Raw genomic sequence first — 57,671 nt, forward strand, 5'->3', positions numbered from 1 at the left:
TGGCATATAAACTTAACTGTCTATTCAACACTAAATCCAATTTTTTCTCTTCAATGATAGCCTTTAGAGCCAGCTCACCCTTAGGAGTAAGAGACTTAATTAATTGCTGCTCGATTGATTTCGCTTCATTCTGCATTTTAGCCGCTAACACTTGAATCTGTTGCTGTCGCTGAGCCAGCCCTTGACGGCGCTTTTTAAATTCTTCTTCCGAAAGTGTTAGCTCATCCCGCTTAAGTTCCTCTGCAAGCTGTTGCAAAGTAGCCTGCTCTTCTTTTAAGCGAGCATCCATGTCTGCCACTTTTTGCTTTGGCGCTTTAGCTGCTTCCTGACCAATGTTACTTTGTAATAATGCAGCTCTAAAGTCCACAACAGCCACTTCAGTAGCCTGTGCACTACCTATCAATAATAGACCAACTAAAACACTTACTAATTTCTTCATTACATCATCCTATTGTTTTTAAATAGCAAACAGAACCTACTAAAAAGCCGTACCTAAACGAAATTGGAAAAAGTCTGTTTCATCATCGTCTTCAGGGTTAATTGCTTTCGCAACATTGAAGGACAAAGGCGCTATCGGTGTTATCCATGTCCAACTAAGTCCTACACTGTAACGAATCTCGCCAAGGTCAACACCCGAAGTGCAGTTTGTACTAACAGGGAAGCAAGAGGTTGCGAACACATTACCAGCATCTAAAAAGGCCGCTGTTCGCACAGACTTATGATCTTCAACCATAGGCAAAGGGAAAATCACCTCTAGCGTTCCCGCCATTAAGAAGTTCCCCCCCATAGCGTCACTATTACTGTCTGAATCATCATCGTAGGAGTTCTGTGGTCCCAATGATGACGAGCTATAACCCCTTACTGTACCAGCACCACCAGCATAGTAGTTTTCATAAAATGGTAGATACTCGCTGTCTCCATAGCCATTACCGTAAGACACTCGGCCTTTAGCATGGAACAACCAGAGATTTGAGTTATCTATATTCCAGTATTTTTCAGAAGTAAGGCTGGCTTTATAATACTCTTGATCACTACCCGGCGTTGTTACACGTAGGTTCAGATTTGTTGAGTAACCATTGGTAGGCAATATGCCACCAATCAAGTCGTTATCTCGCCAAGTAATCGAGGCAATAATGTCATCATAATTATCGCCATAAGTATCAACAAAGTACTCAGATTCGTTAGAAGGGTCATCCGATAAATCAATCGATGTTTCTTGTACACCCAAACTAAAAGTAAGACTTTGCGTATCCGATATAGGGTAACCATAACTCAGCTCGGCGCCTATTTTATCTAGCTGATAATCTTCAATGTCGTCACTATCATAATCACTAGATTGGTAGTAAAAGCGTGCCCCTCGACTCACCCCATCTACTGTAAAGTAAGGATTTCTGTAGGATAAAGAGTAACTAGTATATTCATCAGATTTGGAAGCATTAAAGGATAAGCGGTTACCTGTACCCAAGAAGTTCGACTTGGATATACCAAAGCCATAAATAAGGCCATCATCATCAGAAAAACCGATACTGGCTTGAATGCTGCCTGAAGGTTGCTCCAATACGGTAAACTCAAGGTCTACCAAATCCGTCGTACCCGGCACAGGGCGAGTTCTTAAATTGACATTACCAAAGAAACCTAAGCGTTCCAGACGACGCTTGGAAGCCTGAATTTTAGAATGAACTGCTAACGCCCCTTCAAATTGAGTCATTTCACGACGCAGCACCTCATCTTGAGTTTCACTGTTCCCAGCAAAAGTAATGCGTCGCACATAGACTCTAGAACCTGGGTTTATTTGGTAACTTAGGTTCACCGTTTGGTCATCCAGTTTCTCTGGTATGACATTGACACTAGCAAACAAATAACCGTGATTACCGAGCTCAGTTGAGATCTTTTCAATAATATCTGTCACTTCCTGACGAGAGAAAGTATCGCCTTGCGCGTGAGATATATGCTGCCATACAAGATCTTCTGAAATGGGCAAACTACCACTTAAAGACAGATCATTAAGGCTATAAGGCTTACCCTCTTCTATATTAATAACCACATACACATCACGTTTATCTGAAGATAAACTTACCTGACTAGAAACCACTTTAAAGTCTAGGTAGCCCTGATCTAAATAGAAGCTTCTTAAGGTATTAATATCACCATCAATCTTGGCCTTGGCGTATTCATCTGCGGAACTAAAGGGGTTCCAGTAACCTGTTTCCCTCGCTTCAAAGTCTTCCGTTAGAGTTTCGTCATCGAAAGCCGTATTACCCACAATATTAATGTGCACTATTTTTGCAGTGTCACCTTCATCAATATCAATAGAGATACCAACACGGTTACGGGGCATGTCATCAACTTTGATGTCCACCTTTGCACTGTAACGCCCCAGTGCAAAGTATTGACGTTGTAGCTCTTGAGAAATTTGATTCAAGGTTTCAGGCTTATATATCTCGCCAATCTCTAGGCCAGAGAGTTTCAAGCCACGTTCTAGATCTTCCGTATTAACCAGCTCATTACCAGAAATTGTCAAATCACCAATGGAAGCTCGTTCAACAACATCAAAAACCAAAACACCCTGATCATCATAAACATCAATATCACTAAAGAAACCACTATTAAAAAGAGAGTTAATGGCTTCATAGACCTTATTCGAGTCATAGGTTTTATCATCGTCAAAGCCTATTAGGTCAAATGCCCTTGTTGAAGGCATTTGTATAAGGCCATCGATTCTTACATCTTCTACTGGCTTCGCTACACCATGTACACTAATTAGAGCTAAAAATACTGCGGAAAAAAACTTCACATAAACCTCAATTTACAAGCGAGCAATATCATTAAAAATTGCTACCGCCATTAAAGCAAACAAAAGAGAAGCCCCTATACGGTAGGCAAGATTCTGTATTTTTTCAGAAACTGGCTTACGGCGTACCGCTTCAATACCAAAAAACAATAAATGCCCTCCATCCAACATTGGAATAGGCAACAAATTCAACACCCCTAAACTCACACTCAAGTAAGCCATGAATTTTAAAAATGACTGTAAACCTGACTCAGCCGAGGCACTAGCAACTTTTGCAATGGTAATAGGACCAGACAAGTTATCGACGGAGATAAGCCCCTGAATCATCTTACCAATAGAGCCAAAAGTTAAGGCTATCATTTTCCCCGTTTGTTCCATGCCGTATACGAAGGAACTAAACAGCCCATAATTACGTTCACGTATAAGGCTTTCATCCCATTTGGGAGGCACAACTGCAATACCAGCGTAGCCGACTAACTGGCCATTTAACTCTCGTGAGTTAGGGGTCAATGATAGATTCTGCTCTCGACCATTGCGCTCAACATCGACAGAAATCATTTTGCCCGCACTAGCTTGCACAATAGCAACAATATGTGACCAATCCTTGATGGCTTCACCATTTGCAGCAAAAATTCTATCGCCACTTAGAAAACCAGCACGATATGCAGCACCACCTTCGACGACCTGATCAATCAAAGGTTCAACCTGAGGGCGCCAAGGTTTAAGACCAAAAGCACCGATTAAATCACTGGGTTCTTGTCCGACTAACCAAGCATTTAACCGGGCAACATCCTCTTGCTGCGAACTTAAACCTTCCGTTTGGTAACGAACGGTAATACTTCCCGTTTGACCAATCAAGCTTGCTAACACTAAATTTACATCTTCCCATGAATGGACACTTTCTCCATTGATGGCAATTATCTCATCACCAGCCTGAATATCTGTCTGTGCGATAGGGCTATTGACAACAATATCACCAACTTTTGGAGCGACAGACTGTATGCCCAACATGGCAACCAGAGCATAAATAACAACCGCTAGGATAAAGTTTGCTATAGGGCCGGCAGCAACGATAGCAATACGCTGCCAAACATTTTTATTATTAAAGGCTTGGTCTTTTAATGACTCAGGAACACCACCCTCGCGCTCATCTAACATGCGTACAAAGCCGCCTAGAGGGATCATAGCTAAGGTAAACTCTGTTCCTGCTTTATTGACATATCGGTAAAGTGGCTTGCCAAAACCCACAGAAAAACGCAAAACTTTCACACCACAACGGCGAGCAATATAGTAATGACCAAATTCATGGAAGGTAATCAAAACACCTAAAGAAATAACAATAGAAAGAATATTTTGAATCATGCGAAGTCACCATCCACAAGCACATTATTTGCCAATTGGCGTGCCATTTTATCCGCTTCAAACACATCATCCAAACAATTCACCGGACGAATATCAGAGTGAGTCAGAACATATTCATTGAGCTTAGCTATGTCTAAGAAGCTTATTTTTTCATTCAAAAATGCAGCAACTGCGACCTCATTCGCAGCATTTAATACCGCCATCGCCGTGCCGCCTAAGTACCAAGCCTCCGCAGCCAAGCGAAGATTAGGGAAACGCTCTAAATCTGGAGCTTCAAAGTTCAGGCGAGAAATTTCGATTAAATCAAGTGGAGGAACCTGAGTTTCGATTCGCTTTGGCCAAGTCATACCATAGGCAATAGGCACCTTCATATCTGGATTGCCCATTTGCGCTATGACTGAACCATCTTTATAGGAGACCATGGAGTGAATAATGCTTTCAGGGTGAATAACCACATCAACATCATCTGGTGTCACATTGAACAACCAACATGCTTCGATTAGTTCCAGTCCTTTATTCATTAACGAAGCAGAATCAATGGAAATTTTCTGCCCCATTGACCAGTTAGGGTGTTTGCAAGCCTGCACTGGTGTCACTGAAGTCATATCATCTAGTGGCCATGACCTAAATGGACCACCTGATGCGGTTAACAATATTTTTGAAACATCCGCCGTGTGCGCACCAGCATGGTTTTGAGGAAGGCTTTGAAATATAGCATTATGTTCACTATCAATTGGTAGTAGCACCGCATTATGCAGCGCCACTTCATCCATAAATAGCTTGCCAGCAGTAACCAAGGACTCCTTGTTCGCCAACAAAATACGTTTTCCTGCACGAATGCCCGCAAGGGTTGGCTTCAAGCCCGCAAACCCCATAATAGCTGCCATGACTTGATTCACGTTAGGATCAGCAGCAATGCTATCTAGAGCCTGCTCTCCCCACTCAAACGACACACTGGCACCCTGACACCTTGCAGCCACTTCATTACAAGCAAGTTCAGAACCCATAACAATTCGCTGCGGCTTAAAGCGGTGATATATGTCGACCATTTTATCGACACTTTTGTCTGCGGATGCACTGACAAGCGTAAACTTATCTGGGTGTTGCTCAATAATATCTAATGTACTTTGACCAATTGAGCCAGTTGCGCCTAATAAACAAATACCTTGCATTAAAGCCATCCAAAGACAGTCAGCAAAAGAACATAAGTAGGTGCCGCCGCTGTTAGGCTGTCCACTCTATCCATAACACCACCATGCCCGGGTATTAGTTGGCTCGAATCCTTTATCTCTTCATACCTTTTCAGCAAGCTTTCCATAAGGTCACCCAACACTGAAACAGAGGCAGTAACCAATGCAATGATAGCTAATAAAAACCAACTAGAAAGGCTGTAATCACTCCAGACGCTAAAAGCAACAATACCGATTTGAGTGATAATTAAACCGCCAAACACACCTTCCCAAGACTTTCCTGGGCTAACATATTTAGCCAATTTACGCTTACCAAAGGCGCGACCTGCAAAATAAGCCCCTGAGTCCGCCCCCCAGATCAACCCCATCAGAACAAGAACCCACGTAATAAAACCTTCTGAACTTTTTAAAACAACCAGAGCAGACCATGTCGCTGTCAGAACAAAAACACCAAAGATTAAACGAACTATAGAGTGTCGCCATACTAATGGATCTGGGTAACGGGCCACCCAATACAAGGCAAGCAACCATAATACGGGAGCGAGAAAAAGGGTATTCTGAGCCAAATTCAGGTGACCTAAAAGAGCACATATCGCCCCGACTAAAACCGCATACAAAATCCGTCCTAATTGCGCTTTAATGCCCGATAAACGAGCCCATTCCCAACCTGCCAAAAGCACGACACCAAGCATAGACCACGAAAAAGTATTTGATGAAGCAACAAAAACAGCACCCAGAAACAAGGCGGCCATAACAATGGCACTTAAAATACGAGGAAGTAACATAACTATCGACCACCATAACGACGTTGACGACTTCTATAAATCTGAAGCGCCTCAAGGAAATGCTGCTCACCAAAATCCGGCCACAGCACTGGCAGAAAGACGAATTCAGAATAAGCGGCTTGCCACAGTAAAAAATTACTAATGCGCTCTTCTCCTGACGTTCTAATTAAAAGATCGAGCGCTGGAAGCTCTGCAAGCTGAACATGACTACCTAGCATCCGCTCATCAATTTGATCAATGGATAACTCACCCGTTTGAACCCTTTTAGCAACCGCTTTGGTTGCTTCAGCGATGTCCCACCGGCCCCCATAATTGGCGGCAATAACTAAAGTCATTTGATCGTTGTTTTGTGTTGCTTTTTCGACAGCAGCAATTTGATCTTGTAGTGACTCACTAAATGCCGATAAATCTCCGATCACCTTTAATTGAATCTTATGTTTATTGAGATTTTTAAGTTCCTTTTTCAAGGACCTCATAAACAATGTCATCAGGCCATCCACTTCAAGCTGTGGGCGTTTCCAATTTTCACTGGAAAAAGCAAACAAAGTGAGCACTTTCACTCCAGACTTAGCCGCCACTTCAACAGCCCTGCGCACAGCAGTGGCCCCTGCGGTATGGCCCGCAATACTCGGTAGATATTTCTGCTTCGCCCAACGATTGTTGCCATCCATAATGATGGCAACATGAGCAGGAGCAGCAACTGATTCAGCATCAGTTTCAACCACTTCAGGCATATATATTTCCTAACAATAAAAAACGAGCTTGCGCTCGCTTTTCATTAAATTTCCATCAAGTCTTTTTCTTTCGCTGCAAGCTTTTCTTCTACTAGAGCAACATACTTGTCCGTGATTTTTTGCACTTGATCCTGACCTCGACGTTCCTCGTCTTCAGAAATTTCTTTTTCTTTAACCAAGTCTTTCAAGTTGCCATTGGCGTCACGACGCACATTACGGATCGCTATACGGCCATTTTCCGCTTCGCCTTTTGCTTGCTTGAAGTAATTTTTACGAGTTTCTTCCGTCAGCGCAGGCATTGGAATACGGATTAAGCCACCCGTTGTTACTGGGTTCAAGCCCAAATCAGACTTCATGATTGCCTTCTCAATTTCAGGCACTAAATTACTTTCCCATGGAGACACACCCAGTGTTCGCGCATCTTCCACTGTAATATTCGCCACTTGACTTAGCGGCGTATCGGAACCGTAGTAGTTCACTTTCACAGAGTCTAAGATACTAGGGTGAGCACGCCCTGTACGGATTTTTTTGAAAGAGTTCTCTACAGATGATACTGCTTTATTCATGCGTTCTTCTGCATCTTTAAGAATTTCGTTAATCATAACTTCCTCACTTAATCAGTGTACCTTCATCACCACCTACCATGGTATTTACCAAGGCACCTGGTTTATTCATATTAAAAACACGTATAGGCATACTGTGATCTCGAGCTAACAAATTGCGGTTAAATCCATAACACCCAATTGCTTCTCCAACACTTCGTCATAATTTAAAAGTGTCGCACTTCACAGCAGTAAAATCTTTCATAGGGCCAGCCGAATAAACCCTATCCACTTCTGTCGCTTTCAATACAACATCAGCATTCATCTCAATACCGCATAAACAAGCAGCAGAGTCTGTTGTAAAGAATGGATTACCTGTTCCTACAGAGAAGATTAACACATCTCCTTTTTACGATTTCGAGCAATCTTTCGATAAATAAACTTTATTATTTTCTCTCACAAAAAGGGGCAGTCAAGCTGCCCCTTCATTGTGCAAGACATCGAACTTAAAGATTAACCTTTAAGTTGTGCCGCCACTTCAGCAGCAAAGTCAACTTCTTCGACTTCGATACCTTCACCTACTTCAAGGCGAACAAAAGAAGTAACCGTTGCACCAGCGTCTTTAACTAACTGACCAACTTTAACTTCTGGGTTCTTAACAAAAGGCTGTTCTACTAGGCTGTTTTCAGCCAAGAATTTCTTCATGCGACCAACAATCATTTTATCAACGATTTCTGCTGGCTTACCAGCCATATCAGGCTGAGCACGAACAATCTCTTCTTCTTTAGCAAGTACATCAGCAGGCATGTCATCACCACGAACAACTTGTGGCGCAACGGCTGCTACATGCATAGACACATCTTTAGCTAGTTCTTCAGAACCACCTTCCAACTGAGTCAATACTGCAATCTGACCGTTTCCGTGAAGGTAACCACTCACAAGAGCGCCTTCTACGATAACAGCACGACGAGGAGTGATGTTTTCGCCAATTTTCTGAACTAAGGCTTCACGAGCATCACCAAGTTCACCTGCCAACAAAGTAGCCATGTCAGTTTCTTTTGTTTCAAAAGCAACGTCTGCAACTTTATTTGCGAAAGCAACAAAACCTTCATCACGAGATGCGAAATCAGTTTCTGAGTTTACTTCAACCAACATACCATAAGAAGCATCATCTGCTACTCGCATGATGATGGTACCTTCAGCAGCAGTACGACCAGCTTTCTTAGCTGCTTTCATACCACTTGTTTTACGAAGCTCTTCAATTGCTACTTCAACGTCAGCGTTAGCAGCGACAAGTGCTTTCTTACACTCCATCATGCCTAAGCCAGTACGCTCACGTAGCTCTTTTACCAATGCTGCAGATACTGCGGCCATGTTAAATCCTCTTCACAATTCAAATTTAAAAAAGGAGGTGACACACCTCCCTTTAGAAACCGAAACAAACCTTTAGGCTTGCTTACGCTTCAGTTGCTTCGCTTACTTCAACGAACTCGTCTGCAGTACCAGCAGTCGCACTGCGACCTTCTAGTGCAGCATCTGCAAATGCAGAAACATACAACTGTACAGCACGAATCGCATCGTCGTTTGCAGGAATAACGTAATCGATTCCATCTGGATCACTGTTAGTATCAACGATACCGATAACAGGGATACCTAATTTGTTTGCTTCTTTAATAGCAATACGCTCGTGATCAACGTCAACAACAAACAATACATCTGGAAGACCGCCCATATCCTTGATACCACCGATTGAAAGCTCAAGTTTCTCAAGCTCACGTGTACGCATCAAAGCTTCTTTTTTAGTGATCTTTTCAAAAGTTCCATCCGTCATTTGCTTTTCAAGGTCACGAAGACGCTTGATAGAAGCACGAATAGTTTTGTAGTTTGTCAACATACCACCTAACCAACGGTGGTTTACGAAAGGCATACCAGCACGAAGTGCTTGCTCTTTAATCGTTTTAGACGCAGCACGCTTAGTACCAACAAACAAAACCTTATTTTTGTTCTCAGCCATTTTTTTAACAAGCTCTAAAGCGCTGTTAAGAGCTGGAACTGTGTGCTCAAGGTTGATGATATGAATCTTGTTACGAGCGCCAAAAATGAAAGGCTTCATTTTTGGATTCCAGTAACGAGTTTGGTGACCAAAGTGTGAGCCAACCTGTAAAAGGTCGCGCATAGAAACTGTAGGCATTTTACTATCCTTTATGTTTTTGGGTTATTTTTAAGCTTGCCAGCTAAAAGCGTCAGTCAAACAAGGTTTAAAGCAACCTAAGACACCCCAGACACTTTTATGTATTGCGACAAGATCGTTGATTTAATAAATTTACTCATTACAGATAGATACCTGTTTGAGCGGGCGTTTTATACCATATTCACTAGCAAACCAAAAGACTTAAACATGCTTTTTACACATCCCGTAGAAAAGTTTTTACTACCGAGATTGGGATTCTAACTAGCAAATCATGTAGAATATGCGCAATTAAATTATTTACCATTTCAAAGACACGATATTATGAGTAACGACATCCTGCAGAAAGTTGAAGAACTGACTAAAAATGGCCGCCTTGATGTGCCAAAAGCAACCCCACGCACTGCGGCAACTCGATTCACTGACATTAGTGACATAGAAGGCATGAGAGTCGCAGGAAAACTGGCGGCTAACGTTTTAGAAATGCTAGAAGAGTATGTTGTTCCTGGAGTTACTACAGACCAACTGGACATCATCGCCCATAACTACATTGTAGGCGTTCAAGGCTCCATTCCAGCACCTCTAAACTATCACGGGTTCCCCAAGTCTTGCTGCACCTCTGTTAACGATGTTATCTGCCACGGTATCCCTAATGATAAAGCCTTGAAAAAAGGCGATGTAGTGAACATTGACATCACCATTATAAAAGACGGCTACTATGGTGATACTAGCCGTATGTTTTTTGCAGGCCCTGCACTCCCCCATGCAGAACGTTTAGCAAAAGTAACCCAAGAGTGCCTATATCTAGCAATCGATATGGTAAAACCGGGTGTTCGATTGGGCGATATCGGTGCTGCCATCTCGGCCTACGCCCACAAAAATCACTATTCGGTCGTTGAAGAATATTGTGGCCATGGTATCGGCACTACCTTCCATGGCGAACCACAAGTTGCCCATTACGGCAAAGCAGGTACTGGCTTTGTTTTGGAAGAAGGCATGACATTCACCATTGAACCTATGATTAATGCCGGAAAACGACAAGTAAAACACACAGGCCCAGACAACTGGATCGCCAAAACAAAAGATGGTCGTTTATCTGCCCAATATGAGCACACACTCCTTGTCACAGCAGACGGCGTTGAAGTCTTGACTCGACGAGCGGAAGAAGCTCGCTTCGCATAACAAAGAAGACCTTCAAAACATTAGTTTTTTTGACCAACAATAATCACTGAGGCCCTAACATGGACTTCCCTGCTTTTCCTGATACACCACCGTTACTTTCATCGGAAGAAAGAAACGAGCTGTCTCAATCAAGCTGCCCTATTAAGCGCTACAAGGAAGTCATTGATGAAAAAGTAAACGCATACAACGAACTTTTTCATGACCTATATCCAATCGAAAAACTCGTCAAAGGCCTGTCTTCTTTCTTTGATGAGGTGCTGCAAGCCGCTTGGGTCATGAAAGGACTTAGTGATGAACAACATATCAGCCTAGTCGCTGTCGGCGGCTATGGCCGAGGTGAACTCCACCCGAAATCCGATATAGACCTTCTCTTACTGATTGAAAATGAAGCGACAGCACCTAAAGACAAGGTTGAAGCATTCATCACCTTTCTATGGGACATCAATCTAGACATAGGCCATAGTGTTAGAACCATTGACCAATGCGCAGAAATGGCAAAGCAAGACATTACCGTCATCACTAACCTCATTGAGTCGAGAACCTTAGCAGGACCCAATAAGTTACTTACTGAGCTAAGCAGCAAAACGAATATAGATGAAATGTGGGATGGTCACGCATTTTACCGAGCAAAGCTGGAAGAACAAAAGCAACGCCATAACAAATACCAAAACACGGCGTACAACCTAGAACCTAACCTCAAAGAATGCCCAGGCGGCCTAAGGGACATGCAGGTAATAGATTGGGTTGCTAAGCGCCACCTTCACACATCCCGACTCAGCGAGCTAATCGACAAAGATTTCCTATCTGAAGAAGAGTACATGCAATTAAAAGGGGCAGTAAGCCACCTGTGGCGTATTCGTTGGGCTTTACATATGGTCGTCAAGCGCAAGGAAGATCGCCTTCTTTTCGACCATCAACGCACTCTAGCTACTCTATTTGGGTACGATGATGACGACCTAAAACGTAACGTCGAGCGCTTCATGCAAGGCTATTATCAAAGTGTTGCCTCAATACAGCAGCTCAACGACTTACTATTGCAACACTTCGAAGAATCTTTCTTATCACAAGAAAGCATAGAAACACCGAAAATACTCAATGACAGATTCCAAGTCGCTAATGGCAAAATTGAAGCCCGTTCAGCTACTCTTTTTCAAGAGCAACCTTCTTGCCTTCTGGAGGTCTATGTTCTGCTTGGCACTCACGCGGAAGTAAAAGAAATTCGCGCCCATACCATGCGCCAGATACGCGATAACTTGGACCTCATCGACGACAATTTTAAAAACGACAAAGTTAACAAAGATTTATTCCTCGATATTATGGCGAGTCGATACAGGCTCACCAGTATTTTGCGATCCATGAAGCACCTAGGGGTACTAAGTCGCTATCTTCCTGAATTTGGCGCCATTATTGGTCAGATGCAACATGATTTATTCCATATATACACAGTGGATGCGCACACGTTACAGCTAATCGAAAACCTGCGCCGCCTTCAATTACCAGAGTCAAAACAGAAGTTTCCAATTTCTTCTCAAACAATACGTCACATAGCCAAAGTAGAATTACTCTACATTGCCGGACTCTTCCATGACATAGCAAAAGGGCGAGGTGGTGATCACTCTGAGCTAGGGTGTGTTGATGCGCAAATATTTTGTGAATCACACGGACTATCTAAGCAAGACACCAACCTCATTGTTTGGCTGGTTAAGCACCACCTAATCATGTCTGTGACCGCTCAACGCAAAGACATTTCTGACCCCGAAGTTATTTGGGAATTTGCCAACTTTGTTCAAGACCAAGAGCATCTAGACTACTTATTCCTATTAACTGTAGCTGATATAAATGCCACCAATCCAACTATGTGGAACAGCTGGCGAGCATCTTTGATGCGTCAACTTTATTTAGAAACAAGACGTGCATTGCGCCGTGGCCTTGATTCACCTATTGACGCCGAGACCATTAGCGATGAACACAAGCAGCGAGCAGTAGAAATCATTGTTGAACGCAACATAGACCTAATGGAAGCCGAAGAACTATGGGAACAAATGGAAGACGAATATTTTATTCGCTCCAACGGCGGGGAAATTGCTTGGAACACGGAAGCCATACTCAACCATAGCGACAACTCGAAGCCCCTTATCGCTATTACCCCAATGGGCGGTAGAAACTTTTCTGGTGCCAGCAAGGTATTCATTTACACACCCATTAGCCAACACCTTTTTGCCGCTACCACTGCGATATTTGAACAATTAGGTTTGACCGTATTAGATGCCAAAACCTTTAATACACACAATGATTACAGCCTAGATAGCTTTGTGGTTATGGATAGTAACGACAATGCACTCTACCAAGATCAGGATCGTATCGATTTCATTCGTGACACACTAATGGAGCAACTGGAAACACCCTCTTTATACGAGAGCATGATTCAACGCCATACGCCGCGAATCCTCAAAATGTTTACCTCTCCTGCAGAGGCTCACTTTGTCAGCCAGCCAGAAGAAGTGTGGTCGGCATTAGAGGTTATCGCCCCAGATCGCCCCGGCTTATTAGCCCTAGTGAGTCAATTCTTTGTGAATAACGGCATTATGCTGCACAAAGCAAAAATCGCCACTTTAGGCGAAAGAGTAGAAGACACCTTTTATATCACTGAAGAAAATGGTGACCTGATTTCTGACGATGACCGTATGAACGAAATCTGCACACTTTTAAAAGAGAAAATTGACCGTTTCTCGCAAGCTATGGACTAACCAATGAATCCTTTAATTAACTCTTTACACCCTTACCCATTTCAAAAGCTAGCAGAGCTTTTAGAAGGCATTACTCCTAACCCTGAGAAGCCACTAATCAAACTGACCATTGGTGAGCCGCAACACGATGCACCTCAAGTCGCTCTAGATGCGTTATCAGAGAATATTCTTGGCGTAAATAAATACCCTGGCACCAAGGGCGAACTTAGCTTAAGAAGCAGCATCAGTAACTGGGCTGTAAAGCGCTTCAAACTTAATTCACTCGACCCAGAAACAGAAATCCTACCTGTTTCTGGTACACGGGAAGCCTTGTTTGCCATCACCCAAACTTTGGTAGGTGGAAAAGAGCAGCCACTGATTGTTAGCCCGAACCCTTTTTACCAGATCTACGAAGGTGCTGGTATTTTGGCTGGTGCTGAGCGTCACTTTTTACCTTGCGACTCAAATGCTGGTTATAAAATTGATTACCAAGCCGTTAGTGATGACATTTGGCAGCGCTGTGAAATTGTATTTGTTTGTTCTCCTAACAACCCAGCAGGTACTGTCACCACCCTAGAAGAATACGACTTTCTGCTAAAGAAAGCAGAGCAGTTCAATTTTACAATTGTGGCTGATGAGTGCTACTCAGAAATTTATTTTGATGAGCCACCTTTAGGCTTATTGGAAGCCTGTAAGCTACTAGGAAACTCAAGCTATAAGCACTGCCTGATTTTTCAATCTCTTTCAAAACGCTCTAATTTACCTGGGCTACGCTCTGGCTTTGTTGCTGGTGATGCTAGCCTATTGAAGCCATTTTTGCTTTACCGTACTTATCAAGGTTGCGCTATGCCAGCCCACCATCAAGCTACTTCTATTGCTGCTTGGAACGATGAAGCCCATGTAGAGCAAAACCGTGCCATTTACGCCCGTAAGTTTGAATCGGTTCTCAGCATTCTTTCTCCTGTTTTGGATGTAAAGAAGCCTGAAGCAGGTTTTTATTTATGGCCTAAAGTCGACATGACCGACGAAGAGTTTTGTACATCACTGTATCAAGAAGAAGCCGTTTTAGTACTTCCAGGAAGTTACCTAGGTCGTGTAGTTAACGGCGAAAACCCAGGCAGCAAACACGTTCGCATGGCATTAGTGGCTGAAGAGCAGGAATGCCTCGAAGCGGCAAAAAGAATAAAGGCCTTTCTGCAACGCAGACAAGCCTAAACACAATAATCTATCTCTATTAATACATCTCGGAGAAATACATGAGCAATTCAATTTTTGCATTTGGTTTTGGTATTGGCACTCAAAACAAAGAAGGTGACTGGCTAGAAGTTTTTTACCCAGCGCCAATTCTAGGTGCAGAAAAAAGCACCTTGGATGCCATTTTAGAAAGTACTAACTATGAAGGTGGGAACGCTACCATAGTACTAGACGAAAGCGATTTAAACCGCTTACACATGAGTCTGCTAACAGCCGGAAATATTGAACAAGCCGAGCTTGCGTCACAACTTAAAGCTTCAACTCAACCTGTTGTGCTTTGTGTTCTAGCAACCGACGAAGCACCAAGTAACCCTGCTGAAGTTTACTTAAAGCTGCAACTTATCTCTCATCGTAACCTAGCACCGCACAGCACAGTATTAGACGGCATGTTTGGTTTGCTTATCAATACGGCATGGACAAGCGAAGGCCCTATCGATGTTCGTGAACTAGCAGAACGCCAACTTGCAGCAAGAATGGCTGGCCGTACCATCGAAGTATTCAGTGTCGATAAATTCCCTAAAATGCTTAACTTTGTTGTTCCTGCTGGCATTCGTGTCGGCGATGCAGCGCGCATTCGTCTTGGCGCACACCTTGGTGAAGGCACAACTGTTATGCACGAAGGCTTTGTGAACTTCAATGCCGGCACACTAGGTGTCAGCATGGTAGAAGGCCGTATTTCAGCTGGTGTTGTCGTAGGTGATGGCTCTGATCTAGGTGGTGGTTGTTCTACTATGGGTACACTATCTGGTGGCGGTAATATTGTTATCGGCGTTGGCGAAAAATGTCTAATCGGTGCCAATGCAGGTATTGGTATCGGCCTTGGCGATCGTTGCACAGTAGAATCAGGCCTATACATTACAGCAGGCTCTAAGGTTGCTGTTTTAGATGAAAATAATCAGTTGGTTTCTACTGTTAAAGCTCGTGAACTGTCAGGTCAATCAGACCTACTATTCCGCCGCAACTCAGAAACGGGTGCCATTGAATGCAAAACCAACAAAACGGCAATTGCATTAAACGACGCATTACACGCTAACTAAGGTATAACAAGAGCTCACCTTACTAAGGTGAGCTTTTTACCTAAATACTAGATTGTAACTGGAGAATACCATGGTAGAAATCTATGGCATTAAAAGCTGCGATACGATGAAAAAAGCCTTTCGCTGGCTAGAAGAAAATAACATTGAATTTCATTTTCACGACTATAAAAAAGTAGGACTAGATGTGTCTACAGCGACCAGCTGGATACAAGAGCTTGGTTGGGAAAATGTGATCAATAAACGTGGCACCACTTGGCGCAAGCTGGATGAAGAAACCAAAAGCAATATGAATGACGAGTTGGCAGTAGAAACAATCGTTGCTCAAACCTCTATGATAAAGCGCCCACTAATCATAGCGAAGGATAAAATCCACTTAGGCTTTAAAGCTGAAGATTACGCTAAGATATTCCTTTAACGTAACACTGGCGTATAAATACGTGGCCCTTCTTCTTGTGGCTGAGTTGTCGGTGTAATACTTGGTGTATAGCCTGATGAAGAAGCATCTGAACGAATGACAGGAACAAAAAATGACTCCTGAACGACAGTGGATTGCTGCTCAATAGTACAGCCAATGGTAATAAAGCCCAATAAGATCAAAACAACAACTTTCATAACCCCACCTTTATATTAATCTGCTGTTATAGTAACAGAAACTTTTATAAAGTAACCACAACACATAGGTAAAGAATGTCTGACTTGTCACCAACAATAGAATTAGCAATTGACCTCATGTCTCGCCCTTCCGTTACACCCGAAGACGCTGGCTGCCAAGATCTTATGATAGAAAGATTAGAAGCTCTTGGCTTCGAAGTTGAGCTTATGCCTTTTGGGGATGTGAAAAACTTTTATGCAAAACGCGGCTCTAAAGGGCCAAACCTTTGTTTCGCAGGCCATACTGATGTGGTACCAACAGGGCCTGAAAGTGAGTGGAAAGTCCCCCCTTTCAAACCTGAAATCATTGATGGCATGTTATATGGTCGTGGTGCAGCTGACATGAAAGGCAGCCTAGCCGCTATGATCACAGCAGTCGAAGACTTTATAGGCGCTAACCCTGACCATGAAGGGCAAATCTCTTTTCTAATTACCAGCGATGAAGAAGGTCCATTTGTCGATGGTACAACACGTGTTGTTGACACCCTGATGGAACGCAACGAAAAAGTAGATTGGTGTATCGTCGGTGAGCCATCAAGTACAAAAACACTCGGTGACATAATCAAAAATGGCCGCCGTGGCTCATTTAGCGGTGACTTAACAATTTACGGTAAACAAGGCCACGTCGCCTACCCTCACTTAGCGGTGAACCCAATTCATTTAGCCGCACCAGTGCTTGCAGAGTTATCAACAACACACTGGGATAATGGTAACGACTTTTTCCCTCCTACCAGCTTTCAAATCTCTAATATTCAAGCAGGCACAGGAGCTACAAACGTTGTACCGGGCACTTTACAAGCTCAGTTTAATCTACGCTTCTCTTCAGAGTTGGACTTTGATGCGATTAAAGCTCGCATACTCGAAGTTCTTGAAAAGCATGATTTGAAATACGACATTGAATGGACCTATAACGGCTTACCTTTCCTTACTCGCCCAGGCGAATTAGTGGATGCCATTGTCTCAGCCGTTGAAGAAACTGTAGACATTACTCCTGAGCTATCGACCTCTGGCGGTACATCGGATGGTCGCTTTATTGCCAAGATGGGAACTCAGGTAGTTGAGCTTGGTCCTATCAATGCTACCATTCACCAAATAAACGAATGTGTAGATGCTGACAGCTTAACGAAACTTTCTACAATTTATACTCGAATTCTAGAAAATTTATTTACTGACAAGGCTTAACAAAGACGACTTCGTAATGGAATTCCTGCACAAGCTTGCTATGAAATTAGGGAAAAACCCAACCCTAGCCCTGATTAAACTAATTCAGGGTGGGTTGATATTTTTCTTTGGCGCCTTGATGTTGATGGTGGCCGATCGTGTCATCGAAGATTCCCTTATAAGAGAGATCATCGCATTAGCAGGCTCCATTATTGCTGCATGCGGTCTCTTTTTGGCACTCATTGGCTATCTGTCAATGAGTGTTTTTAGAATCTACCATATGATTAAAAAGAAGGATTAAGCAGTGCAAACGGATATAGAGATTTATACATTGTCCTGCCCAACTGAGAAAACTATTGGCTGGCTTGAAAGCATTTTTACAATTAAGGATAAAATAAATCAAAGCAAGCTTTGCACTAAGCTCATCGGTATTTTTAATGATCACGAAATAGAAATCACCCTCTTAGAGCAGGCCGCTGGTAAAGCTTTTACTTCCATTTGGTTTGACTCAGATAAGACTCCTTGGGAAAATGACGCCGACTGTGCAAAACAAGCGTTTGCCTATCTCAATTGTGAGATACGCTGCAATCTACAAGGATGGGAAGAAGAAGCGGATCAAGATCCAGACCAATGGTGGCGCATAAACACTAAGGGTGAAGGCCCTTTTATTTGGAAATAGCTAAGAGCGGAAAGCAATCGATTAGCTACAAACATTAACAGAGAATTTAGACATGCAAATTACACTTCTTAAAGGCAAACTTCATATGGCAAGCGTTACCCAAGCTGAGCTTTGGTATGACGGTTCATGTGCCATTGATAAAGACCTTGTAGAATTAGCCGGCTTTAGAGAGTTTGAAAAAATAGATATTTACAACGTCGACAATGGCGAGCGTTTCCATACCTACGTTATTCTTGCTGAGTCTGGCTCAGGCACTATTTCGATGAATGGTGCAGCAGCACGCAAAGTACAAGTTGGCGATAGAGTGATTATTGCTGCATATGGTCAAATGGATGAGTCAGAAGCGGATTCATTCGATCCGAAACTAGTCTACCTAAATAAAGACAATAGTGTTGAACGCACAACCAATACTATTCCTGTACAGAAAGACTAAACTTTCGAAAGCACCAGACACAAAAAAGCCAGCTTTCATGCTGGCTTTTTTTATATCCCGATTTTTAGCGTCTCACTAGATTATGCTAATACAGATAAAGCCGCATCATAGTTAGGCTCGTCAGCTGTTTCAGCAACCTGCTCTGTATAGATCACAGTTCCAGACTCATCTACAACAACAACAGCGCGAGACAACAGCCCTTTCAAAGGGCCATTTTCAAAAGCTAAACCATAATCTAGACCAAAGTTTGAACGAAAGCTTGAACCTGTATCTACATGGTCGATGCCTTCAGCGCCGCAGAAACGCGCAGCGGCAAACGGCAAATCTGCAGACACACATAATACGCTAACACCTTTTAGTGATGCCGCAGATTCGTTAAATTTACGAACAGATGCAGCACAAGTTGGCGTATCAACAGATGGAAAAATATTTAAAACTAATTTTGAACCGCTGAAATCAGCTAAGCTAGCAACAGACAAATCTGTTTTAACGAGCTCAAAGTCTGGCGCAGGAGCACCGACTGCTGGTAATGAACCTATGGTTTCAAACGGTGTACCTTTTAATGTCACAGTAGACATGGAAAACCTCTCATATTAATTAACTTAACCACGAATAATCGAAACATTCTCGGCTTGCTTACCTTTTTCGCCTTCAGTAACGTAAAAGCGAACTACTTGACCTTCTACTAGGAAACGGCGGCCACGACCACGAATTGCGCGGTAATGTACAAAAACATCATCGCCATTTTCCATTGTTAAAAAGCCAAAACCTTTTGAAGAGTTGAACCACTTAACGGTACCTTGCTCACGATCATCATCTTCTTCTGCATCTGAACCACCAACAGAAAAACTAGCTTGGCTTACCATAGCGCCGACATATACAGACACGAAGAAGAAGCCGAAGTAAATTAGGAAGTTCATCGCAATATCTTGTTTCAAAACACTAGCTAGAAGAAGCGGCGCGATTAAGGCAATAATTACACTAACAACAAATGTACGTAGGGAGAAAAAACCAGGAGCGGGAGCCGCTTCCTGATCATATGAAGTATTATCATTATGGTCATTCATCACTCTATATCTCTTATTAAATTATGATTAACGGAAAAATGAAGTCTCTTTTAAAAACGACTTCTTTGTAGTAACTAAGTATATAAATATATTTACCAAACCCTTTCTAAATTATCATATGAAGCTAGGGAGGATAGTAGTAAAATGTCATTATTCAAAACAAACCTACGTCGTCCACTCTTTACTTTCATGGCCAATATTCAAGCCTTAAAAATGTAGCAATATAATTAAACTAGAGCTTAGCCCATTAAGATTAACATATAGAAGGCATATATGAATACCTCAGACATTGATCAACGTATAGACGAGCTAGAAATCAAATTACAATTTCAAGAAGATACAATAGACAGCTTAAATCAGGCTCTAATACGCCAGCAAAAAGACATATTATTAATGACGGAAAAATTTAGTTTAATGAGCAAACAATTGGAGTCATATAGACAACAACAGAGTATACATGAAGGTGAAAAGCCTCCTCACTACTAAGAGGATATAGGCTTATTTAGGCTGAATCTAAGGACTTTACAACATACACATCAAAGCGCCCCGACTTCCCTTCCAAAGTATAGGTAGGTTCTTGATCATTCAAAAAAGGCGCACTTTTAGGACGCTTAACGACGACTCTATAGCGAGCCAGTTGCTGAGCCCGACTCAATAGTTCATCCGCGTCTGTATCTTTTCCAACTAGATCTCTAAAAAAAGTCATTTCTTTTTTAGATGCTGCCGATGACTTCTCCATATGTGGGTACATAGGATCTAAGAAAACCACATCAAACTGCTCATCACTCTCGATTTTTCGAATATCTGAACCCAGTAAATTCATACTAGAAACGATATCTTTCACTTCATGATGTAAAGAGGCCCTAGCCAGCCCATCTTCTAACATGGCTCGTACAAAGCCTACGCGCTCACACATAGCAACCGAACAGCCTAAGCAGGTAAGCACAAAAGCGTCTCGACCTAAGCCAGCTGTAGCGTCTAAGACAGAGAGGTTGGCACGCTTATTTAGACCAACAGCTTTAGCGATATCTTGGCCTTTGCCACCACCAAATTTTCTACGGTGATCAACTGCACCTGATGTAAAGTCCACATAAACAGGCTTGGGCGCTCCCTTTCCTGTCTTAGCAACACCAATTCCTTCCGCTGTGACTAATAATAAGTAGTCATATTCTTTCACAAACTTAATAGCAGATTGCAGTCTATAAAAGGGTAAATTCAGCTGCGAGGCAAGATCACGAGACGGCTTGTCAAAATAAGCATCAGTTGTAGAAACGGCTAAAGAGTGTGTCAAAAAATTCTCCGAGAAAGAATTAAACGAACATTTTATGGGACCAAATTTATCAGTAATTTAATACCAACATCTAAATCTTTTTATAAATAGACCATGAGCAGTAATACTGAACCCAAAATAAGTCGGTAAACAAAGAAAGGAAAAAAGCCGATTCGGTTTAACCACTTTAAAAATAAAAAGATGCAGGCATAAGCACTAATCGCTGATAAAACAACACCAGCAATAATACTCATCCAATCAATGGTAATATTTGATGAAAGCAACTCCAGAAATTTGACGCTACCTGCAGCAAGTATCAAAGGGATTGATAAAAGGAATGAAAAACGAGCGGCTGATTCTCGACTAAAACCTAAAAAACGTCCCATGGTCATAGTAATACCTGAGCGTGATGTACCCGGAATAAGAGCAAGTGCTTGAGCAAAACCTATATAAAGCACACTTTTGATACCAAGGTCCCGCTCACTTTTCAAAGAAGTACCATAGTGATCCGCCCACCAGAGCAAAACACCAAAGCCTATCGTCGTATAACCTATCACTTCTATCGAACGTAAATGAGTACTAATGAAATCATTAAAGAGTAAGCCAGCAGCACATGCAGGGATAGTCGCTATTACCACCCACCACGCTAGACGGCTGTCTTCTGAAGATCGTCGTTGTTTTAATGATACGCACCAAGCAATGGTAATCTTCACTAAATCTTTATAGAAATAGGCGACAATAGCCACCAAGCTGCCAATGTGTACAGCCACATCAAATGCCAGTCCCTGATCCTGCCAATCCAATAATTGCGCTGGCAGAATGAGGTGAGCTGAACTGGAAATTGGGAGAAATTCTGTTAACCCTTGTATAAGGGCTAAAAACACAATTTGATACCACAACATTCTTTAGCGTTTCCCTACACGTGGCGCTTGTTTCTCCCACGTAATTTCATCTCTTAAATAGATAGGTATGGCTTCATACGAGGAAACATATTCGCCTTTTTCAAAAGACGAAGCGGCTAACTCAGCAATACAAGCCGCCCTAGGAGCTAAATCGGATAAAACATGTGTTGGTGGAGAATCAAGCAAGGCACTTAAAGTATCTTCATAGCACCAACCTGAACCGACACCAGAAAAGTTCACATCAAAAGCAGACAAGGCTTCAGGTTTAACTACCTGCTCTTTTAGTAAAGACTCTATTAGATATTGGCCATCCACTTTATTCACATGATAACCACCAAGATAGATTTCTCCCATACGAGCATCTAAAGCAGAAAGCCAATGGTTATTACCCGTCTTTTGAAATGCTTCTAGAGCAAGCGCTTCTAGAGTAGAAACTGGAACGACAGGTAAATCGGCACCATAAGCCAAACCTTGCACAACGCCAGCACTGATACGCAACCCTGTAAAAGAACCGGGACCACGACCAAATGCAATAGCATCAAGGCCTGTAAGCGTTAGACTTGCTTGGGAAAGAATCTGATCCACCATAGGCAGAATCAAATCATTATGCAGACGAGGCGCTATACGAAAATCTTCCAATACAACGCCGTCAATATTCAACGCCACTGAACAAGCTGGCGTTGATGTATCCAATGCTAAAATTTTCGCCATAGGAAACTTAGGCCTTTAGCGATGCAAGAAGACTTTCTTTAATCTGGTTCAAATCCCCAACACCATTCACTTTTACAAATTTAGGTGCCGTTGCAGCATCTGCTTTTAACCAATCCTGATAATAGCCAATTAATGGTGCTGTTTGATCATGGTAAACACCTAGGCGTTTACGTACCGTTTCTTCAGAATCGTCCACGCGCTGCACAAGTTCTTCACCTGTTGCGTCGTCTTTACCTTCCACTTTTGGTGGATTGTAAACAACATGGTAAGTACGACCAGAGGCTTCATGGACACGACGACCGCTCATACGCTTAACGATTTCTTCATCAGCCACATCAATTTCAACAACAAAATCAATTGCTACACCGGCATCTTTCAGTGCATCCGCTTGAGGAAGCGTACGAGGGAAACCATCAAACAAAGCGCCATTCGCACAATCATCTTGTGTTAAACGCTCTTTTACTAAACCGATAATGATGTCATCAGACACTAACTGACCTGCATCCATTACCGCTTTTGCTTTTACGCCTAGTTCCGTTTGTGCTTTAACGGCCGCACGCAACATATCACCTGTCGATATCTGAGGAATTCCAAATTCTTCCGTAATAAACTGAGCCTGAGTACCTTTACCTGCGCCTGGGGCACCCAATAGTATTACTCGCATAAAAAATCTCCAATGACAGCGTTAACTGATTCACAAAACTGACCGCCGCCCCTAACTTTATTACCGCTGACTGACATTAAGATGGGACGTAAAACAAATCGTTTGCATACTAAAAATATAAATGGCCGACTAGCATACCCAAGCAGTCGACCATTATGCAAATTTACTCTCCATTTTTTAATGGAAATAAGTCTATAGTATATATTTTTAACGCTCGCTAATACTATCCGGTATTTTGCATACCACTTGCTATCCCCGCCATGGTAATCATGAGAGCCTTATTCACTTCCGCATTGCCTGGGTCTTTACGACTACGGTAGAGCAACTCAGCTTGCAGGTAATGCAATGGATCAATATAAGGGTTACGTACATCGATAGACTGGCGAATGGTTTTATTGTCTTCGATTAATCTTTCCTGCTTCTTCAACATTTTTACAAGTTCACTGACTTGCTTCAATTTACTGCGAAGTAGGCGCCCTAACCCTTTCAATTCTTCATCGACAAGACGTTTCTCATAGTATTCTGACAATGCAGGTTCCGCTTTCGCTAGTACCATATCTAACATATCTAGATAGGCGCCAAAGAAAGGCCACTTTTTATGCATTTCACGGAGCTTTTCTAAGTTACCGGACTCAACCGCTTGCTCTATCGCACTCTCAGCCCCTAGCCATGCAGGCAACATGAGACGAATTTGCATCCACGCAAAAATCCAAGGAATAGCCCGCAAGCTTTCCACTCCACCATCAGAACGGCGTCGTGCAGGACGAGATCCCAGAGGTAACTTGGCCAATTCTTGCTCAGGCGTGGTCGCTCTAAAGTAAGGCACGAAGTCTTCATGGCCTCGAACAATCGAACGGTATTGATTCATCCCAACTTCGGCCATCTCATCCATAATGGCACGCCATTCTTCTTTAGGCAGTTCAGCTGGCATTAATGAAGCTTCCATAACTGCGGAACAATAAAGCTCTAAAGATCGTACCGCAATATCTGGAATACCAAATTTGAAACGAATCATTTCACCTTGTTCTGTGACACGTATTGCACCATTCACCGAACCGGGTGGTTGCGACAATATGGCAACGTGAGCTGGACCACCACCGCGACCAACTGTACCACCACGACCATGGAACAATGTTAGATGTACTTCATGCTTCTTACATAGACGTGTTAGTGCTTCTTGAGCACGATACTGCCCCCATGTCGCCGCAATCTGTCCCGCATCTTTAGCAGAATCAGAATAACCGATCATAACTTCTTGGCGGCCATTAATATAGGCCTTATACCAAGGAATAGAGAACAGCTGCTCTATTGTCGGCTCAGCGTTATCCAAGTCTGCTAGGGTTTCAAACAAAGGCACTATGCGCATAGGGAAATTAACCCCTGACTTCTTCAGCATCAAGGCTACAGCAAGTACGTCAGAAGGCGAGCTAGCCATAGAAATCACATAGGAACCAAATGAATCTTGATGACCATTGGCAATCATTTTAAAGGTATCTAGAACCTCTTTTGCCTCTGGTGTCGGAGACCACTCTTCTGGTAAGAATGGACGTTTGGAGTTTAACTCGGTTAACAAGAACGCTTGTCGAGAAGCCTCATCCCATTCTGCATAATCACCTAATCCATAAAAACGTGTTACTTCGGATAGAGCGTCAATATGACGACCAGCATCTTGACGAACGTCTAAACGAACTAGGGTCATACCAAAGGTCGCAGCACAGCGTATTAAATCCAGCAATAAACCATTGGCAATAACCTTCATTCCGCAATCCAATAGGGATTGATAACAAAGCTGTAAGTCTGCAATAAACTCTTCAATATTGAGGAAAATCTCTTCCTCTTTGACGGGCTGGCCATCGATACAGGCTTTCGCCCAATTTTTCGTGGCCAGCATTTTCTTCTCTAACTGACGAATAACATCACGATATGGCTGAGTGCTGTTGCCAATACGAGCCCGCAGAGCGTCATTACATTGGGTCATTGAGAACTCGGCACGCAAGACTTCTAGATCTTTGATGTATAAATCTGCAGCCATCCAACGAGCTAATAAAGCAACTTCTTTGGTAACAGTGTGAGTGACATTCGGATTACCGTCTCGGTCTCCCCCCATCCAAGTCGCAAAGCGAATCGGTGCCAGATCAAGAGGTAAATGCTCTGCCCCTGCATGCGAGCTAAACTGTTCATCTAACTGACGGAAGAAACGCGGAACCGCTTGCCATAATGACTGCTCGATAACAGCAAAACCCCATTTCGCTTCATCTACAGGAGTCGGTCTTTCTTCACGAATTTCGTCCGTATGCCATGCTTGAGTGATGATCTCTTTAAGGCGACGAATATGCTTGGCTTCCTCTAGTGGAAGGATATTGTCCTTGTCTAGCGCTTCTAACTCACTGGAAATGTTGTCGTATTTTCGAATCAAAGAACGGCGCACAACTTCTGTTGGGTGAGCGGTGAGTACTAATTCTATGGATTGAGTTTTTAATGATTCGATCATTTGTTCTGAGGTGAAGTTTTTCTCAGCTAAACGCTCAAGCAAATCTCCGATTGGGTTTTGATAGATACCTAGACTTTCATTGGTTCTACGACGGTGGACCCTATGATACTGCTCGGCGATATTGGAAAGATTTAAGAATTGATTAAAGGCTCTGGCGACAGAAACGATTTCTTTGTCTTCGAGTGACTCTAATGCCTCAATTAGTGCAGTTGAATCACCTGTCTGACGGCCATCTTTAGCAAGCATGCGGATATTTTCAACTTTTTCTAAGAAGTCTTCACCTAAGTGGTTACTCATGCTTTCGCCGAGACAATCTCCCAGCAACCTAACATTTTCGCGTAATGACGCTTGACGATCACTCACATCTCTCTCCTAATCAATGCATTGAATAGATCTAATTCAGCAGATAAGCCTATAATCCTTCTTGCTTAGCTTGCTCCCAATAACGGTCTAACTCATCTAAAGAGCAATCCTTTAGCTCCCTACCATGTTGATTGGCAAGACTCTCTACTCTGGCAAAACGACGACGAAATTTCAAATTGGTTTTATTTAATGCAATATCGGGCGATACCGCTAAGTGGCGAGACAAGTTACTCACGGCAAACAAGATATCCCCCATCTCTTCTTCAATATGAGTGGTACTTTGCTCTTTAATAGCCTCTTCAAGTTCATCCAACTCTTCACGTACTTTGGCAAAAACAGGTGCGATAGTCGGCCAATCAAAACCATACTTCGCCACCTCTTTTTGAATTTTAACGGCTTGCATAAGCGCGGGCATTGATGAGGGTATCTCTGCTAATACACTAGCGTCGGTCGTTTTCTTAGTCTGCTCTCGCTGTACTTTTTCTTGCGCTTTAATAACCTGCCACTGTTCAGCTATTTGCTCTTCTGTCAGATTGTTCGGTTCACCAAAACGATTAATGTCACCATCTGGAAAAACATGAGGGTGACGACGTAACATTTTTTCCGTTATGCCTGCTGCCACGTCTTCAAAGGTGAAACGTTTCTCTTCCTGAGCCATTTGAGCATAAAATACGATTTGAAAAAGTAAATCACCTAACTCTTCTTTTAGGTGTTCAGAATCCCCTTTCTCAATCGCATCGATAACCTCATAGGCTTCCTCTAATGTATAAGGTGCTATAGTGTTAAATGTCTGTTTCTTATCCCAATTGCAACCAAATTCAGGATCTCTCAAGCAGGTCATCACATATTGTAATTTCGCTAGGGATTCGTTCAAAAGTCTCTCTCTCTAAATACATTAAGTACGTTAGGCAGCTGATTGATACTGTTCAGCAGACGACTTAATACATCCAACTCACCAACCTCAATAGTAAAGCGGATCAAAGCAGTGTGATCTTCTTTTTTCGATAGGGTGTTCATGGACAATAGATTGACTTTTGAATTTGCGAGCAAGCTGGTGATATCACTCAATAAGCCCGTTCTGTCATAGGCTTCAATTTGAATGTTCACCGGATACTGGTTATCAACCCGCTCACCCCAGCTAACATTAACGATACGCTCAGGTTCATCTAGGCCAAGTTGAACTACATTAATACAGTCTTGCCTATGCACCGAAACACCACGACCTTGGGTGATATAACCCACTATATTGTCGCCAGGTATTGGGCTACAGCATTTAGCCATTAGTGTCAGTAACTTACCGACACCCAAGATATGAATATCGTTATCAGACGAAGAATGTCGGCTTTTCTTAAGTCGAATTGGCCGAGAAACAGCATTTCCATCTAGGCTGTACATCTCATCCATTACTCTAAGTACACGGGCTAGCTGTATATCACCCGCTCCTAAGGCAACAAAAAGGTCACTTTCACTGTTAAAGCTAAAACGAGAAGCAATTTTTTGATAATTGATACGATGTTCATCAAAACCTAAACGCTTCCATTGTTTTCCAAGCAGCTGTTTGCCTGCCTCTAAATTCTTTTCTCTGTCTTCTTTTCTAAACCAAGCTTGTATCTTGGCACGCGCTCGGCTGGTATTCACATAACCTAGTGAAGGGTGCAACCAATCTCGACTAGGACTACCCTCTTTCGTCGTTAGTATCTCAACCTTATCGCCCGTATTAAGGTGCGTAACAAGGGAAATTATTTTGCCGTTAACCTTCGCGCCACGGCAGCGGTGACCAATTTCAGTATGCACACGGTAAGCGAAATCAACCGCTGTGGCATGCACAGGTAAATCCACCACATGACCATCTTTTGTGAACACATAGATACGGTCTTGCTCAATATCACTTCTAACCTGCTCAGTCAGAGACTCTAAATCACCCTGCACTTCATTGAAGTCTAAGATTGTCCTAAGCCATTGTAGCTTCTCTTCATAGCTTGAGCTGTTTGAACTTAAGTCTGTACCTTTGTATTTCCAATGGGCACACACACCTAACTCGGCATCTTCATGCATTTGGTGTGTTCGTATCTGGATTTCAAGCGCTCGCCCTTGAGGACCAACTACGGCAGTATGAAGAGACTGGTAGCCATTGGTTTTAGGGTTACTGATATAGTCATCAAATTCTTGGGGGATAGGCCGCCATAAATTATGCACCACACCCAAAACGCCATAACATTCCATTGGCTGATCAACAAGAATACGTATTGCGCGGACATCGTATACTTCATCAAAACCAATATTTTTGCGCTTCATTTTTCGCCAAATACTATAAATATGCTTGGCTCTACCCATTAAATCCGCATGGATATTGATACTTTTTAAACGCCCATCTAAAGACTGTATTACATCGTCTATGTACTGCTGCCTATCAAGGCGTTTTTCATCCAACCAAGACGCAATACGTTTATATTCAACAGGGTAAAGATAGCGAAATGAAAGATCTTCAAGCTCCCATTTTATGTGACCAATCCCCAAGCGATGGGCTAATGGCGAATACACACTCTGTACTTCCAAAGCCACAGCAGTACGCCGCTCTTCGCTTTGGTGCTTGGCTTCTTTAATCGCGCAAGCCCTTTCAGCCAATTTAATCAATACAACCCGAACATCATCGATGATGGATACCAGCATTTTACGCAGGGATTCGAGTTGGCTTTCACTGCTGCCGAGCACTTCAGCAGCCGTATCAGGGGTAAGGTTTTTTGAGACTTCTCCGACTCGCATGACACCCTCAATAAGAGAAGCAACCTTGCGGCCAAACATTTCAACAACCCGTGCCAGAGGTAACTGATCTTCTCGAACAGAGCGATATAGGGCGGCAGCCACCAAAGAGTCTTGATCGGCCCGAAAACCCGACAAAATTTCAACCATCTCCAGTCCAGCACGGAAGGTACTCGCTTGCGGCCCCCAATAAGACGGTTTTCCACACTGCTGCTCAGTCTGCCTCACTAATGCACAAGCCATACGTAAAGGTATACGAGTGCCCTCATCAATTGAGTCATCAAACTGTTGCATCCAAGTATCGATGTCCACATTACCATCGTCTAATACTGGGTGGTCCTTCCTTACTGTTACCATTTACTTACCCTTAGATTTACTGCTTTTTTGTAGCAACATCATTGTTTCAACATGCGATGTTTGAGGGAACATATCCATCAAGCCCACACGCAATACTTTATAGCCATTCTCGACTAAATACTCAGCATCCCTAGCTAAAGTAGAAGCACTGCAAGAAACATACAAGATTTGCTTGGGTTTTAATTTTATTATGCTCTGAAGAAATTCATAGGCGCCGGATCGTGGTGGGTCCAACAACACCTTAGTCACTTTTTCAGCACTTAATTTTTTTGACACTGGCTTAGAGAGATCCGCAGCAACAAACGACAAATTAGTGAGTTTGTTTATATCTGCATTATATTGAGCGGCTTGCACCATGCTATCTTGCACCTCCACACCCACTACGGATTTTGCCCGCTTCGCCAGTGGCAACGAAAAATTACCTACACCGCAAAACAAATCTAAGATCACATCATTTTGATTAGGCTGCAACCAGCCCAAGGCCTGCGCAACCATTTTTTCATTCATAGGAGCATTTACTTGAATGAAATCTTGCGGGTGATAATACAGGCGCAAGCCATCTAAATCATAATGGCGCATATGCTCTCGGGCAACACTTGCTTTGCTCTCTTTTGGTGCTTGCCAATATAAATGTACTTGTTCGTCTTGAGCCCACTTTCCGAGGTTTTCTTTCACAGGATCAACCACATCTTCGGTTAAACGCAATAGAACAGAAACCCCTTTGGTATCTTCTAATAATTCAATATGGCCAAGTGATTTTATTAACTCACTTCCCTGTAGCTCTTGCTTAAGGGAGGAAAAAATAGCTTGAAGTCCACGAGTCAATACCAAGCATTGATCGATAGAGATAATAGAGTTTGAATTTTTTTCCCGGAAGCCCAGCTTCAATGCTTGGCTTTTATGGTCCACCGAAATACGTGCTCGACGACGGTACTCTAAAGGTGTGTCAGTAAGCGACTCTAACAAGCCTTGGGGAAAGACTCGTCGCATTTGTCCTTTTAGCCAATCCGACTTTGCGGACAGCTGAGAGCTATTTGTTAAATGCTGAAAACTACAGCCGCCACATGAATGAAAGTGCTCACAAGCTGGTGTTACCCGACTATCACTTTCTTGAAGTACTTCTGTAAGCTTTGCCTCATCAAAGCGACGACCAAATTTAGTAATCTGCGCAGTCACTGTTTCTCCCGGCAGAGCGCCCTCTACAAAAACCACTTTACCCTGTGAACGCGCCACGCCTTTAGCTTCATGAGTTAGCCCATCGATAACAAATGTTTGAGATGGGCCTAGAGGGCTCTTTTTAGGGCTGCGTCGTGCTGTAGATCTGTTTTTCACTGGGAGTGCTCTTTGTTGATAAATAGTCAAAGTAGGATTCTATCCTATCCTCCAAACTATCTATACGACAAATACAGAGAACTAGTTCCCTGTATCAAACACTCCCGTAGACAAGTACCTATCTCCTCGGTCACATACAATGGCAACAATCACCGCATTATTAAGTTGCTTTGATAACGCTAACGCCATTGCGACTGACCCACCTGATGAAACACCGCAAAAAATACCCTCTTCTTTAGCAAGGCGACGCATTGTGATTTCAGCATCTTCTTGAGCTACGTCCATCACTCGATCGACTCTTTTCTCATCAAATATTGAAGGCAAATACTCTTTTTCCCAACGACGTATTCCCGGAATACTAGCGCCATCCTGAGGCTGTAAGCCTATAATTTGTATATCACTATTTTGTTCTTTTAAATATTGAGACACGCCCATTATGGTTCCAGTTGTTCCCATCGAACTGACAAAGTGAGTCACGGTTCCTTGTGTTTGTTGCCAAATTTCAGGGCCTGTACTGAGGTAGTGCGCATTCGGGTTGTCTTTATTGGCAAATTGATTCAATACTTTACCTACACCTTGCGCCTGCATCTCTTGAGCCAAATCACGAGCCCTTTCCATCCCCTCTTCTTTGCTCACTAAATGCAAGGTAGCACCATAGGCGCTCATGGCTGACTTACGTTCTTGGCTCATATTATCCGGCATAATTAAATGCATATGGTAACCCTTGATTGCTGCTGTCATAGCCAAAGCGATGCCTGTGTTACCACTAGTCGCTTCAATCAAGCTATCTCCGGGTTTGATATCACCTCGGACTTCGGCTTGGTGGATCATATTTAAGGCAGGGCGATCCTTCACCGAACCTGCCGGGTTTTGGCCTTCTAACTTCAGTAAAATAGTATTAGTTGGATTAGGGTTAATACGTTGTAAACGGACTAAAGGAGTCTGACCAATTAAGGACTCAATCGTAGGATACTCAATCATAAAAAAACTTCATTGACATTGATGACATAGGGAATGACACTTATATAGTGCCTATTAAAAAGTACTTAGGGTATAAAATACTAAGAAGAATGCGTTATAAACTTAGTGTTAATTACACAATTTCAAAGCAATGCTTTTTCTTCAATTTCTTTAAAACGTGGTTTTATTCAGCCTAAGCGTAATGTATTACTCGCCTAGGTGAACCAAGAATCGATAAAAGCAGCACTATTCAACGCCGCAACCTGATTCAATTATTCAACAGTATTAAATAGAATTCTAACATTATGAAACGAGTGGCACAGTTAAGCATTGATAATAAACTATTCTGGGCGCTATTTACTCCCGTCTTCCTTGTTTCCCTACTTTCTGCATTTTTCTTATTATCTTCTCGCTTCAACGACCTAAATAAACATCTACTTGAAAGAACGGAAGATATTACCAAACTGGTAGCCACAACCAGTGAATATGCCATTATTTTTTCTGATCAAAATATGATGCTAAGCATTCTACAAAACGCTTTAAATAACCAAGACATCAATAGTGTTCAAATATTCAATCATGAGAAGGTTATTATCGCAGAACTAGGCAACCCCTCAGATAATGACCAACCGAGTTTAACTGAGCAAAGCTATATCATAGAACACGATACTCATTTGGATTCAGTAAGGCCAATTTACTACACTAATAACCGACTTGATGAAGCCTTTAACACTCAAACAAGACTTCTAGATACTCCGGTACAAAAGGACCTCATCGGTTGGGTGAAAATTGATGCCAGCACCTCAGTACGGCAAGTAGAAAAATACCAATATGCAAGCTTAGTACTTTTTATCCTCACCATTTACAACATCATAATAATTTGGGGGGCATTAAGAATATCGCAAAACTTAGCACTCCCTATCAACAAGGTTAGCAGCTCTCTCAATAAACTCGTTATGGGGCAGTTCTCGTCCGTTAAACTCACGAGGCTCCCTACCGAATACTCCTCAATACAAGCCGATCTCTTAGACCTCACTGAGAGGCTAGAAAAGCACCATGAAGAATTAACTGCCGGCATTGAAGAGTCTACAGAAGACATGCGCCGCAGCATGGATAGCATGGAAGAAAAAGGGGCTCAATTACTCATCGCCAATCGTGAAGCGATGGAATCTAACCGACTGAAATCTCAGTTTCTAGCCAATATTAGTCACGAAGTACGAACGCCTTTAAATGCCATTTTAGGCTATACCAAAACACTCAAAAAAGGCATTACCGACCCACAAAATCAGCTCTATATTGAAACCATTCAACAATCCACTAATAACTTATTAGCGATTATTGGTGACATTTTAGATTTCTCTAAAATTGAAGCAGGAAAACTCAGTTTAGAAAACGGCCACTTTAATTTGAAAAAGTTAGTCGACGAGGTATATCAGACACTCAGTATTAACCTGCTAAGCAACAACAAAGACATTGACCTAATTCCTGACTTTCAAACGGATATGCCAGAGTGGTTCATTGGTGACAGCACCCGCGTCAGACAAATTTTAAATAACCTGATAGGCAACGCCATAAAATTTACTCACCAAGGCTCTATCCGTACAAAGGTTTCGGTCATTGCCAATGGCGACAAAAAGATCAACCTTTCTTTTCAAATAATCGACACAGGTATTGGTATTCCAGAAGATAAGATAGACCGACTATTCAAACCTTTCTCACAGGTTGACACCAGCACTACAAGACAATTTGGAGGGACTGGGCTTGGCTTAGTCATTACCAAAAAACTGGTTGAGCAGATGAACGGTACTATTGATGTGAGTAGTACATCAGGAGTTGGTTCTACCTTTCGCTTCACATTAACGCTAAAAGTTTCTAACAAACAACAAAACCAATACGCCCCCTTAGAAAAGCACGTTGTACTTCTGGAGCCAAGTGCCGCCTACCGAAGTTATATAGATAACTATTTACAGAGTATCGGCGTTACTTGCACCCCATGTTCGGATTTAGAGCAGATTATCAGTACGATTCATAAGCAGCATGAGAAAATAGATTCCATCCTACTGAGCGTTATGCCCGATAAACAGAGCATCCAAGAAGCGAGGGAGCTAATCAGCTATGCATACGAGCAATACCAGCTACCCTTCATCATTATGATTCAACCGTCGGGTCAGGCATCTCACTATGATGCGTTAAAGAACTTATCTAGTGATATTCTACTAAAGCCAATAAGCCAAGATAGACTCTATAACGCACTAGAAAACATACATTCCACATCACCTGAGCTAGTTTCTTCCCCTGCGGAAATATCAACAGAGGCAACCCAATCTTCACCTAACAGACTACAAGGGCTAAAAATTCTCGCCGTTGATGATAGCCCTATTAATCTGCAACTACTTGGCCATTGGCTCACCCCAAAGAATATTGAATTCTCGTTGGCCTATAGCGGGAAACAAGCCATAGAAATGGCAACCCAAGAAGCTTATGACCTCATTTTTATGGATATTCAGATGCCTGAAATGGATGGCATGGAGACCACTAAACACATCCGAGCACTGCCATCCCATAAGGATACCCCTATCATTGCATTAACCGCACACGCCTTAAATTCAGAGCAACAACAGATACTTTCGTCCGGTATGAACGATTATTTAACCAAGCCAATAGATGAGGATATTCTGCTTAACACCATTGAAACTTGGCATAAAAACCCAAGCTCTCTACAGGATCAAATAGATCAAAAAATGGTAGATATTTTTGATTTAGAAAAAGCACTCGCCATAGTAGATGGCAAAGAAGAAATCGCCAAAGAGATGTTTGATATGCTGGCAAATTCATTAGATAGCGAGAAAAAACTTATCCAGCATCACCTAGAAAACCATGACACAGAAAAGCTGATTGAAGTAGTACATAGAATTCACGGCGCTTCAAAATACACAGGAACCGTTAGCATCGCCCGCCATGCAGGCTTTTTAGAGACCCACTTAAAAGAACTGGGGCTAGAAGACGTAGAAGGCGTAGCTGAAGATTTCATAGAGTCTATTGAGGACTTGCTAAGCCATAGGGAGCTTATACCTTGGACTCTAAAATAACGAATGCTTGTGCATAGGCTAGCTCATCAGTAAGGCTCAAATGCCAATTGACAGGAAAATTAAAGCGCGCAGCGATACAATCATCGACCTCTAATACTGGCTGACCAGATGCCAGATTACTAACACTGAAATGCTGAAAGCTCACGCCTGACCCTATTCCTGTTCCTAACGCCTTTACGGCGGCTTCTTTTGCTGCAAAGCGTTTAGCAACATAGGCATTTGCCTGTTCTTTATTGCTGATGTTCGACCAGCGAGCAATCTCTTCTGGAGTCAGTATTCGTTGTATAAAACGCTCCCCCACACGCTCAATGGAGTCGGCAATGCGAGTGATATCTACTAAGTCCGTTCCAATACCAATGATCAATTTTTTCTTCCTTTCTTAAAAGCAACGACGCTATTCACTGCGAAAAATAGGCACGCCCATATGACGCTCACCTTGAAAAGTGTGTTTTGGTAATAAACGCCTAGCAACAATAGGCTTACCATTTAAAACATGGTCTAGCCAATGACGATGAAGCTCTTTCGCCAAACTCAACACAGTTTTATTCGTCCACTGCCCCGCACTATAATTTAGTGCAACCTGACCTTCGACAAAAAGCATAGGTGCTTGTTTTAGAGTTTCCCCAAAATAGGGACGCAAACCAAACTTATGATGAAATTGATACAGCTGCTCTTTCTCAACAAGCTGCCCTCGTCCTGTCGATTGCATGTTAATCGACACACCTAATTCGGCAAACACCCCGACTTCAAAACGACGTAAAAGCGGAGCAATAGGTGCGCCAGAATACAAACTCTTGATTAACCATTCATATAGAGAAAACACATCTGGCAGCGGTAAATTAAGTGGTAACAACTTTTCGAGTAATTCATGGGCATATAAGGCCGCATATAGAGGCAAGCCCTCTAACGTAAGACCCGCGTTAACAGACTCCAAGCTTTTAATCGTTTTTAGCTCACTACGACCAACATAATCAATCTCAAAACACAAAAAAGGCCCAGGAATCACCCGAGCCTCTTTTTTTGGCAAACGCCACACCCCACGAATTAGGCCTTGTTCAGGCGTAAAGAGGTCTAATAATATTTTTCCATCTTGAAAAGGGCGAGTATGAATAACATAGGCAGTGGCCCGCATACTGGTTATTCCGCTTGATACCCTAAACTAGCCAAAGCTCGCTCATCATCAGACCAGCCTGAACGCACTTTAATCCACAAATTTAGCATTACCTTATGCTGAAACAGGTCTTCCATATCAATACGAGCTTCTTTACCAATCAGCTTAATTTTTTCGCCTCGATCACCAATGATAATGCGCTTTTGACCATTACGCTCAACCAAGATCAACGCACTGATATGTATCGCTGATTCTTCGTATCGGAATTCTTCAATTTGCACAGCCACTTCATAAGGCACTTCTTGGCCCAACTGCCTCGTAATTTTTTCTCGCACAATCTCGGCTGCTAGGAAACGTGAACTTCGGTTAGTGATCTGATCTTCAGGATAAAACTGCATCCCCTCAGGAATATAGCTTTCCACTAATCTTTCGAGGCGGTCGAGGTTATCATTACGCAGCGCTGAAATAGGCACGATTTGAGCAAAAGACATACGATCCGCAAAGTTAGCTAAACGCGGCAGCAGATTTTCTTTTTGATCAAATTGATCCACTTTGTTAACCACTAATATTACCGGGCAAGTAGCGTGCTTCACTTTTTGTAAAACAGACTCGTCTTCTTCCGTCCAGCGATCCCCATCAATCACAAATAGCACAACATCCACATCTTTTAATGCTGCGGTTGCCGTTTTGTTCATGATACGGTTAATCGTTTTACTTTCCCCAATGTGCAGTCCAGGCGTATCGACATAAATGACTTGTACATGCCCTTCCGTCTTCACACCAAGGATTTGATCTCGGGTGGTTTGCGGCTTACGAGAAGTAATTGATAGCTTCTGCCCTAAGATATGGTTCAACAAGGTTGATTTACCAACATTGGGCCTACCAACAATTGCTACATAACCACAATGCGTTACTGCCACTTCAGACATTTTTAGCTTCCAATTTTTTTAACGCTTTTGCTGCTGCGTTTTGCTCCGCTATGCGGCGACTATTGCCAGTTCCTTCGACAACTTCTTCTAGTAAATCGACATGACAATGGACATTAAAAGTTTGATCATGGGGATCACCTTCAATATTAATCACACTGTATTGAGGCAAAGAATATTTATGCGCCTGAAGATATTCTTGTAACAAGGTTTTAGGGTCTTTCGTCACGCTCTTCAATGAAGTGGCGTCTAATCGCGACTTGTACCAAGACAGTACATGCTGACGGCAAATATCCATTCCAGCATCAAGAAATATGGCACCAATAATACCTTCAACAGCGTCCTCTAAAATCGAGTCTCTTCTGAAGCCGCCACTCTTTAACTCCCCTGCACCAAGCTTAAGGAAATCACCAAGTTGAAACTCTCTCGCTATCTCAGCCAAGGTATCACCCTTAACTAAGGAGGCACGTAAACGACTTAGTTCCCCTTCCTTGGCTTTCGGGAAGCGATGAAATAAGTCTTCAGCAATAATGTAATTCAATATTGAGTCACCCAAGAACTCTAGGCGTTCATTGTTTTTACCGCCAAAGCTTCTATGAGTTAGAGCAAGCTCTAATAGGCCAAGGTCAGCAAAAAAGTAGCCTAGACGTCGACTCAATTTTTGATAAGGTGAATTCAAAACTTCTCCAATAATTCTTATTTAATTAGGCCATTATGTTTAAAGCTCGGAAGGCTAAAAAACTCATTCCAATATAGCCACACATAAAAAGCACGGCCTTTCATATTCTCTTCTGGCACATATCCCCAGAAACGGCTATCCGCACTGTTGTCTCGGTTATCACCCATCACAAAATAATGACCTTCCGGTACTGTCCACTCCCCTTCCTTAGGCGTGTTTCTATAACTGTTGTAGGTTTCAAACTCTACATCACCTAGGGATTCTTTAAAGACTTGAACGGGCTCTCTGCTAGGATTCAAAGACACTGACAGTTTAGCTAATAACTCTTTATCAACAGGCTCGCCATTCACTGTAAGCTCTTTATTTCGATAACTAACTTTGTCTCCAGGCAAACCAATCAAACGTTTAATATAGTTTAAGCTTGGGTTTTCAGGGTATTTAAATACCACAACATCACCACGAGATGGCGTTGTTGTTGGTATTATCGTGGTATTCAATACGGGTAAACGTACCCCATACTCAAACTTGTTCACCAAAATAAAGTCACCAATCTCCAATGTAGGCAACATAGAACCAGATGGAATTTGGAAAGGCTCAACAACAAAAGAACGCAAGCCAAAGATCACTGCAATAATCACGAAGAATGATTTGATTTCAGCGACATATTTAGGTGTGTCTGCTAGCCTTTGCTGAGCTTCTTTATTGAGTGCTTTTTTAGCTTCTGCTGGCATACTATCCAGAACCAATGCACGTTTCGGAGCATAGACAATACGATCATAGACCCAAAAGGCACCGGTAATTAAAAACGCCGCGGCTAATATCAACTCAAAATCAAACGCCATTTCACTGTTCTCCATTGGGACTTAAAAGACAGCCCCTAATTTGTCGATTAACTATCCAGCTGTAAAACCGCAAGGAAAGCAGATTGTGGTACTTCAACATTACCCACCTGCTTCATACGCTTCTTACCTTCTTTTTGCTTCTGTAATAGTTTCTTCTTACGACTGACATCACCACCATAACACTTAGCGGTTACATTTTTGCGTAAGGCTTTAACCGTTGTTCTCGAGATTACTTTGGCGCCTACGGCACCTTGAATCGCCACATCAAACATTTGACGGGGAATCAAATCTTTCATTTTTTCACACAAGGCTCGACCGCGATATTGAACATTATCCTTGTGCATAATCAAGGCTAAGGCATCTACCCTTTCACCATTGATAAGGATATCTAAACGACATAATGGCGCTGCTGAGAAGTGAGAAAAACTGTAGTCCAAAGACGCAAAGCCACGGCTACAAGATTTCAACTTATCAAAGAAATCCATCACTACTTCGTTCATTGGTAACTCATAACGTAATTGCACTTGTCGACCGACATATTGCATGTCTTTTTGTACACCACGTTTCTCGATACACAAAGTAATTACATTACCCAAATATTCCTGCGGTACTAAAATATTCGCTTCTACAATAGGCTCACGCATCTCTTTCACTGTGCCTGGATCAGGCATTTTAGATGGGCTGTCAACGTAGATTACTTCACCGTTGTTTAGTTCAATTTCAAATACAACCGTAGGTGCTGTGGTAATCAAATCCAAGTTGTATTCACGTTCCAAACGCTCTTGGATGATTTCCATATGTAGCATACCTAGGAAGCCACAACGGAAACCAAAACCTAGCGCATCCGAACTTTCAGGTTCGAAAAACAAGGAAGCGTCATTCAATGTCAGTTTTTCTAGTGCAACGCGGAAATCTTCGTAATCATCAGAGCTAACAGGGAAAACACCTGCATACACCTGCGGTTTAACTTTCTGGAAACCGTCTAGCTGCTCTACATTTGGCGTTGCAGCGTGGGTAATGGTATCCCCGACTGGCGCCCCGTGAATGTCTTTGATACCAGCAACGACATAGCCCACTTCACCCGCTTTTAAGATACCAGTGTCTTTACGTTTTGGAGTAAAGATACCTACCATATCTACAGGGTGAGCTTGCTTAGTCGATTTAATGAAAATCTTGTCTTTCTTACGCAAAGTTCCTTGTTTAATTCGAACAAGGGAGACAACACCCAAATAGTTATCAAACCATGAGTCGATAATCAGCGCTTGAAGCGGCGCATCCACATCCCCTTCAGGGGCAGGGACAGTTGCAACCAAACGTTCAAGCACATCATCAACACCCATGCCGGTTTTCGCTGAGCAGGTCACCGCGCCCATAGCGTCGATACCAATGATCTCTTCAATTTCTTCGCTTACACGATCTGGCTCTGCTTGAGGTAAGTCAATCTTATTTAAGACAGGCATTACTTCTAGGCCTTGTTCAATCGCCGTGTAACAGTTCGCGACCGATTGAGCTTCAACACCCTGTGCTGCATCAACCACCAGCAAGGCACCTTCACAAGCAGCTAAAGAGCGAGATACTTCATAAGAGAAATCCACATGCCCAGGAGTGTCGATAAAGTTTAATTGATAAACCTCACCGTCTTTCGCATGGTAATCCAAGGTCACACTCTGAGCTTTGATGGTGATTCCACGCTCTCGTTCAATGTCCATTGAGTCAAGAACCTGAGCTGACATTTCACGCTCACTCAAGCCTTCACAAGTTTGAATAAAGCGATCTGCTAAGGTGGATTTACCGTGATCGATATGGGCGATAATACTAAAATTACGTATGTGCTTAAGATTTTTTGAAGACACTATTTACTCACACTATGACAGCGATATTTGAATGATTATTCTTCACTTTTAACCCAAGAATAAAAAAGTATGGATTAATAAGTTATTAGAATTGAAATTGCCGAGCATTCTACCGAAAATTACGCTAGGACTCCATTGATATTAGTGATTCAACCAAGTCTCCAGCTTTTATGTCGTTAAGCTAAATCAGCGCCTTTTTTTGCAAAATTCTTTCTACCGTATCGACGGTCGCTTGAGTATGGGCATCTATTTCTAAATTGACTCTATCCCCTACTAACAACTCACCAAAGGTTGTCAGTCTCAATGTTTCAGGAATCAATGACACTTCCAACCAATCTTCGCCAATATCGCTGATAGTTAAACTGGCCCCATTTAAGCCCACATAGCCTTTATCAAATAAGTAACGACGGGCATCCACCTTTTGCTGTTGGTCAGTAACAAAGCGGATATGCACACTTTCCGCATTCCTTTCTACCTTTGAGACCCCAACCGTTGTCATGATATGGCCAGACATAATATGACCACCGATTTCATCTCCCATCTTGGCGGCGCGCTCAAAGTTCACTCGTTGACCAGCCATTAAGCTACCTATGTTAGTAAGAGCTGAAGTGGTATCAATCACATCAAATGCTAAAGAGTCTTCTGCAATGTCTGCTACCGTTAAACAAACACCATTGATCGCCACACTTGCACCTAGTTGTTGCTCTGACATAACCCCAGACGGAAAATCAACTTGTAGACGCTTATTAACGCCCATTTCCAAGACGGCTGAAACAGTAGCAATCCCCTGAACAATACCGGTAAACATAAAGACCTCTTTGTAATAAAAAACTAATTTAATACAGCCAAAGCTATTTTAAATAACATATGTAGAAAAAATGAACGTCAAACCTTTAGGCTAGGAAAATAAAGCCATAGAGCGAGTTATCACCTGTTCACCAATAGGGTTATCCACAGGTGGCGGGGATAACCCTATTGGAAGAGCAACACCCATTATCAAGTATTTTTAGTCGACAAAAAACAAAAAACCGCTTTTAAAAAGCGGTTTTCATATACGAGGTTACTGACTTAAGCATCAATCACTCTGAAAGTGCTTCTATCATTTCTTGTGTTACCAAAGTAATACCATCTTTGTTTCGGTAGAAGCGCTCTGCATCTGCAACAGCGTCTTCACCAATAATAGTACCTTCTGGAATACGACAATCAGAATCCACAACAACATTCGTTAAACGACAATGCCTACCTATATCACAACGTGGCAGCACTACAGATTTGTTCACATAGGAAAAGGAGTTAACTCGAACATTGTTAAATAGAATGGACTTATCAACGGTGGAGCCCGATACGATACAGCCTGCTGAGACAACTGAATTCAGAGCTGTGCCAATGCGTTCTTCATAATTGTAATTAAACTTAGCGGCCGGTCTTTGATATTGAGTCGTTCTGATAGGCCAATCTTCATCATATAGATCCAACTCAGGAACTAGACGAGTCAGGTCCATATTGGCTTCCCAATAGGCAGTCAGTGTACCTACATCTCTCCAATAAGGTTTATCTGGGTATTCTTCATTTTTAATAGCACTACGAACATAGTGATGGGCTTTAATTTTACTGCGGCCCACAAATAATGGAATTAGGTCTTTACCAAAGTCGTGGCTAGAATCATTGTCACTTGCATCTGATCTTAGGTTTTCAGACAAAAATTTCGTGCTAAAAATATAGATGCCCATACTGGCAAGACTAACATCATCTTTACCAGGCATTGTCGGAGGATTAGAAGGTTTCTCTTCAAAGGCAATAATATTGTCATCTTCGTCGATATGCATAATACCGAACTGATCAGCTTCTTTAATCGGCACTTCAATACAAGCCACTGTAACATCAGCGTTATTATCTATGTGTTCTTGTAACATCACACTGTAATCTTGTTTATAAACATGATCACCAGCAAGGATTAGGATATATTCGCTGTCTAAGCTCTCTATCATGGATAGGTTTTGGTAAACGGCATCCGCAGTACCTTGATACCAATCGCCACCTGTCTGCTGCTGAGCAGGCCATAGCTCAATAAACTCATTAAAGTCTGACCGTAAGAAGTTCCAGCCACGCTGAATATGCTGGTTCAATGTATGTGAGCGATATTGAGTTAATACAGCTATTTGACGCATCCCTGAATTAATACAGTTAGATAGAGGAAAGTCGACTATCTTATATTTACCTGCAATGGGAACGGCAGGCTTAGACCGATTATCCGTGAGTTGCTTCAATCTAGAACCACGTCCGCCGGCTAAAATAATAGACACTGTTTTCATACGTGCTGTATTTAAATCCATAAAATTCCCTTAATATTCTTCACTCGATATTTTGAGTTTAGTTTAGTTACGCTGTTTATTTTTATTAACACTAAAACAAATAAGATGATACGAAATGAAAATTCTCTTTCTTGCCTCCGAAATTTACCCTCTAATCAAAACTGGCGGATTGGCCGATGTCGCAGGAGCACTTCCTGTGGCCCTACGAAAAAAAGGACATGATGTTAAACTTATCATGCCTGCCTACCAAAACATACTGGAAAAAGTTGCTCCGATCCAAAAGACTATCAATCTTGGCAACCCGTTTAATAGAGGGGATTTGTTACTTTTAGAAACTCACATTCCTGAAAGCGATACTCCTATTTGGTTATTACAATGCCAAGCGCTTTTCGAAAGAGAGGATGGTCCTTATGTCGACAATAACGGCATTGATTATGAAGACAACCATATTCGCTTTGCCGCTTTATCTTGGGCCGCTGCCACTCTATCTCTTCATGGTAATTTAATTGGTTGGCAAGCCGACATATTACATCTAAACGATTGGCAGACAGGCTTAGCTGCGGCTTATTTAAAAAGTTGGAAAGTGAAGCACATTCCTATCGTGACAACCGTTCACAATCTACGCTATAACGGCAGTTTTGAAATGAGTAAGTTTGCTGATACACATTTATCAGCAGAGTTATTGGACATGCACGGAATGGAGTTCTACGGGCGTTTTTCAGCGTTAAAAGCTGGACTTGTCTACTCTGATGCGATTACGACAGTGAGCCCAACTTATGCCAAAGAGATTCTTACGTCAGAATATGGCGACGGATTAGATGGTACATTACGCTCCATGCAAGACAAGCTACATGGCATTCTAAACGGTGTTGATTACAACCAGTGGTCACCGGAAAAAGATACCATCATTGAAGAAAACTACTCTTTAAACACACTAGATAAAAAGCAAACCAACAAGCTTGCACTTTTGCGAGAAAATTCGCTTCCTGAAGACTTGAGCCAACCTATCTTTGGTGTAGTCAGCAGATTAACAGAGCAAAAAGGTCTAGACCTTCTTTTAGAAGCGATGCCCGCTCTTCTTAACAAAGGAGCTCGTTTAGTATTGCTAGGGTCTGGAGACAAACACCTTGAATCGGCTTACTTAAAGTTACAAGAAGATTACCCACAGCAGGTAGCAATACGCGTAGGTTACTCTGAAGACTACTCTCACCGATTGCAAGCAGGTGTAGATGCGCTATTAATACCGTCTAGATTCGAACCTTGCGGCTTAACCCAATTGTATGCATTAAAGTACGGCACTCTACCTATAGTTCGCCAGACAGGAGGGCTCGCTGATACCGTTTTTGAAGGTGGAGATAAACCAAATGGATTTGTTTTCCATGACGCTGATGTACCTTCTCTAGAAGCTGCGATGGTACGTTGTTACGATAGCTTCACAAGCGAAGACGCTAGCTTTGAAGAAAAGCAACGCAATGCCATGTCTTATGACTTCAGCTGGGACTCAGTTACAGACCAGTGGATAGAACTTTATGAGTCTTTAACGAGAGAATAATCTCGTACCTGACCAATAAAAAAGGCATTGGTAACTTACCAATGCCTTTTTTATTACTTTTCATTAACACGAATTACAGAGCCCCTTCTAGCAAGGCGACTAATATTATTGTAAATGCCAGTCCTCAGAGCCCTTTAAGATTGCTTCATTAATAAAACCTTCCCTTTTCATATCAACCAAAGCCATTTCAATTTTTTGCTTGATAAGCGGGGTATTACATGGTGATTTTTTTGATAAGGTAAGATAAATACCTTCGCTGCTAATATGTGGCTCAGCTGGAATCACTTGCCCCGAAAGGTTCAATAGATCAACGTATGCTGTTGCAGGGTTTTTCTCGTAAAGAAAATAATCAACTTTACTGTTTACCAAGAGTTCCAGTGCCTTTTGCACACTAGAGACAGTTAATATATTTAGTCGACGGCGAGCATAGGAATCAAACTCTTCGCCAAAACTGTTATTGATAACGGTAACACCCCACTTACCCTCTAGATCTTCCTTTGTATTAAAGGTGAATAAATGTTGCTTATTTTGCCAAACCACACTTCGGGTATGAAATATAATCGGCATAAAATATTCCATGTAATTAGCCCGTTCGTTGGTATAAAACGCACCAGCAAGCAAGTCTTTCTCACCATTCCTGACATCACTTTGAGCTTGCGACCAAAGCCCTGAATGTGTCATTGATAAGGGTATATCTATACGCTTACTAAGTTCATCCATTATATGCCGAATAGCGCCGATCAGCTGACTTGGCTCCGTATGGCTTTGCCAAATAAAGGGAGGGTATTCTGAATTACCGGTAGCTGAGATAGAGGTACAATTCGACTCCAAAGAAGAATCCAAATTCTGTTCGGCAAAAGCAAAATTAACAAACAGAACCCCTAACACAAAACTAAGAAATGACGATTTTCTTAATCCCATAAACTTTACCTATCTATTATTGGTAGATTACTTAAGGGACATTCTTTATTAAGCCTAATAAGCTATAAAAAAAACGCTATTTAAATAAAATGATTGGAAACAATTATATGCAAAAAAACCAATACCAACCATACAGTCAAGATGAATTATATTTATAAAAACTAACCGTTTAACAAAAACTTACAAGATCAAAACGGCCACAAACACAAAGACCGCCCCTTAGGCTGAGTGCCTTCAAGAAAGGCTAGCTCTTCCTTTTCCTCACACCGACTTGACGCCACCGAAAACTTGTCTTTTAAAACATTCATTCGTCGTGCACCATTTGGTAACGTATCTGGCAATGATCGAGGACCAACTTCTTCTGTAAAGTCGATCCATACCTTCTGAGCCCCACTACTGCCGGTGATACTCAAGGGCTGGTTATCATCATCACCAAGCCAAACCGTTGACGCATGATCTCCTGTTATCCCCACAAACCAACTGTCCCTTTGATTATTGGTAGTGCCTGTTTTGGCTGCGAAATATAGATTAGGGAACACGGCCTGAGAAGCTTTGGCTGTGCCTAATTTAGGCGTTTTTGTCATGCCATCTAACGCTACCGCCAAAACAGCATCCGTAAATGGTACATCTGCCCGCCGATCAAAGCGTTTAATTAAGTTATCATCTTGATCCATGACCGCAAGCACTACACCCAAGTCACTGCTTTTTCCTTGAGAAGCAATTGGTTGGTAAAGACGAGACACTTCAAAAGGTGACAACTCTAGCGCTCCTAAGGCCGTGGAAGGGCGCATCACAAATGGCCTTTTAACACCTAACTGTCTTAGCGTATCCCCAACACGATCAAAGCCTATATCATTAGCAAGGGACAAAGTTGCTAAGTTATAAGATTTGGCCAAGGCTTCATAAAGGTGGACTTCACCATGGGTTTTACGATCATAGTTCGAGGGTTCCCATATCTGCCCTCCTACGTCAAAACGCATTGCTTTGTCTTCTACCTTTGACCACCACGTATAACGCCCTGTCGCTAAAGCTGATAAATACAAAGGCGGTTTAACCAGCGAACCTATTGGTCGCACAGCTCCCAGAGCACGATTGAAGCCAGTATAATAATCTCCGCTAGAGCCTACGATAGCGCGAACCTGCCCAGATAAACGGTCAGTCACCACCATTGCCCCCTGCAAGCCTTTTAAACCGCTATCTCGCTTAACTAAGTTAGCCACTTGTTGACGCATAGCCTTGTTTGCTGCTCTCTGAGCACGAATATCCACACCCGTATAAATTCGCAAATTTTCTGTTGCCAACGTTTTTTCGTCAAAATCACGGGATAGCTGCATAGCAACAAAGTCCAAGTAATCGCCATACACTGAGCGAGTTCGACGTTGCTTGACCAATAAAACAGGGCGTTTGATTAAAGTGTTGTAATCTGAGGATTTAAGTCGACCAAGGTCTTTAAGAATAGCCAACACAGTATTCCGACGCTCTTTAGAACGTGTAGGTGAGCGTTCAGGATTATATAAAGAAGGTCCTTTCACCATTCCAACCAACAACGCAAATTCATCAATATTTAATTCATTAACAGGACGACCAAAAAAGTGCTGGCTGGCTGCAGAAAAACCATGCAACGCACTCCTGCCAAGCTGCGCTAAATATACCTCGTTAATATAAGCCGTAAGGATGGCCTCTTTCGAATAATGGTACTCAAGCAACAAGCTCATCACCACTTCTGTTAACTTGCGTGTATAGGTGCGTTCAGAGCTTAAATACATATTCTTAACAAGTTGCTGGGTAAGAGTTGACCCTCCCTGACGACGGGCACCTTGAGTTAGGTTGACTACAAAGGCACGAGCAATGCCTGATAACGATATCCCCCAGTGCTGATAGAAGTCTCTATCTTCCACTGCTATCAAAATATCTATCAAAGGCTTAGGAATCTCGTCGTAGGTCAAAATATGACGGCTTTCTGTATTACCTCCATATAAATAGCCGATGCGTTGAGGTTCAATTCTTGCTTCTTCAACCGCTTCACCGCCAAGGGTTTGAATACCAAGGCGACCACCATTAAATGTGAAGATACGCCGTTGGCTTTCATGAAAGCCCAAGTGATCAACATAAGAGCGTAGATGTGCACTCACCTTACTTGTGCTTCTAGCGGCCCAACCAACATTTTGGCTATTTTTACCAAACCGATAGCCAGTTTCTTCAAGCAGGTTTTCAAGGCTAGATTTTTCCCAAGGCGAGCCGGCTTTAAGAACGATTGGCGCACTATAAACTTCAGAAGGCACTTGCCACTTCTGTCCCTCAAAGCGCTCAACCACTTGTCCATTTAGCCACCACACCCAAATAGCAAGGGGGATACTCAAAATGATGGCGGCTAGCGTCCCCCATTTAAAGCAAAAAAAGAACACTTTCTTCAATAGGGAAGGTTTATTGGCCTTTTTCTTCTTTCGAGGGGAGTTTTTACGTACGGGTTTGCGTTTAGCCACTGGCTTAGCTTTAGATTTTCTTGATGTCATGGGTGAAGTATAAGGAGCCATTAGAACACAGGCAATGGGACTTGCTAAAACTAACTCATTCTTTACATGTTGACTCGCACAACATGGCGCTTTAGAGTAATTAATGTGGGTAAAGCGTAACTCACACTTACTTAAATACTAATTCAGCCACTATATAATAAAAGCGCGGTCACCTTGTGTTTCATAAGTACCTTATCCCCAATACAAGCAAACTCGGTGAAGGAGAAGTTCAAGCCCTTCAGCTCGCCAATCAGGACCTTTTAATTACTAAACAACAAGGTCAAATCATAGTTTACAAAAACCTCTGCCCTCATCAGAATAAACGCTTAAATTGGTCGAGCACAGCTCCTCTTGATGAAGACGGGGACTATATACAATGCGATCACCATGGCGCTCTTTTTTCACTACAAGATGGCTGCTGTATTACCGGACCTTGCAGTGGAATGGCACTACAGAAGGAAATACTGGGAATAGAGCAAGGGAATTACTATTTACTACTCTCTTAACAATACAATTTCTTAATATGAGGCGATTAAAACACCATGATGTACATCTTGCCTCTGCTTAAGAGAGTCCTTTTTTGGGCTAGTCTTTTCGTTTTCACAACGGCATCCAATGCTGCTTTATCAACCGACTTACATGTTGCTGTCGCAACAAACTTTATACTACCAGCAAAACAAATAGCTCAAGAGTTCGAGGCAGAAACGGGAAACTCCATACAACTGTCCTTTGCATCATCCGGCAAACTTTTCGCCCAAATTCACCATAATGCCCCTTATGATATTTTCCTTTCTGCTGATCTAATCAAACCACAAAGACTCATCGAGGCACAAAAGGCAGAAAAAACTAGTTTGGCTGTGTATGCAAAAGGTAAATTAGTTGTATGGTCCAGATCTCCATTTACCGCCACAGATTTAAAAACGGCTATTTCAAATGCCCAACATATTGCGATCGCAAACCCAAGGTTTGCACCTTATGGTGTGGCTGCAGAAGAAAGTCTGCGGAGCCTATCTTTGTGGGAGGGCTCTAAAGAAAAATTAGTGAAAGGAGAAAGTGTCGGACAAGCCTTTCAATTTGCTTACTCTCAAAATGCCGATATAGGTTTGATTGCCCTTTCCCAAGCACTTAGCCGTCCCCAACTAGGCTATTACTTAGAAGTACCAACACGCCTTCACAAGGAAATACATCAAGCAGGTGTGGTTCTATCGACAACGGAAAAACCTGTATTAGCCCATCAATTTATGGCATTTTTAATGCGTGCCGACATTCAGGCCAAAATCGCCCAATTCGGGTATGAACACACTATACATTAGGCCGAATTGATGCAACTTAGCCCAGAAGACATTGGAGCCATATGGCTTACGCTAAAACTTGCTAGTGTCGTGACGGTTTTATTAATCATCATGGGCACTCCCTTAGCTTGGTGGTTGGCAAGAACTCATTCTTGGCTAAAAGGGCCAATTAACGCAATCGTTACCATGCCGTTAATTTTGCCGCCTACCGTACTGGGTTTTTACCTATTAATATTACTTGGCCCCAATGGCATGGTTGGACAAACTCTAGAACAATTAGGCTTATCAGCTTTACCCTTTAGCTTTAACGGTCTAGTCATTGCCTCTATGTTGTATTCATTACCCTTTGTTATACAACCGCTGCAAAATACCTTTGCTGCCATTGGAAATAAACCTTTGGAAGCCGCCGCTACACTTAGAGCCTCACCTCTAGAGTCTTTTTTCACTGTCGTCTTGCCCCTCGCTAAACACGGTTATCTTAGCGCTGCGGTTTTAGGCTTTGCTCACACAGTGGGCGAGTTTGGAGTTGTACTCATGATAGGTGGCAATATAGCAAATGAGACTCAGGTCATTTCCGTGCAAATATATGATCATGTTGAAGCCCTTGAATATGACCAAGCCCATACTCTGTCATTGATCATGATTGTTTTTTCTTTTCTTGTTTTAACACTTCTATACAAGACAAAAAAGCGCCAGAAAACATCAAGTGAGGGCGTTTTATGAGCAAAATCCAGAAGCCAGCAACAAAAAGTAGAAACGGTTTAAGAGTATGCCTTCAACAGCAATACGCATCGACTTCTGACTTTTCTTTACACCTAGACCTAGACATTCCAAGCACGGGTGTTACCGCGATCTTTGGCCCTTCCGGTTCAGGAAAAACAACGCTGTTACGTTGTATCGCTGGGCTAGAAGACAGGCTGACAGGGAATATATCACTACATGACGATGAATGGCTGTCTCCTTCTTCATGCCTTCCGCCCCATAAACGTCCCGTTGGCTACGTATTCCAAGAAGCAAACCTCTTCCCTCACTTAACTGCTAAAAGTAATCTGGAGTTTGCCTGTAAAAGAGCAACTAAGGTGACACCTTCAATAAGTTATGAGGAAGTGATTCAGCTGCTTAACATCGCACCTATTTTATCCCACTATCCTTCAGAGCTTTCCGGTGGAGAGCGTCAACGTGTCGCCATAGCCAGAGCACTCTTAATACAACCTAAATTGCTCTTGATGGATGAGCCCCTCACTGCTCTAGATGAAACCTTAAAACAGGAAATCCTCCCCTATCTAGAAAAGGTATGCAGACAAGCCAATATGCCAATCTTATATGTCAGTCACTCTTTGGATGAAGTCATACGTTTAGCAGATTCCATGATTGTCCTAGATAAAGGCAGAGTTATTGAGCAAGGTAATACCCAAGACTTATTAGGGCAGTTAGGTACGGCATTTTCACACCATCAAGGTGCAAGTGTCGTTATATCAGGAAAAGTTAGTGAAAGGCTGGAAGAGTGGGGCTTATCTCGATTAGAGGTCAATGGACAAGATATAAAAATACAAAGTGGGGAAGAAAAGGTCGGCGATACTTTGCGTATTCGTGTGCAAGCTAAAGACGTGAGTCTCACCTTAGCAGAAGATGAGAAGTCTAGCATTCTCAATCGTTTAAAAGTGTCTGTAGATGATATAGCACGCGACCCTAAAGACCAAAGCATGGTATTAGTGAGACTGCTTGCTGGTGATACTCCTATCTTAGCTAGAATAACTCGTTTATCCGCCCACACACTAGACCTTAAGAAAGGGCAACATACCATAGCTCAAATAAAGTCTGTCGCCCTGCTAAGGTAATAACTTAAGTCTAAAGATAAATCTAGCAAGGTTTCATAACCCAAGATAAAACGGTGTTTTCGTAGCCATCTTCAATTTTATATTCTCGATAGCCTTTCGATATAGCCACACCGATTAAATACATTTGACCATCAGCCAATTTAATCGCTGTTGCTAAAGAACCACGATCATTCAGCTCAACTCGGTCTATTTCAGGCGCAAAAGTTTCGCCTATTGGAAACTCTTCTGATGTACTAGAAAGAATAAGCCCTTGCTCATTAGTAAATAGCGCTTTAGCTCCTTCTATCACTTTCCCATCTTCTTCTTTGGGAAGAATATCGTTCAAGATAGCTGAAAATTCCACGGTGGAGTCAAATACGATACCTATACCGCCCACAATATCATTTTGGTTATCTTGATCACGCAAAGCCGCGTTATAAATATAAGTAGACTCCCCTTGGTAACAATCAAACTTCTCAAATGGAGAGACACTGTATTGATATGGTGAAGTAAATTGAAAAATATCTTTGGCACCTGAGTGAGGCTCAACAAGGGTACCTATAGAGTCGCTATAAGTATCATCAGAAAAAGCGATATAGCGCCCCTGTTTATCATAAACATACAAGGTATGATAAACCGTATAGAGTGAGTGAATTGTAGAAAGCGTTTCCTTAATAATCTCCACATCTACCACTTTTGAAGACAAAGCTTTACGCAGTAAATTGCTTAAGCCCCACCAGCGACAATCATTAGCTCGCTCGAATAGGTTACGATCCATAATATCGACCGCAAGACCAGCTTGCAGTCGTATAGCTTCCAACTGGCCTGCAATAATAGTCGAGAATAATGACTCTATTGATTGGGCAAAAATATCATCTATGTCTTGACCAATTCTCTTGATCGCTTCTAACACAGGCATAAACTCAGTCGCATCTTTACGTGCAGCAGTAATAATTCCATTTAAAACGATCAGCTGTAAGTCATCATTTACCAGCTGAGACTGATGACGCACATCAAATAAATCTGCAGAAATTAAACCACCTAAATCCTTAATAAGCGCAGCGTTGCCCTCTTTACCACGATCACTTGAGCCTACCTCATATCCAATATTTTCAAGAGGTAGGAGAGAAGCCATATGCCAGTTGCTGGGACCAGCGTAGCCTTGGTATTCCTGACCACTAACGCACACTTTTAGTACCTTTTTACTATTAAAGGTTTCCAGACTAGGTGATTCAGATAAAGCTACACGAGAAGTACCATCGACTAAATTATGGTGGGGTGCATAAATTACCTCTCCCGCCCCATTAGTGAGCAAAAAGTGATCATCCTCCCCTTTCATCATCAAATTCTTAACAATGCCCTCCAACTCATTGCTGAAACGAAAACACAGTACGATCACACCGACCACTGTATCTCCATCTTTAACCGCATTGGCGTATAACAAATTTGACTCACGCTCTCCCATCAACTTAGATTTGCCAAAATATTCAACATAGTCATTTGGGTTGTTCAAAGCATCTTTGATAAATCTGTCCTGAACTTGCCCACCTCTACTGGGCTGGCTTAACTGGAACGCAACATCACCATTTGGCTTCAACAATATGGCATCTTGATAAACAGAATAGATATTAATATAAGACTGAAGGCGATCATTTATAAAGCGTTTAGCATCATCTTGAATATGATTTTCTTTAAGGAATTCAACAACATCGTTATCGGTGGATAGGAAACCAATATCGGCTGTTCTTTCAAACAAGTTGCGAATTAATACATCTATCCCCATTTGGCAACGGGAGTTATTTTGGAAAATAATCTTTCGCGAGTGCTCATTAATCAAACTAGTGATTAGGCGTTTTTGTAGAGTATTAAACTGATCTAGTGTTGTCTCCATATCTTGTAAAATAGTGGAAGCAACCTCAAAGCTATTTATCTTTCCAATTAAGGCTATTTTCTCCCACCAAGTACTTAGAGATTTTAATCCTTTATCATACTGATCAACACTTTTGAGAACTCGCTTCATCGCATCTTGATTAGAAGACAGAAAAGTTTCCACAATTTTACCCTACAGCTTTATAAAGACACTGAAATAAAGCAAAAAACGCACCGATAAAGCACAGGCAAACATAAATAATCGTTATAACGCACAAAAATGTACTAAAAGAATAAAAAGAGATACTTTATTGCTCACTGCGCAAATCTACTAAGAAAATAATATTTATCTTTCTCTCCCCCTATCACTATTCCCTAACAAGTATTAAAATCTGCGCCAATACCAATATCCCTCGTTAAGGATTTTTAATGGCTCTCTCGACTTCCCTATCCTCTAATGTAGTAGTTGTTAGTAACTCGTCCGATAACCCCTTTGCTATTGATATCGCCTATGCCATGGGACAATATGACGACATTGCTGATCTCATCAGTATGAAACAATTCATGAACTCTGAGTTTTGCCCACGATTTATTTCCGATGAAGCCGACTTTGAAAATATCGGCCGTAAGCTCACAGGAAAGTCAGTAATTATTGTAAGTACGGGTAGCCATATAAAAAGCCGCCAAGAACTGGCTATGTCCAACTTCATTATTGCTCGCGCAGCCAAAGAAAATGGTGCGGACAGAGTTATTCTTGTTGAGCCAGACCTTTTCTATAGCGCGCAAGACCGTGGCCCCCACAAAGATTTAGGACAAACTAGCTTCGAGAGAGATATAACAGATATCAAAAAGTTTGATGGTCAACCTTTCACAGCAAAGCTTTATGCTCAGATGCTAAAACTTTCTGGTGTTGATACTGTGATGACCATCCATAACCACTCTGAATCAGTACAAAAGATCTTCACTGAAGTCTTCGAGGGAGACTTCCATAATTTAATCCCGTACAAAATTTATGCTCATTATCTATTAAATTCAGATATTTTAAATTACGGCGAAGACGGGGAAGGCCTAGTTCTTTGTGCTCCAGATAAAGGAGCCCGGGACTTCGTAAAAGAGATGTTTAATCAACTAGGCCTTAAAAAAGCCAAGTTCATTATGCTAGACAAAGAGCGTACGGCGGAAAGAAAAGTAGAGATAACGCTACACAAGGAAAGCGAACATACATTTGACGGCCTTGATGGTGCTAGCATCATTTTATTTGATGATATGGTTCGTACTGGGTCAACTGTTGTTAAATCTTGCCAGTTCTTAAAGCAAATTAAACCACAGCGTATGGTATTTGCTGTTTCGCATTTTTACGCCAGTGATGAAGGTCGTGAGAGAATGGCTCACCCTGCATTGGGTGAAATACTTACCCTCAACACTCTACCGACTATATTAAACCGTGATGAGCAAGGGCGTTTGCGTAAAAAGATGGTGGTTCTAAAAGTAGAAAAATGGCTCGCTCAAGAGCTGTGTAATATTCTAGGGTTACCTAACAATACTGAAACAAACCCATATAAAATAGACATGTCATCTAAAAACCCTAGGTTTAAAAGAAAAATTTGGTTCAGTGACGAGCTCCATGAGTTAGCCGGAAAATAGTCAAACGCCAGCCCCAATATCGTATTGAGGCTGGTACTCGAATCAACCTATGAGACAGTTATTACGCCCTGAAGGATAGCAACAAGATATCCTTCATCTTCCTATCAATATCAATGCCTACTTCGGAAAAATCATCCCTCTCTACTTCATAGAGGTAAGGCTTCTCTTTCCTAAGTTTTTTAATGGCTTGTGGGTCTTCCGCAAGAAGCAGAGCCACATAAGAAAAAGCATCATAATAAGAGAATGCTTGTTCTCGCAAAGCATTCAAATAAGAATCTACTGTACCTTCACCAAATACTTGTTTAATAGCCGTAATAGCACCAAACACAGCAACACCTTCACACAAGGCCGTTGTTTTATCTTGTTCATTTACAACTGGGAAAAGCGCACGAACCATTTCTTGAATAACATCAGCTAATAACATTACATCATTCGAGAAACTTTTCGCTGGCATCTGAATTTTATAATGAATTAAGCCATTTTCCTGAGAGAGCAATGTGGTTGGTCTAGATAAGTCATCTAAAACTTCAAAGCCATCAAATACTATGTTCTCAACTGGGCTCCCAAACAGAAACTCAACCGCAGGGATCCAAGCTTCACGCAACCTTTCTAACTTATCGACTTCTACTAAATAGCTATTACTCACGAATTCCCCTTACTTCTAACATTACAGCCATTGCTGAAAGCATGTATCTGGTCATTATATCGCTCTACAGCAAAAATGATGTTTTTATTTTCAGGTAATTTTATGTAAGCGGATTTAACTTTAAGTTAATAAAGGATATCTTATGTAAGCTCGATTAATATCAAGCATTCACTGTAACCACAAAACAAGATGCGCAGTTGGCTCTTTCAATCAATTTGAGGTGCCTAAAACAAGGAACTGAAATTGGTAAAAATACACTCAAATCAATTTTTCGCATTTGCCATATCATGCCTTACTTTTTGCTGCGCTCTTTTCTTTGGTAGCCTATGGACCAAGGCTGAGAACACGAATTTAATTAATGAGCAAACCGCTCTCTTAACCAAGATAGCAAACACTCAGTCTTCTATTTTACAGCGCAGATTATCAACCGCTTTCATAACCACTAGGGTTCTCTCTTATGAGATCGAATACAACGAAGGCAATATGGACTGGTTTGAGCGCTACGCCACTACCCTTTTTAATTCATTTGACGGTATTGAAAGCCTCCAGCTAGCACCTCAAGGAAAAATACAGAGAATATACCCTCTACAAGGAAATGAAGCGGCAATCGGCTTAGATATTGTGTCTGACTCACGATTTAACGAAGGAGCTCAAGCTGCTATCCAAGATAATAAGTTTATTATTGTTGGACCTATTAACTTAGTCCAAGGAGGCAGAGCGATTATCGGCAGGGTTCCTGTTTATTTGGATAATGAAAAAGATAAGAAAGAGTTCTGGGGTTTTATATCCGCACTTATCAACATCGAAAGCTTAATCGAAGCTACAGACCTACCAAGTCTAGATCAGGAGGGTTATCAGTATTCATTAACCCGTACCAGTATTGATACAGGCCTAATAACCACTATATCTTCATCAAAGTCCCCCCTTACAGATATCCATGTTGAGACGAATCTACTGGCCCCTGCAAATAATTGGACACTTCATATAAGTAGAAGTATAGAAAGTGAAATACTCAGCAACACTTTAACAGGCTATTTTTTAACCGCTTGGGTTGCACTATTATTAGCTATCGCTCTATACCTCTTACTAATGCAGCCTGACAAATTGAAAGCGCTTGTAAAAGCCAAAACAGCAGAACTTGAAGAGCTTGCTTATAAAGACCCTTTAACTGATCTACCTAACCGACGCTACTTACAAGACCACCTCCATGCTCAACTTGCCCACAACAAAAAACAAAAAAACCTAGCCGCCTTTATTTATTTTGATTTAGACAATTTCAAACGTATTAATGACACCATAGGGCACGATATAGGGGATAAAATCTTAGTAACTGTCGCTAAAAGGCTTAATGAATTAAAAGGGAAATCAGATCTTATTATTCGCTTAGGCGGCGATGAATTCGGAATATTACTTAATAATATAAAAAGCCAAGCAGATGCCGAGCAACAGGCTCAAGTCATTGTCGAATGCATTCGAGTCCCTGTAAAGCTCGATAATAGAGAGTTGCTATTAAGTACTTCTCTGGGTATTGCCATGATTCCAGAACATGGCAACGATCTTATCAGTATCATGCAAAACGCTGACATTGCTTTGTATCAAGCAAAATTAGAAGGCAAAAATCAGCACCTCACTTTCACTGAAGAAATGCGCGTTGATACTTATAACAAAATACAAGATGAACACGAATTATCTCGAGCAATAGAGAATAATGAATTCGAGCTTTACTACCAACCTCAATTTGACCTCTCTAAGAAAAAAATCATCAGTGCTGAGGCGCTAATCCGCTGGAATCACCCAGACAAAGGTTTAGTATTTCCAAATGACTTTATCCCGCTGGCAGAAAATAGCGGTAAGATAATCGAACTTGGCTACTGGGTATTAGAGAGTAGTATCGCTTATTTGGCCAGACGAAAAGAGCAAAACAAGCCTGACCTTACCATACATATAAATTTGTCATCTAAACAACTATGTGCGCCTGGTTTAATTCAATCCGTACAACAACTCTTATCTATCTACCAAGTTCCCGCCAAGCTTCTCGGCTTTGAAATTACTGAAACGTCCATACTGGAAGACCTGGAAATATCCAAAGAAGTATTAAAAGTCTTTAAAGATATGGGGATCTGTATCTCAATAGACGACTTTGGTACGGGCTTTTCGTCGCTAGCTCAATTAAAAAACCTACCTGTTTCATTACTAAAAATTGATCGCGGCTTTGTCATGGACCTTGAAGAGGATATAGACGACAGAAAAATTGTTGAAGCCATCATTGCCATGGCCCATAAGCTTAATATCAAGGTGCTTGCTGAAGGCATTGAAACCCAAGCTCAGTGGGATCGACTATCTTCCTTTCATTGCGATTTTGGTCAAGGCTATTTGGTCAGTAAAGCCATTACAGAAGAAGAGTTTAACCAGATACCTACCAATATTGAGTAGCCCAAAAAGCATCTCAAACAACAACGTCTGCTATTTAACAATACCTAAAATAAAAAAGGGGCATCGCTTTTAGCGATGCCCCTTTTTTATTTTAGGTATTGTTAAATTTATTGTGCTAAACAGATAGCCAAACCATGATTATGAGACTCAACCAGTTCTTCATGTAGACTGCATATGGCTTTTTCATAGTCTTCTTCATCTACCACAAATTGCATATCTACTTGGCGCATAGATTGATGCATAGCTAAGACATTAACCTCTTCCGAAGCAATTGCCTTAACCGCTTTGGCTAACATACCAGTGGTCTTCATATCACTTCCGATAGCAGAAATGATCGCTACTTTACGTTGAGTAATTTCAGCTGAATTAAAACGTTCACTTAACACATCTAATACGCGTTTTAAGATTTTTAAGTTAATCGCCAAATAATGCGTTATGGTATTTGCATTGATATCTTTAGCAATAATATGAACATTGAATTGCTTTAGGGTTTCCAAAATTTCGATGTCATAACGGTCAATTTCACCCGCCATGTTCTGATCAAAAATTTCGACAGCAAAGACACCGCGACATCCTGCAA

General features: G+C 42.0%; 52 protein-coding genes and 1 pseudogene (2 of these 53 cut by a window edge). 18 read left to right on the top strand and 35 right to left on the bottom strand.

From position 1 onward, the window contains the following. The 10 genes and pseudogenes from OFY17_RS13110 to rpsB all read right to left on the bottom strand — a co-directional run. Positions 1-439: the 5' portion of an OmpH family outer membrane protein gene (locus tag OFY17_RS13110; RefSeq protein WP_263531188.1), read on the bottom strand. It extends 56 nt beyond the left edge of the window; 439 of the gene's 495 nt are visible here — the first part of the coding sequence; its start codon is at positions 437-439; its stop codon lies off the left edge, out of view. Between the two features lie 39 nt (positions 440-478). Then, the gene (gene bamA / locus OFY17_RS13115) at positions 479-2,794 is read right to left on the bottom strand and encodes an outer membrane protein assembly factor BamA (protein ID WP_263531189.1); all 2,316 of its coding nucleotides are present in this window, start codon (positions 2,792-2,794) and stop codon (positions 479-481) included. Between the two features lie 12 nt (positions 2,795-2,806). Beyond that, positions 2,807-4,153, bottom strand: a complete 1,347-nt coding sequence (gene rseP, locus OFY17_RS13120) for an RIP metalloprotease RseP (protein WP_263531190.1) — start codon at positions 4,151-4,153, stop codon at positions 2,807-2,809. Then, on the bottom strand, positions 4,150-5,325 hold the full coding sequence (ispC, locus tag OFY17_RS13125) for a 1-deoxy-D-xylulose-5-phosphate reductoisomerase (protein WP_263531191.1): 1,176 nt from the start codon (positions 5,323-5,325) through the stop codon (positions 4,150-4,152). Before ispC ends, rseP begins: the two co-directional genes overlap by 4 nt. Beyond that, positions 5,325-6,128: a phosphatidate cytidylyltransferase gene (locus OFY17_RS13130; protein WP_263531192.1), complete on the bottom strand. Its 804-nt coding sequence runs from the start codon at positions 6,126-6,128 to the stop codon at positions 5,325-5,327. The genes ispC and OFY17_RS13130 overlap by 1 nt, the downstream gene beginning before the upstream one ends. Before the next feature lie 2 nt (positions 6,129-6,130). Beyond that, positions 6,131-6,862, bottom strand: a complete 732-nt coding sequence (uppS, locus tag OFY17_RS13135) for a polyprenyl diphosphate synthase (RefSeq protein WP_263531193.1) — start codon at positions 6,860-6,862, stop codon at positions 6,131-6,133. A 44-nt stretch (positions 6,863-6,906) separates the two neighbouring features. Then, a complete protein-coding gene (gene frr, locus OFY17_RS13140) occupies positions 6,907-7,464 on the bottom strand; it encodes a ribosome recycling factor (RefSeq protein WP_263531194.1) in 558 nt (185 codons plus the stop codon). A gap of 7 nt (positions 7,465-7,471) precedes the next feature. Continuing rightward, positions 7,472-7,813: pseudogene (locus OFY17_RS13145) on the bottom strand (amino acid kinase family protein); the annotation flags it as partial. Between the two features lie 104 nt (positions 7,814-7,917). Further along, positions 7,918-8,778 carry a translation elongation factor Ts gene (tsf, locus tag OFY17_RS13150; protein WP_263531195.1) on the bottom strand — a complete coding sequence of 287 codons (861 nt, stop codon included), beginning with the start codon at positions 8,776-8,778 and terminating at the stop codon, positions 7,918-7,920. An 82-nt stretch (positions 8,779-8,860) separates the two neighbouring features. Beyond that, a complete protein-coding gene (gene rpsB / locus OFY17_RS13155; protein ID WP_263531196.1) occupies positions 8,861-9,595 on the bottom strand; it encodes a 30S ribosomal protein S2 in 735 nt (244 codons plus the stop codon). A gap of 321 nt (positions 9,596-9,916) precedes the next feature. Here rpsB and map point away from each other — a divergent pair, with 321 nt between their 5' ends. The 5 genes from map (at position 9,917) to OFY17_RS13180 (ending at position 16,206) form a co-directional block, all read left to right on the top strand. Continuing rightward, entirely contained in the window at positions 9,917-10,774 is an 858-nt protein-coding gene (map, locus tag OFY17_RS13160; protein ID WP_263531197.1) for a type I methionyl aminopeptidase, read from the top strand. A gap of 59 nt (positions 10,775-10,833) precedes the next feature. Further along, positions 10,834-13,521, top strand: a complete 2,688-nt coding sequence (gene glnD, locus OFY17_RS13165) for a [protein-PII] uridylyltransferase (RefSeq protein WP_263531198.1) — start codon at positions 10,834-10,836, stop codon at positions 13,519-13,521. A 3-nt stretch (positions 13,522-13,524) separates the two neighbouring features. Next, on the top strand, positions 13,525-14,715 hold the full coding sequence (gene dapC / locus OFY17_RS13170) for a succinyldiaminopimelate transaminase (protein ID WP_263531199.1): 1,191 nt from the start codon (positions 13,525-13,527) through the stop codon (positions 14,713-14,715). Positions 14,716-14,756: 41 nt separating this feature from the next. Next, complete coding sequence (gene dapD, locus OFY17_RS13175) at positions 14,757-15,791, top strand: 2,3,4,5-tetrahydropyridine-2,6-dicarboxylate N-succinyltransferase (RefSeq protein ID WP_263531200.1); 1,035 nt, start codon at positions 14,757-14,759, stop codon at positions 15,789-15,791. A 70-nt stretch (positions 15,792-15,861) separates the two neighbouring features. Next, entirely contained in the window at positions 15,862-16,206 is a 345-nt protein-coding gene (locus tag OFY17_RS13180) for an ArsC family reductase (protein WP_263531201.1), read from the top strand. On the opposite strand, the gene OFY17_RS13185 is transcribed toward OFY17_RS13180, so the two are convergent. Next, positions 16,203-16,403: a hypothetical protein gene (locus OFY17_RS13185; RefSeq protein WP_263531202.1), complete on the bottom strand. Its 201-nt coding sequence runs from the start codon at positions 16,401-16,403 to the stop codon at positions 16,203-16,205. The genes OFY17_RS13180 and OFY17_RS13185 overlap by 4 nt on opposite strands. Positions 16,404-16,478: 75 nt before the next feature. On the opposite strand from OFY17_RS13185, the gene dapE reads away from it, so the two are divergent. Genes dapE through panD form a run of 4 tightly spaced genes read left to right on the top strand, consistent with a single transcriptional unit; the run spans position 16,479 to position 18,715 of the window. Next, complete coding sequence (gene dapE / locus OFY17_RS13190; RefSeq protein ID WP_263531203.1) at positions 16,479-17,624, top strand: succinyl-diaminopimelate desuccinylase; 1,146 nt, start codon at positions 16,479-16,481, stop codon at positions 17,622-17,624. A gap of 16 nt (positions 17,625-17,640) precedes the next feature. Next, entirely contained in the window at positions 17,641-17,904 is a 264-nt protein-coding gene (locus tag OFY17_RS13195) for a hypothetical protein (protein ID WP_263531204.1), read from the top strand. A 3-nt stretch (positions 17,905-17,907) separates the two neighbouring features. Next, complete coding sequence (locus OFY17_RS13200) at positions 17,908-18,282, top strand: hypothetical protein (RefSeq protein WP_263531205.1); 375 nt, start codon at positions 17,908-17,910, stop codon at positions 18,280-18,282. A 52-nt stretch (positions 18,283-18,334) separates the two neighbouring features. Then, a complete protein-coding gene (panD, locus tag OFY17_RS13205; RefSeq protein ID WP_263531206.1) occupies positions 18,335-18,715 on the top strand; it encodes an aspartate 1-decarboxylase in 381 nt (126 codons plus the stop codon). A gap of 80 nt (positions 18,716-18,795) precedes the next feature. On the opposite strand, the gene tpx is transcribed toward panD, so the two are convergent. After that, positions 18,796-19,293 (bottom strand): thiol peroxidase, encoded by a 498-nt coding sequence (tpx, locus tag OFY17_RS13210; protein ID WP_263531207.1) that lies wholly within the window; start codon positions 19,291-19,293, stop codon positions 18,796-18,798. A 24-nt stretch (positions 19,294-19,317) separates the two neighbouring features. Continuing rightward, the gene (locus OFY17_RS14880; protein WP_318013692.1) at positions 19,318-19,782 is read right to left on the bottom strand and encodes a cold-shock protein; all 465 of its coding nucleotides are present in this window, start codon (positions 19,780-19,782) and stop codon (positions 19,318-19,320) included. 273 nt (positions 19,783-20,055) lie between these two features. Here OFY17_RS14880 and OFY17_RS13220 point away from each other — a divergent pair, with 273 nt between their 5' ends. After that, positions 20,056-20,268: a SlyX family protein gene (locus OFY17_RS13220; RefSeq protein WP_263531208.1), complete on the top strand. Its 213-nt coding sequence runs from the start codon at positions 20,056-20,058 to the stop codon at positions 20,266-20,268. Positions 20,269-20,284: 16 nt separating this feature from the next. On the opposite strand, the gene OFY17_RS13225 is transcribed toward OFY17_RS13220, so the two are convergent. From OFY17_RS13225 to cysM, 9 genes are all read right to left on the bottom strand, one after another. Further along, positions 20,285-21,073: a class I SAM-dependent methyltransferase gene (locus OFY17_RS13225; RefSeq protein WP_263531209.1), complete on the bottom strand. Its 789-nt coding sequence runs from the start codon at positions 21,071-21,073 to the stop codon at positions 20,285-20,287. 80 nt (positions 21,074-21,153) lie between these two features. Then, positions 21,154-21,954 carry an undecaprenyl-diphosphate phosphatase gene (locus OFY17_RS13230; protein ID WP_263531210.1) on the bottom strand — a complete coding sequence of 267 codons (801 nt, stop codon included), beginning with the start codon at positions 21,952-21,954 and terminating at the stop codon, positions 21,154-21,156. 3 nt (positions 21,955-21,957) lie between these two features. Next, positions 21,958-22,665 carry a tRNA (adenosine(37)-N6)-threonylcarbamoyltransferase complex dimerization subunit type 1 TsaB gene (gene tsaB, locus OFY17_RS13235; protein WP_263531211.1) on the bottom strand — a complete coding sequence of 236 codons (708 nt, stop codon included), beginning with the start codon at positions 22,663-22,665 and terminating at the stop codon, positions 21,958-21,960. Between the two features lie 7 nt (positions 22,666-22,672). Then, positions 22,673-23,329, bottom strand: coding sequence for an adenylate kinase (gene adk, locus OFY17_RS13240; protein WP_263531212.1), 657 nt, complete (start codon positions 23,327-23,329; stop codon positions 22,673-22,675). A gap of 223 nt (positions 23,330-23,552) precedes the next feature. Continuing rightward, positions 23,553-26,183 carry a phosphoenolpyruvate carboxylase gene (gene ppc, locus OFY17_RS13245; protein ID WP_263531213.1) on the bottom strand — a complete coding sequence of 877 codons (2,631 nt, stop codon included), beginning with the start codon at positions 26,181-26,183 and terminating at the stop codon, positions 23,553-23,555. A 49-nt stretch (positions 26,184-26,232) separates the two neighbouring features. Next, positions 26,233-27,057, bottom strand: coding sequence for a nucleoside triphosphate pyrophosphohydrolase (gene mazG / locus OFY17_RS13250; protein ID WP_263531214.1), 825 nt, complete (start codon positions 27,055-27,057; stop codon positions 26,233-26,235). Then, positions 27,054-29,300: a GTP diphosphokinase gene (gene relA / locus OFY17_RS13255; protein WP_263531215.1), complete on the bottom strand. Its 2,247-nt coding sequence runs from the start codon at positions 29,298-29,300 to the stop codon at positions 27,054-27,056. The genes mazG and relA overlap by 4 nt, the downstream gene beginning before the upstream one ends. Beyond that, positions 29,301-30,632 carry a 23S rRNA (uracil(1939)-C(5))-methyltransferase RlmD gene (gene rlmD / locus OFY17_RS13260; protein ID WP_263531216.1) on the bottom strand — a complete coding sequence of 444 codons (1,332 nt, stop codon included), beginning with the start codon at positions 30,630-30,632 and terminating at the stop codon, positions 29,301-29,303. An 81-nt stretch (positions 30,633-30,713) separates the two neighbouring features. After that, entirely contained in the window at positions 30,714-31,613 is a 900-nt protein-coding gene (gene cysM / locus OFY17_RS13265) for a cysteine synthase CysM (protein WP_263531217.1), read from the bottom strand. A 284-nt stretch (positions 31,614-31,897) separates the two neighbouring features. On the opposite strand from cysM, the gene OFY17_RS13270 reads away from it, so the two are divergent. After that, a complete protein-coding gene (locus OFY17_RS13270; protein ID WP_263531218.1) occupies positions 31,898-34,681 on the top strand; it encodes a response regulator in 2,784 nt (927 codons plus the stop codon). Here OFY17_RS13270 and acpS read toward each other — a convergent pair. The 8 genes from acpS to glgC form a co-directional block, all read right to left on the bottom strand. After that, a complete protein-coding gene (acpS, locus tag OFY17_RS13275; RefSeq protein WP_263531219.1) occupies positions 34,659-35,045 on the bottom strand; it encodes a holo-ACP synthase in 387 nt (128 codons plus the stop codon). The two genes, OFY17_RS13270 and acpS, sit on opposite strands and share 23 nt — an antisense overlap. A 30-nt stretch (positions 35,046-35,075) precedes the next feature. Next, positions 35,076-35,813 carry a DNA repair protein RecO gene (recO, locus tag OFY17_RS13280; RefSeq protein WP_263531220.1) on the bottom strand — a complete coding sequence of 246 codons (738 nt, stop codon included), beginning with the start codon at positions 35,811-35,813 and terminating at the stop codon, positions 35,076-35,078. Between the two features lie 5 nt (positions 35,814-35,818). Next, entirely contained in the window at positions 35,819-36,721 is a 903-nt protein-coding gene (gene era / locus OFY17_RS13285; protein WP_263531221.1) for a GTPase Era, read from the bottom strand. Beyond that, on the bottom strand, positions 36,714-37,397 hold the full coding sequence (gene rnc / locus OFY17_RS13290) for a ribonuclease III (RefSeq protein ID WP_263531222.1): 684 nt from the start codon (positions 37,395-37,397) through the stop codon (positions 36,714-36,716). The genes era and rnc overlap by 8 nt, the downstream gene beginning before the upstream one ends. A 17-nt stretch (positions 37,398-37,414) precedes the next feature. Continuing rightward, positions 37,415-38,239, bottom strand: coding sequence for a signal peptidase I (gene lepB / locus OFY17_RS13295; RefSeq protein ID WP_263531223.1), 825 nt, complete (start codon positions 38,237-38,239; stop codon positions 37,415-37,417). 47 nt (positions 38,240-38,286) lie between these two features. Next, a complete protein-coding gene (lepA, locus tag OFY17_RS13300; RefSeq protein ID WP_263531224.1) occupies positions 38,287-40,092 on the bottom strand; it encodes a translation elongation factor 4 in 1,806 nt (601 codons plus the stop codon). A 181-nt stretch (positions 40,093-40,273) separates the two neighbouring features. Then, on the bottom strand, positions 40,274-40,900 hold the full coding sequence (locus tag OFY17_RS13305; protein WP_263531225.1) for a riboflavin synthase subunit alpha: 627 nt from the start codon (positions 40,898-40,900) through the stop codon (positions 40,274-40,276). 271 nt (positions 40,901-41,171) lie between these two features. Next, positions 41,172-42,425, bottom strand: coding sequence for a glucose-1-phosphate adenylyltransferase (gene glgC, locus OFY17_RS13310; RefSeq protein ID WP_263531226.1), 1,254 nt, complete (start codon positions 42,423-42,425; stop codon positions 41,172-41,174). Between the two features lie 94 nt (positions 42,426-42,519). Here glgC and glgA point away from each other — a divergent pair, with 94 nt between their 5' ends. Further along, positions 42,520-43,956 (top strand): glycogen synthase GlgA, encoded by a 1,437-nt coding sequence (gene glgA, locus OFY17_RS13315; protein WP_263531227.1) that lies wholly within the window; start codon positions 42,520-42,522, stop codon positions 43,954-43,956. Between the two features lie 105 nt (positions 43,957-44,061). Here glgA and OFY17_RS13320 read toward each other — a convergent pair whose 3' ends face one another. Together OFY17_RS13320 and OFY17_RS13325 are read right to left on the bottom strand one after the other, a co-directional pair. Beyond that, on the bottom strand, positions 44,062-44,877 hold the full coding sequence (locus OFY17_RS13320) for a substrate-binding periplasmic protein (RefSeq protein WP_263531228.1): 816 nt from the start codon (positions 44,875-44,877) through the stop codon (positions 44,062-44,064). A 188-nt stretch (positions 44,878-45,065) separates the two neighbouring features. Beyond that, the gene (locus OFY17_RS13325) at positions 45,066-47,360 is read right to left on the bottom strand and encodes a transglycosylase domain-containing protein (protein WP_263531229.1); all 2,295 of its coding nucleotides are present in this window, start codon (positions 47,358-47,360) and stop codon (positions 45,066-45,068) included. Positions 47,361-47,566: 206 nt separating this feature from the next. On the opposite strand from OFY17_RS13325, the gene OFY17_RS13330 reads away from it, so the two are divergent. From OFY17_RS13330 to modC, 4 genes are read left to right on the top strand one after another with little or no spacing between them, the layout of a single operon-like run. Further along, on the top strand, positions 47,567-47,896 hold the full coding sequence (locus OFY17_RS13330) for a Rieske (2Fe-2S) protein (RefSeq protein WP_263531230.1): 330 nt from the start codon (positions 47,567-47,569) through the stop codon (positions 47,894-47,896). 36 nt (positions 47,897-47,932) lie between these two features. Then, complete coding sequence (gene modA / locus OFY17_RS13335; RefSeq protein ID WP_263531231.1) at positions 47,933-48,703, top strand: molybdate ABC transporter substrate-binding protein; 771 nt, start codon at positions 47,933-47,935, stop codon at positions 48,701-48,703. A 9-nt stretch (positions 48,704-48,712) separates the two neighbouring features. Continuing rightward, positions 48,713-49,405: a molybdate ABC transporter permease subunit gene (modB, locus tag OFY17_RS13340; protein WP_263531232.1), complete on the top strand. Its 693-nt coding sequence runs from the start codon at positions 48,713-48,715 to the stop codon at positions 49,403-49,405. Continuing rightward, on the top strand, positions 49,402-50,520 hold the full coding sequence (gene modC, locus OFY17_RS13345) for a molybdenum ABC transporter ATP-binding protein (RefSeq protein ID WP_263531233.1): 1,119 nt from the start codon (positions 49,402-49,404) through the stop codon (positions 50,518-50,520). The genes modB and modC overlap by 4 nt, the downstream gene beginning before the upstream one ends. A 22-nt stretch (positions 50,521-50,542) precedes the next feature. On the opposite strand, the gene OFY17_RS13350 is transcribed toward modC, so the two are convergent. Next, complete coding sequence (locus OFY17_RS13350; RefSeq protein ID WP_263531234.1) at positions 50,543-52,552, bottom strand: cache domain-containing protein; 2,010 nt, start codon at positions 52,550-52,552, stop codon at positions 50,543-50,545. Positions 52,553-52,797: 245 nt separating this feature from the next. On the opposite strand from OFY17_RS13350, the gene OFY17_RS13355 reads away from it, so the two are divergent. Then, complete coding sequence (locus OFY17_RS13355; protein ID WP_263531235.1) at positions 52,798-54,012, top strand: phosphoribosyltransferase family protein; 1,215 nt, start codon at positions 52,798-52,800, stop codon at positions 54,010-54,012. A gap of 61 nt (positions 54,013-54,073) precedes the next feature. Here OFY17_RS13355 and OFY17_RS13360 read toward each other — a convergent pair whose 3' ends face one another. Further along, a complete protein-coding gene (locus OFY17_RS13360; RefSeq protein WP_263531236.1) occupies positions 54,074-54,658 on the bottom strand; it encodes a hypothetical protein in 585 nt (194 codons plus the stop codon). A gap of 243 nt (positions 54,659-54,901) precedes the next feature. Here OFY17_RS13360 and OFY17_RS13365 point away from each other — a divergent pair, with 243 nt between their 5' ends. Further along, positions 54,902-57,091 carry a bifunctional diguanylate cyclase/phosphodiesterase gene (locus OFY17_RS13365; protein WP_263531237.1) on the top strand — a complete coding sequence of 730 codons (2,190 nt, stop codon included), beginning with the start codon at positions 54,902-54,904 and terminating at the stop codon, positions 57,089-57,091. A gap of 107 nt (positions 57,092-57,198) precedes the next feature. Here the strand turns inward: OFY17_RS13365 and OFY17_RS13370 are convergent, their stop codons facing one another. Further along, a protein-coding gene (locus OFY17_RS13370; protein WP_263531238.1) for an aspartate kinase crosses the window boundary here: on the bottom strand, positions 57,199-57,671 show its 3' portion. Its footprint extends 970 nt past the window's final position; 473 of the gene's 1,443 nt are visible here — the last part of the coding sequence; the start codon falls outside the window, past its right edge; its stop codon occupies positions 57,199-57,201.

The organism is Marinomonas sargassi (genome assembly GCF_025716875.1).
GTDB lineage: Bacteria > Pseudomonadota > Gammaproteobacteria > Pseudomonadales > Marinomonadaceae > Marinomonas > Marinomonas sargassi.

What these genes read in the sequence shown, in the direction of transcription:
- modA (WP_263531231.1), top strand. Translation starts at nt 47,933, where the DNA reads ATGATGTACATCTTGCCTCTGCTTAAGAGAGTCCTTTTTTGGGCTAGT.
- tpx (WP_263531207.1), bottom strand. Translation starts at nt 19,293, where the DNA reads ATGTCTACTGTGACATTAAAAGGTACACCGTTTGAAACCATAGGTTCA.
- dapE (WP_263531203.1), top strand. Translation starts at nt 16,479, where the DNA reads ATGTCTGACTTGTCACCAACAATAGAATTAGCAATTGACCTCATGTCT.
- rpsB (WP_263531196.1), bottom strand. Translation starts at nt 9,595, where the DNA reads ATGCCTACAGTTTCTATGCGCGACCTTTTACAGGTTGGCTCACACTTT.
- glgC (WP_263531226.1), bottom strand. Translation starts at nt 42,425, where the DNA reads ATGGATTTAAATACAGCACGTATGAAAACAGTGTCTATTATTTTAGCC.
- panD (WP_263531206.1), top strand. Translation starts at nt 18,335, where the DNA reads ATGCAAATTACACTTCTTAAAGGCAAACTTCATATGGCAAGCGTTACC.
- OFY17_RS13130 (WP_263531192.1), bottom strand. Translation starts at nt 6,128, where the DNA reads ATGTTACTTCCTCGTATTTTAAGTGCCATTGTTATGGCCGCCTTGTTT.
- adk (WP_263531212.1), bottom strand. Translation starts at nt 23,329, where the DNA reads ATGCGAGTAATACTATTGGGTGCCCCAGGCGCAGGTAAAGGTACTCAG.
- frr (WP_263531194.1), bottom strand. Translation starts at nt 7,464, where the DNA reads ATGATTAACGAAATTCTTAAAGATGCAGAAGAACGCATGAATAAAGCA.
- OFY17_RS13185 (WP_263531202.1), bottom strand. Translation starts at nt 16,403, where the DNA reads ATGAAAGTTGTTGTTTTGATCTTATTGGGCTTTATTACCATTGGCTGT.
- OFY17_RS13220 (WP_263531208.1), top strand. Translation starts at nt 20,056, where the DNA reads ATGAATACCTCAGACATTGATCAACGTATAGACGAGCTAGAAATCAAA.
- map (WP_263531197.1), top strand. Translation starts at nt 9,917, where the DNA reads ATGAGTAACGACATCCTGCAGAAAGTTGAAGAACTGACTAAAAATGGC.
- OFY17_RS13180 (WP_263531201.1), top strand. Translation starts at nt 15,862, where the DNA reads ATGGTAGAAATCTATGGCATTAAAAGCTGCGATACGATGAAAAAAGCC.
- ispC (WP_263531191.1), bottom strand. Translation starts at nt 5,325, where the DNA reads ATGCAAGGTATTTGTTTATTAGGCGCAACTGGCTCAATTGGTCAAAGT.
- era (WP_263531221.1), bottom strand. Translation starts at nt 36,721, where the DNA reads ATGTCTGAAGTGGCAGTAACGCATTGTGGTTATGTAGCAATTGTTGGT.
- OFY17_RS13320 (WP_263531228.1), bottom strand. Translation starts at nt 44,877, where the DNA reads ATGGGATTAAGAAAATCGTCATTTCTTAGTTTTGTGTTAGGGGTTCTG.
- glnD (WP_263531198.1), top strand. Translation starts at nt 10,834, where the DNA reads ATGGACTTCCCTGCTTTTCCTGATACACCACCGTTACTTTCATCGGAA.
- tsf (WP_263531195.1), bottom strand. Translation starts at nt 8,778, where the DNA reads ATGGCCGCAGTATCTGCAGCATTGGTAAAAGAGCTACGTGAGCGTACT.
- uppS (WP_263531193.1), bottom strand. Translation starts at nt 6,862, where the DNA reads ATGCCTGAAGTGGTTGAAACTGATGCTGAATCAGTTGCTGCTCCTGCT.
- lepB (WP_263531223.1), bottom strand. Translation starts at nt 38,239, where the DNA reads ATGGCGTTTGATTTTGAGTTGATATTAGCCGCGGCGTTTTTAATTACC.
- dapC (WP_263531199.1), top strand. Translation starts at nt 13,525, where the DNA reads ATGAATCCTTTAATTAACTCTTTACACCCTTACCCATTTCAAAAGCTA.
- relA (WP_263531215.1), bottom strand. Translation starts at nt 29,300, where the DNA reads ATGGTAACAGTAAGGAAGGACCACCCAGTATTAGACGATGGTAATGTG.
- OFY17_RS13195 (WP_263531204.1), top strand. Translation starts at nt 17,641, where the DNA reads ATGGAATTCCTGCACAAGCTTGCTATGAAATTAGGGAAAAACCCAACC.
- recO (WP_263531220.1), bottom strand. Translation starts at nt 35,813, where the DNA reads ATGCGGGCCACTGCCTATGTTATTCATACTCGCCCTTTTCAAGATGGA.
- glgA (WP_263531227.1), top strand. Translation starts at nt 42,520, where the DNA reads ATGAAAATTCTCTTTCTTGCCTCCGAAATTTACCCTCTAATCAAAACT.
- tsaB (WP_263531211.1), bottom strand. Translation starts at nt 22,665, where the DNA reads ATGGCGAAAATTTTAGCATTGGATACATCAACGCCAGCTTGTTCAGTG.
- OFY17_RS13305 (WP_263531225.1), bottom strand. Translation starts at nt 40,900, where the DNA reads ATGTTTACCGGTATTGTTCAGGGGATTGCTACTGTTTCAGCCGTCTTG.
- OFY17_RS13230 (WP_263531210.1), bottom strand. Translation starts at nt 21,954, where the DNA reads ATGTTGTGGTATCAAATTGTGTTTTTAGCCCTTATACAAGGGTTAACA.
- modC (WP_263531233.1), top strand. Translation starts at nt 49,402, where the DNA reads ATGAGCAAAATCCAGAAGCCAGCAACAAAAAGTAGAAACGGTTTAAGA.
- cysM (WP_263531217.1), bottom strand. Translation starts at nt 31,613, where the DNA reads ATGATTGAGTATCCTACGATTGAGTCCTTAATTGGTCAGACTCCTTTA.
- OFY17_RS13270 (WP_263531218.1), top strand. Translation starts at nt 31,898, where the DNA reads ATGAAACGAGTGGCACAGTTAAGCATTGATAATAAACTATTCTGGGCG.
- rseP (WP_263531190.1), bottom strand. Translation starts at nt 4,153, where the DNA reads ATGATTCAAAATATTCTTTCTATTGTTATTTCTTTAGGTGTTTTGATT.
- modB (WP_263531232.1), top strand. Translation starts at nt 48,713, where the DNA reads ATGCAACTTAGCCCAGAAGACATTGGAGCCATATGGCTTACGCTAAAA.
- OFY17_RS13355 (WP_263531235.1), top strand. Translation starts at nt 52,798, where the DNA reads ATGGCTCTCTCGACTTCCCTATCCTCTAATGTAGTAGTTGTTAGTAAC.
- OFY17_RS14880 (WP_318013692.1), bottom strand. Translation starts at nt 19,782, where the DNA reads ATGAATGACCATAATGATAATACTTCATATGATCAGGAAGCGGCTCCC.
- dapD (WP_263531200.1), top strand. Translation starts at nt 14,757, where the DNA reads ATGAGCAATTCAATTTTTGCATTTGGTTTTGGTATTGGCACTCAAAAC.